The sequence below is a fragment of the Flavonifractor sp. An82 genome (assembly GCF_002159265.1).
Lineage (GTDB): Bacteria > Bacillota > Clostridia > Oscillospirales > Oscillospiraceae > Flavonifractor.
Genome location: NZ_NFHG01000020.1, coordinates 1 through 50,452 on the forward strand (window position 1 = coordinate 1; position 50,452 = coordinate 50,452).

The following is a 50,452-nucleotide window of genomic DNA, read 5'->3' on the forward strand; positions in this document are numbered from 1 at the left end:
TTGGCAGACCGCACTTCTATTATAGCAAAGGGAGTTTTTTTATCATTTTCATCGCCATAGGCTTTTTTGAACCACTCGCCTAGCGAGTGGTTTTCTTTATACAAAAAGGGCCCCGGACGTTTGTCCGGGGCCTTTTCTATGTCCAGCACAAAAAGCAGCGCGCCCCGGACCATGTCCGGGGCGCTGTCTTAAGGGAGGAATTCCTGTTTTATCTCATCACACGGCAGGGCCGGTGTTGCTTTTGGTCTGCCCCCACAGCCGGGGGGCAGTCACAAGGGCGGGCCGGTTTGTTGAACGCGCTCCGGATGGCATTTGTCCTCCGCACGCTCCCGGCGCGGCGCCCTTGCCTTTTCTCTTGGCTGTGCCTATAAGATAGCACAGCCGCCCTGTCGAGTGTTGGATAAATTTTGGACCTTATGTAAACGTTTTATGAAGTTCCCGTTTGACCAAAGTCCATACCGCCGGACAGGCCGTCCTTCTCCAGCATCCGCTCCAGCACCTCCACATCGGCGGTGATGTCCATGGTGTCCACCTCAAACAGGCGGTCCAGCTGTTTCTCGAAGCCGTCTACCACCTTATCCATCATACCCTCGATACGGGCCTTGGCAGTGCGGATATTTTCCCCCTCCACGCCCTGGTCCTCCATGCGGGCATAGGCTTTGAGGATCTTCAGCGTGGTGGGCAGATAGTAGTTGAGGAAGGAGCGCAGCTGGTCCTCCTTGCCCGGATTCTGCTTGGCATAGCCGTAGATCTTGCTGGTGATCTCCCCGATGCGGTCGATCTTGCGGCTCATGGCCGGGTCGTCAATGTCGTCGTTGAGCCGGCGGATCTCCCGCAGCACCGCGTCGTCATCCCGGAGATCCAGGGGTTCTTCCTCCTGTGCCTCCTCCGTCTTTTCGGGCTCCGGCTCGTCCTTCAGGCCCTCGTCGCTGAGGATCAGCTCATGGGAGGACATATCCAGATACCCGGCAGGCAGAATGCCCTCGTCCAGCATCTCCTGCAAATCGCTGCACGCCTTGCGTACCGAGACCGGCATAGCGTGGGCCAGCTGTACCACCGAAACGCTCTCCCGCCGCCCGATGAGGGCCAGATACTTCCGAAATCGCTTTGCCTTGCGGGTGCTGATACTGCCCGCGGCCATCAGGGCCAGGCCGCCGGCAAACAGCCCGATCACCGGCGACATCGCCGCCAGAGACATGGGAAAGCCCCAGATGCTGCTCACCACCGGCAGACCAGACACGGTGGCGATACCAAAAAGGACAGCCATGATGGCGCCGATAATGGTCATGGCCTTGCCCTTGCCGAGGCTGGGCCGTTTCCCCGCCGCGTTGGGAGGGGGCGTGCGGACCCCCTGGGTGCCGGGGCTGGGCCCCAGATAGGGGAACTGAGGTCTGCGCCCCATGCCAACCAGCTTGCGTACCAGCAGGATAATCCCCACAGGCCACAGGGTAACCAGCAGGATCAGGATCAGGATCCAGGAGAACAGTTCGTTGCCGTTGTCTGGACGCCGGTTGCGATAATAGGACATGGAATACCGCTCCTTTGGATAAAAGGCTAAAAAACGCTGCCATTCAATCACAAAAGTGATAAAATTTCAATGGATACGATTCGCCTCGCGGGCTCATGCTGAATAGGCGGCCGGTATCGTTCCACTTTGACTCATACAGCTTTTTCTATTATCATACACTGATTCTCTGCGGCTGTAAAGCGATTTCCGCCTGCCGTTCATGTAACCATTCTGTAATTGCATTTTTCCTAGCCAACACCTATAATATGGCTTAAAGAATCCATGGCAATACGGAATGGCTCATACGCTCTGCGTCTTCTCCGCCCCATGCGCCGGATTCTCGGCCCGGCCTCCGGCCGCGGCAATCAATCGAAAAGTTGGAGTGATCAATATGGCACAAGCAGCGGGTAAACGTGCCGCGCAGGCCAAAAAGCCTCAGGGCGGCACGCTGGCCCTGATTATAGTGCTCATCGCAGCCGCGGCACTGATCGCCGGCTATCTGATCCTGTGTGCTGTGGCCGGCAGCGGCACCTTCTTGCCCAATACCACCATCGGCGGCGTCAATGTAGGCGGCCGCACCCAGGAGGAGGCGTTCTCTCTGCTGGAGGATGCGCTTCCCCAGCGCCTGTCTGAGCTCACCGTTCCCTTTACCTGCGAGGGTTACGACTGGGCCATCGAGGGCAAGGAGGCCTCCGTTACCTCCGAGGCTGCGGAAACTGCCGTGCAGGAGGCTATGGCCCAGCAGTCGGGCAACTTCCTCACCCGGGGCGCCCAGTATCTGAGCGCCATGATCTCCGGCGCCCGTTACTCCGTCCCCGTCACCTTTGAGCAGACCCCTTCTGTGGTGGAAAAGGTAATGGAGGAGTATGCCGATCCCAATACCCAGACCACCTGGGAAGTGCAGGACGATCAGCTGGTGTTCCACAAGGGAATCACCGGCCGCGCTCTTGACGTAACTGCTCTGGTCAACGCCGCCGGTCAGCGCTTCTCCCAGCTGCTGACCGATGACAGCGCTGATAACTCCCCGCTGGAGACCGAAGTCACCACTGCACCCCCCGCTGACCCCGATTTTGATGCCATTCAGAAAGAGGTCTGTGTGGAAGCCACCGACGCCTACTTAGACAAGGAGACCAAAAAGGTGGTCCCCTCGGTCACCGGCGTCGAGCTGGACGTAGCCGCCGCCAAGTCCGCTCTGGACAGTGCGGAGGAGGGGGAGCAGGTCACCGTTCCCCTGACCAAGACTGAGCCCAAAATGACCACCGCCGATCTGGAGGCCAACCTCTTCAAGGACGTGCTGGGCACCGGCACCACCAGCTGCGCAGGCCCCTCCAATCGCTGGTACAATATTGATCTGGCCGCCGGCCGGGTCAATGGCACCATCCTGCTGCCCGGCGAGGTGTTCTCCTACAACGCCCTGGCCGGTCCCTACACCAAGGCCAGCGGCTACAGAGACGCCGGCACCTATCAGAACGGACAGAGCATTGATGCCACCGCCGGCGGTATCTGCCAGCTGTCCTCCACCATTTACTGGGTCACCCTGAAGGCCAACCTGGAGACCGTGGAACGCTCCAAGCACGCATTCAACGGCGGCTATATGCCTGTCATCGGCACTGACGCCACTGTGTGGAGCAATCAGATCGATTTCAAGTTCAAGAACAGCACCGACTACCCCATTAAGATCGAGACCTATCAGGACCGCAATCATAAGCTGCATGTCACCATCTACGGCACCGATACCACCGGCATCCACGGCGAGCCTTACAGTGTCACCGTCTCCACCACCCCCTATAAGAACACCTATAAGCCTGATCCTTCCCACCCCGCCGGCGCTGAACCTCGGCGGGACCCCAACTACTCCCGCTATAACGGCGTTACGGTGGATGTGTACCAGAAGCTGGTGGACAAGAACGGCAACACGGTAAAGACCATTTTCCTCTACCGCAACAGTTATAAGTCCTCCGACGCGGTGTATTACTACAACCCCGCTGATGCGGCCCGCTGGGGCATCGATCCCTCCACCGGCCTGAAGACCCTTACTCCGGTGGTTCCCACTCCCACGCCCACAGCCACACCTTCTGCCACACCGTCGGCTACCCCCAGCGCCACTCCCTCCGCACAGCCCAGCACCACACCCACTCCGGAAATGACTCCCACCCCGGCGCCCACACCCACCTCTTCGGTGGGTCCCGGCATGGAGCCCACGGATAACACTCCTGTACCGGAAGCGGAATCTCCAGCCGCCTGATGACAACCTTGCAGCAAGGCCCCCCGCCCGGCGGGGGGCCTTGCTTGCCCAAATACCAAACTGGAAAGGAACCCAATATGTTTGAAGGATTTTCCGGGGCCACCGTGGACTTTATGTGGGGCATCCGCTTCAACAATGAAAAGTCCTGGTTTGAGGCCCATAAAGAGGAATACCTCACCCACTTCCAGCGCCCCATGAAGGCGCTGGCCAACGAGGTCTATGACCGTTTTCTGGACAAGCATCCCGACCTGGATCTGGTGTGCAAGGTCTCCCGCATCTACCGGGACGCCCGGCGGCTCTTTGGCCGGGGCCCCTACAAGGATCACCTGTGGCTCAGTCTGGTCCGCCCCCATGTGGAGCCCGGCTCGGAGCCGGTATTCTGGTTCGAGCTGGAGCCCGAGGGCTGGTCCTGCGGCATGGGCTTCTGGATGGCCCCAGCCGTGACTATGGCCAAGCTCCGGGCCCGGATGGATCGGGACCCCAAGCCCATGGAGCAGCTGGCCCGCCGCCTGAACAAGCAGGATCAGTTCATTCTGGAGGGCGAGGACTACAAGCGGCCCAAAGCGGCCCCTTCTCCCCTGCTGCAGCCCTGGTACAGCAAGAAGAGCTTTGCCCTCTCCCACAGCGCCCCCCACCAGGAGCTTCTGTGGAGCCATGATCTGGCTGACACCCTGGTAGATTCCTTTGAATTTCTGCTGCCTTACTATCAGTATATCCTCTCCCTCAGCGGCGATCCCGATCCCCGGCAGGCCTGAATTAACAGATTTTGTGTGGTAAGTCTGCCGTCCCGCCGCACATACTAAGCCAGACAACCGGTGAAACAGGGGGCGAGGGACATGAAGCGGCATATCGGGCGGCGCTGTGCCATTCTTGTGCTGGCGCTGCTGCTGGCAGTTCTCTCACCCTCTGCTTTACTGTATCGGGATGCGGTGCACACCGACGCCGTTGTGGATCTTCCGGAGCAGAAGCTCATCGCCCTCACCTTTGACGACGGTCCCCGCCGCTCCACCACCACCCGCCTGCTGGACGGTCTGGCGGAGCGGGGTGTAACGGCCACCTTTTTCCTCATTGGCTGCCAGATTGCCGACAACGAGGATGTGATACGTCGGATGGACCGGGAAGGCCATCAGATCGGCATCCACACCTTTGACCATATGCAGCTCACCGAGCTGAACCAGGCCGACTTTGACGCCCAGGTGGAAACCACCCGCACCCTGCTGAAGGACCTGCTGGGCCACAACGACTTCCTACTCCGTCCCCCCTTCGGCAAATGGGACGAGGGCGTGCGCACCCGGGCAAACTGCCCCATTATTCTCTGGTCCATCGACCCGGAGGACTGGGACGACAAAAATACCGCCCGGGTGGTGGAACAGGTGGTGTCCCAGGCTCAAGACGGCAGCATCATTCTGCTCCACGACATCTATCCCGAGTCGGTAGACGCGGCTCTCCAGATCGTGGACCGACTTCATGCTGAGGGCTACTACTTCTGTACCATAGACCAGCTCTTCGCCGCCCGGGGTCTCTCGCTGAAGGCAGGTCAGGTCTATTGGAATGCTTATCCCTAATCAAAAAGGACCTGCCGCTTGGCAGGTCCTTTTTGCTGGTCATTTACGCGAATTTCTCGATGTAGCCCATCACAAAGATGATGAGGACAATGATAGGCACCACAACAGTGAAGTACATCCGCAGCTTGGCAGGGAAGCGCACGCCCTTGCCCTGGTCGGCCTCCGCCAGGAAGCCATCGAAGCCCCAGGCGATCTTCTTGGACAGGCAGCAGAAGAGCAGGTAAATCACAGAGCCGATGGGCAGCAGGTTGTTGCTCACCAGGAAGTCCTCGAAATCCATGATACCCATGCCCAGAATCTTGATGCCGCTCCAGACGTTGTTGCCCAGCAGGCAGGGCAGGCTCAGCAGGAAGATCAGCACCAGATTGATGGCCACCGCCTTGCGCCGGGATACTCCCCACTTGTCCATCCAGCAGGCCAGGATGTTCTCAAACACGGCGGTGATGGTGGACAGGGCGGCAAAGAAGAGGAACACGAAGAAGAGCGCGCCCCACAGCCGGCCGCCGGGCATGGCGTTGAACACATTGGGCAGAGTGATAAAGATCAGGTTGGAGCCGGCGTCGGGGTTGACGCCGAAGGCAAAGGCAGAGGGGAAGATGATCAGGCCGGACACAAAGGCCACACAGGTGTCCAGGATACCCACACTGATGGTCTCGCCGAACAGGCGGCGGTCCTTGCCGATGTAGCTGCCGAAGATGGCCATGGCGCCGATGCCCAGGCTCAGGGTAAAGAAGGCCTGTCCCATGGCGGCATAGATGGCCTCGCCCAGGCGGAAGTTGCCGTTGGCGTCATACAGCAGGTTGTCAAAGTTGGGCACCAGATAGAACTCCAGGCCCTTGATGGCGCCGGGCAGAGTAATGGCACGGATGGCCAGCACCACCAGCAGGAACAGCAGGCACAGCATCATGAACTTGTTGGCCTTCTCCACGCCGTTGCGCAGGCCCCTGCTGCAGATCACCATGCCCAGCACCACCACAATAGCCATAAAGAGCAGCTGCATCCCGGGCTGGGACACCATCGTACCGAAGGACTGCTCCACACCGGCCTTGTCCAGGCCGTCAAACTGACCGGCGGCGATCTTGAAGAAATACATCAGCAGCCAGCCGGCGATGGTGGTATAGAACATCATCAGCAGGTAGTTGCCCGCCATGCCGAACCAGCCATACCAGTGCCACTTGGTGCCCTTGGGCTCCAGCTCCTGGAAGGACACGATGATGCTCTTGCGGCTGGCCCGACCCACGGCAAACTCCATTGCCATGATGGGCAGACCCATGGCCACCAGAAACAGCAGATAAATCAGCACAAAGGCGGCGCCGCCGTACTGCCCCACGATGTAGGGGAAACGCCAGACGTTGCCCAGGCCGATGGCGCACCCGGCAGAGATGAGCACGAAGCCCAGCCGGGACGCAAAGGTCTCTCTCTCTTTCACGATCTTTCCTCCTTGGCTTGGCCGCCTGCGGCGGCCTTTTGGGCGGGTCCTCTGTCCCCTGCCCTGCCAAATTTCTCCCGGCAGACACACTACCGCCTAAGAGAATTCCCGCGGCTTTCACCGCGGGAACGATCTGCATACGGAACGGCGCCCACAAGACACCTTCTGACCAGTCCACTCCGCTGCGTGGTCGATTCAGCAGACATTATCATAGCCGATTTTGCCTGCGCTGTCAATGCCAGCCGTACATAACCATGTATTTTTATCCACTTTTCTTACAGCCAGTCCTCGATCACGTCCCGCAGGGTCACCGGGGACACCTGATTCCGGCGGATCAGCTCGGCCAGCTCGTCGATGCGGCCGGTACTCACGGTAATATTGGGCACAGCCTCCCAGTCTCCATCCGGCCCGGTCACCTTAACGCCATAGCTCTCACAGCTCAGCCCGCCTACCGACATCTCGTCCACCAGAATGGCATAGCGGTAGGCACACCCCTGCGGGCTCTCCAGCATCAGCTCTCGCATGGATTTCTCCCCCTTTGTACGTTCTATGACTCAATTATACATCTTTACCATAATTTGTAAAGTTTTACCGTTCGTATTTTTTCGTCACAAAACGCCAGCAGGGAACCCTATATCCATCACTTCCGCTCCGCCCAGGTATAGAGCAGCACCGCACCCAGAATGATGGCCGCACCCAGCAGCTGCACCGGGGTGGGGATTTCTCCAAACAGGGGGACCGCCAGTGCTCCGGAAAACACAGGCTCGCACAGCTTGACCGCCGAGACGTAGGCGGGAGAGAGAAATTTCAGGCACCAGCTGAACAGGCTGTGTCCCATAAGGGTGCACAGCACCGCCAGGCCAAGGCCGATGAGCCACTCCCTGCCGCCATACCCCACCAGGGGCGTACCGCTGGCCAGGGCCATGATCAGCAGGGTGAGGAAGCAGGCCAGATAGGTCAGGAAGGTATAAATGGTGGTGGAAAGGTATCCTCTCTGTATTCTTCCGATCAAAGTATACAGAGCGACAAAGAATGCGGCGGCCAGCGCTAGAATATTGCCATACAAAACGCTGCCCTGTCCGCCGCCTGCCAGAGCCAGCACAGCGCTGCCTCCGAACGCCATCACGATGGCGGCCACGCCCAGGGGTGGGATTTTCCCTTTGAGAAAGAGGGCAAAGCCCAGGGCAGTAAAAATGACCTCGGTACTCACCAGCACGGTGGACACTGCCACGCCAGTCCACTTCAATGACTCAAACCAGGTGAGAAAATGGAGGGCCAGACAGATGCCGCTGAGGGTACACAGCAGGATATCCCTGCCCCGCACCTGTAGCAGCTCTTTGCGGAACTTGAGCAGCACCACCGGCAGCAGCAGAAGCACCGTCCAGCCCAAACGATACACCGCCGTGATCACCGACGGCGCCTGTGAATAGCGCACCAGAATAGCCGATATGGAAATACCCACTACCCCCAGCAGCAGCACGCCGTTGGGATGACGCTCCAGCATGGCGGTCTCCTCCTCTCTACGGTGTTTCAGTATACTCTATTTCCTCCTGCTGCGCAATCGGTTGCCTGTATAAAAAAACACCGGCCAGATGATCTGGCCGGTGTTTTCCTTGTGTAAGTAATCCCTTACTTCGCAGCCTTGGCGGCGCGGATGGCCTCGATGAGCATGGGAGTAACCTTGTACAGGTCGCCCACGATGCCGTAGGAAGCCACGTCGAAGATGGGGGCGGACTCGTTCTTGTTCACCGCGATGATGCACTCGGAGTCCTGCATGCCAGCCAGGTGCTGGATGGCGCCGGAGATACCCAGAGCAACATAGATGCGGGGATGGACGGTCTTGCCGGTCTGGCCAACCTGATGGTCGGCGCCGATCCAGCCAGCGTCCACGCAGGCACGGGAGGAGCCCACAACGCCGCCCAGGACGGAAGCCAGCTCCTCAGCCAGCTTGATGCCGCCCTCAACGTCCTTGCTGATGCCGCGGCCCACGGAGACCACCACGTCAGCGCCGATCAGGTCGACCAGCTTCTTGGCGGCCTTCTTGACCTCCAGCACCTCAACATGGATGTCGGACTTGTCCAGCTTGACGTCCACGTTCTCGATGACAGTCTTGGCAGCGCCGGCCTCGTCGTAGGGCTGGGTCTGCATGACGCCGGGACGGACGGTGGACATCTGGGGACGGAAGCGGGGGCAGATGATGGTAGCCATCAGGTGACCGCCGAAAGCGGGACGGGTCATCTTCAGGTTGGTGTTCTCCTCGAACACGGTGTTGTCCACGTCGATGGTAGAGGTGGTCTTCAGGAACTCCTTGTACTTGGCCACGTCCACGTCGAGGTGGGTACAGTCGGCGGTCAGACCGGTGTGCAGCCGGGCAGCGCAGCGGGGGCCCAGGTCACGACCGATGTTGGTGGCGCCGATGAGGAAGATCTCGGGCTTCTTGTCCTCCACCAGGTCGCAGATGACCTTGGTGTAGGCGTCGGTGGTGTAAACGTCCAGCAGCTCGTGGTTGCAGTAGTACACCTTGTCGGCGCCGTAGCCGCCCAGAGCCTTCAGATAATCTTCCTTGATGTCCTTGCCCAGGACCACGCCGCAGAGCTCCACGCCCAGGTCGTTGGCCAGCTTACGGCCCTCGGAGAGGAGCTGGTAGCTGGTGGACATGATGACGCCCTCGCGCTGCTCACAGAAAACCCATACGCCCTTGAAGGCGGCGGTATCGCTACTATTGAAAGCCATTCTATTGCTCTCCTTTCAATTAGATAATGTGCTTGTCGTTGAGGATGGAGACCAGCTTCTCGACAGTCGCCTTATCGGCGCCCTCCATCATCATACCGGCGCCCTTCACCGGGGGAGAGAAGGACTTGTACACATTAGTGGGAGAGCCCTTCAGGCCGATGGTAGTAACATCAATCAGGGGATCGTCCTTCAGAGTCTCATAGTTGTAGACTTCCAGAGGCTTCTGGTAGCACTCCATGATGCCGCCCACGCTCATGTAGCGGGCGTCGTTGAGCTCCTTCACGCAGGTCAGCAGGCAGGGGGTCTGGACCTTGATGGTCATGTAGCCGTCCTCCAGCAGACGCTTCACGGTAACAGCCTTGCCCTCCACGTTGATCTCGGCAACGTAGGAGACCTGGGGCATACCCAGCTTCTCAGCGATCTGGGGACCGACCTGGGCGGTATCGCCGTCGATGGCCTGACGGCCGCAGAACACGATATCGTCGTCGTCCACGCCGATCTTCTTGATGGCAGCGGCCAGGATCTGAGAAGTGGCGTAAGTATCGGAACCGCCGAACTCACGGGCGGAGACCAGAACGGCCTCGTCGGCGCCCATGGCCAGCAGCTCGCGGAGCATACCCTCGGCGGGCGGGGGGCCCATGGAGACCACAACCACCTTGCAGCCGGTGGCGTCCTTGATGCGCAGGGCGGCCTCAACAGCAGCCAGGTCGTCGTGGTTGGTGATGGTAGCCATGGCGGCACGGTCCATGGTGCCGTCTTCCTTCACCGCCACCACACCGGAGGTATCCGGGACCTGCTTGACACAAACGATTGCTTTCATATCGTAACTTCCCTCCAGTTCCTTTAGTTGACGCCCAGGTTGGCAGAAATGACCATCCGCTGGACCTCGCTGGTGCCCTCATAGATCTCAGTGATCTTGGCGTCGCGCATCATGCGCTCCACGGGGTACTCACGGGTGTAGCCGTAGCCGCCGAACAGCTGCACGCAGCGGCGGGTCACGTCGCTGGCGGTCTCAGCAGCAAACAGCTTGGCCATGGCAGCGTCCATGGTGTAGGGCTCATGGTTCTGCTTCTTCATGGCAGCGGAGTAGACCAGCCACTTGGCAGCCTCAGTCTTGGCATGCATGTCAGCCAGCTGGAACTGGGTGTTCTGGAACTGGGAAATGCGCTTACCGAACTGGACGCGCTCCTTGGTGTACTTGATGGTCTCCTCGATGGCGCCCTCAGCCAGGCCCAGGGCCTGAGAGGCGATGCCGATACGGCCGCCGTCCAGGGTCTTCATGGCAATGCCGAAGCCCTTGCCCTGCTTGCCCAGCAGACGGTCGGCGGGAATGACACAGTCCTCCATGATCAGCTCACAGGTGGAGGAGCCCTTGATGCCCATCTTCTTCTCGTGCTTGCCCACGGAGAAGCCGGGATCGGTGCGCTCCACGATGAAGGCGGAGATCTCCTTCTTCTTGCGGCCGCGCTTGTCGGTGGAGATGCCGGTGATGGCGAAGATCACGAACACGTTGGCATAGCCGGCGTTGGTGATGAAGATCTTGGAGCCGTTGAGCACCCAGTTGCCGTTCTCGTCCTTCACGGCGGTGGTCTGCTGACCCTGGGCGTCAGTGCCGGCGCCGGGCTCGGTCAGGCCGAAAGCGCCGATCCACTCGCCGGAGCACAGCTTGGGCAGATACTTCTGCTTCTGCTCCTCGGTGCCGTTCTCATAGATGGGAGCGCAGCACAGGGAGGTGTGAGCGGAGATGATAACGCCGGTGGTGCCACAGACCTTGCTCATCTCCTCGACGGCCATGACATAGGACAGAACGTCCGCGCCGGCGCCGCCGTACTCCTTGGGGAAATAGATGCCCATCATGCCCAGCTTGGCCATCTTCTTGACGGTCTCCTCGGGGAACGCCTCGTTCTCGTCCACCCACTCAGCCAGGGGCTTGACTTCGTTTTCGGCAAAGTCACGGTACATCTTGCGGAGCATTTCCTGCTCTTTGGAAAGGTGCAGATCCATTTGTTGCCTTCCTCCTAGATATGTATTTCACAACGGGCGGGCGGGAGTGTTTTGGGCTCCCGCCCGTCGTTTTGCGCAGTATGAATGAGGCTCTTACTTCTTGGTGTAGTCGTAGAAGCCGATGCCGGTCTTGCGGCCCAGCTTGCCGGCGCGGACCATCTTCCGCAGCAGCAGGGAGGCGCGATACTTGGGATCGTGAGTCTCGTTGTACAGGGTGTCCATGATGGCCAGGCACACATCCAGGCCCACCAGATCGCCCAGAGCCAGGGGGCCCATGGGGTGGTTGGCGCCCAGCTTCATAGCGGTGTCAACGCCCTCAACGGTGGCCACGCCGGTGTACACCAGGTCGATGCCCTCATTGATCATGGGGATCAGGATCTTGTTGACCACGAAGCCGGGGGCCTCGTTGACCTCGACGGGCTCCTTGCCGATCTCCACGGACAGGTCGCGGATGGTGTTGAAAGTCTCATCGGAGGTGTGAGCGCCGCGGATGACCTCCACCAGCTTCATGACAGTGGCGGGGTTGAAGAAGTGCATGCCGATGAACTTGTCGGCGCGCTTGGTGGCGGCGGCGATAGCGGTGATGGAGATGGAAGAGGTGTTGGAGGCCAGGATGGTCTCGGGCTTGCAGATGCTGTCCAGCTCGGCAAAGATGCTCTTCTTGATGTCCAGGTTCTCGATGGCGGCCTCAACGACCAGGTCGGCGTCGGCAGCAGCAGCCAGATCGGTGGTAAAGCTCATGTGGGACAGGATAGCAGCCTTCTTCTCCTCGTCCATCTTGCCCTTGGCCACCAGCTTGTCCAGGCCCTTGTTCAGGCGGGCCTCGGAGGCCTTGATGATGTCGTCGTTGATGTCGCGGACGACCACGTCAAAATCCTTCTTGGCAAAGACCTGAGCGATATCCAGGCCCATGGTGCCGCCGCCGATGACAACAATCTTTTTCATAGCAGAAAACCTCTTTTCAATCTTTTTGATGAAAATGTTCCAAATCTGGTCGGACGGATTTGCTATTACAGGTGCCATAAGTAATGTACCGTACCGGAATCTCTTCCGGACAGCTTACTTGTTCTGGAAGTGCTTCTCAGCCCGCTTCTCCAGGAAAGCGCCCATGCCCTCGTCCTTGTCGGCAGTGCCGCAGCAGACGCCGAAAGCCTCAGCCTCAAAGGCAGAGCCGGTGGCGATGTCGGTCTGCATGCCCATGCGGATGCAGCGCTTGGACTCCTGCACGGCGATCTGAGCGTTGGCGCAGATGGCGTTGGCCAGCTCCATGGCCTTATCCATCAGCTCCTCGGCGGGATAGACCTCGCTGACCAGGCCGATGGCCTTGGCCTCCTCAGCCTTGATGACCTTGGCGGTGAGGATGAGCTCCATGGCCTTGGAGATGCCCACGATGCGGGGCAGCCGCTGAGTGCCGGCGAAGCCGGGGGTGATGCCCAGGCCCACCTCGGGCTGACCAAACTTGGCCTTCTCGCTGGCCAGACGGATATCACAAGCCATGCTCAGCTCGCAGCCGCCGCCCAGGGCGAAGCCGTTGATCGCCGCGATGACGGGCTTGGCCATGTTCTCCAGCTTCAGGAACACGCCGCCGCCGTGCACCCCGAACTTCTTGCCGTCGATGGAAGAGAAGTTCTTCATCTCGCCGATATCAGCGCCCGCCACGAAGGAACGGCCCGCGCCGGTGAGGATCATAACATAGATCTCGTCGTCCGCAGCCACCTGATCGATGACAGCGTCCAGATCGCTCAGAACCTGGCTGTTCAGCGCGTTCAGCGCCTCCTGCCGGTCAATGGTGACCACGCCGACGTGGCCCTGCTTTTCCAGCTTCACAAAACCCATTTGTTCTGCCTCCTTGTCCTGTTACCTATCTAGAATTGTTATATTTTTAACAAGTTCCCACCTAATAAGTATACCTCACCCCCGCCAAACAGGCAAGTAAAATGGAAGAGAATTTCGTTATTTTTTTATCAATGATTATAGACAATATGCACAACTGATTTCCGGAATGCCGCCATACCTATGGGACGAAACGGCAAACCAGCCGGTTTTTCGCCCCTTTGACCCCATTTTCCCTATGAGGTCCGGGACGGCTGTTTGGTCAATATGTACAACCGGGGCTTATGGCCCCGGCCTCCGGTCAGCCGTCCACACGGATCTGCTGGGCAGTGATCAGGGGGCGGCAGATGAGTTCCCTGCCCTCCCGCTTTTCCTCGTCCATGGGGACCGCCGTGAGCTGGCTGTTATCGTAGGTCTTATAATAGTAGGTGCCCGTCCTGCCGTTGATGCAGCAGCTGTAATCGGTGATGTCCCACTTGCCCTCCGGGGTGCGCACCGCTCCCCGGGGCATGGCTACCGCATCCAGGATGTGAAAGACCTGCCCCACACTGGAGGCCTCGTCTGGCTCACAGGCACTGTTGCACTTCAGAAAGGCTGCCCGAATATAGCGTGAGGCAGGTGACCAGTCTCCCGGCAGGCCCAGCCCTCCCATTCCCTGCCCAAAGGTACGCAGCTCCGGTCCGCCAAAGCGGTTTTCCGGCTGGGCGGCGGAGAGGCCCAGATACTGATTCAGATTGGTCAGGTGGTAATCAAAGGTAGGGTTGTTGGTGAGCACCCCCACCGGGTCCTCAAACAGCCGCAGCCCGTCGGCCATGGGCTCGATCACCATGGCCCGCTTCCCGTCGGCCAAGTGCCAGTGGAGGGGAGCCGAGGGCATGGAGGGTAAAAAGGGCTCCTCCAGCAGCCGGGTACGGCGCAGCTGCTCCGCCGCATCTTCCACGCACGCACAGGTGCCCAGCAGCCAGGGGATCAGCTCATAGGGGGCCGCCGGGGTGCCATCCGCCGGGCCGCAGGGGTAGCTGGCATTGCCCGGAAAGTTCAGCCCCGCCAAATAGAGGCCCTTTTCATTGACCCCCTCGGCATAGAGGGGATAGCCCGCCGCCACGGTGGCCATGCCGATGATGGCATGGTGCCGCTCCAGGGTGGGCATTTTTTTGAAGGTCAGCGGGAAGTTGCGGGGGGTAATGACCACCTGCTGTCCGAAGTGGTACTCCAGATCCAGATTCCGTCCGAAGTAGGGGTCTGCTGTGGTAAGGGTGAGACTGGTACACATGGCTGACGCCTCCTGTTTCCATCACTGCGCCCTGGGGGCGCGCTCCTTAGTTTGGCGGTTCTTTCCGGACCCTATCCCGCCTCTGTGAAAAAACGGGCCTGCCGCGGGAAAACGCGACAGGCCCGTTGCCTGTTTAGCCGCACTTGGAGTAGCCGCAGTCACGACAAGTGACGCAGCCACCCTCATGCTCCAATTTGGCCCCGCACTCGGGGCAGAACTTGGCCAGTTTGGCCTCGGCGGGGGTCATGCCCGGCCGGGGAATGGGAGCCGCCTTGGTAGCGGCGCTGATGGGAGCGGGCGCGGGCTCATGGGCGTCCTTGGACACCTTGAGCACCTTCTCCAGCGCCTTGGCAATGGCGTCGGGGCAGGAGGTCACCGGCACGCCGGGCTGCCGCAGGCAGGAGGGGCAACGGATGCCCTTGAGCTGCTGGATGATCTCCTTGGGGTCCATGCCGGAGCGGATGCCCACGCTGACCAGCCGGGCAGTAGCCTCGCTCTGGCTGGGGCAGCCGCCGGCACGACCGGTGTTGGTGAACACCTCGCAGATGCCGTTCTCGTCGTAGTTGACGGTGATATAAAGGTTACCGCAGCCGATGCGCACCTTCTCGGTGAAGCCGGTGGTCACCGCGGGGCGGGGCCGGGGCTGGATGTGGCCGTAAGCCTCCTGGGGTACCTGGCACTCCTCGCATACCCGGCCGGTAGGAGCAGGCTCCTTGCCATCGTTGACCTTGCCGATGTTGAGCACCTGCTCATTGCGGCTGCCGTCCCGGTAGATGGTGGTGCCCTTGCAGCCCAGGGTGTAGGCCAGGCGGTAGACCTCAGCCACTTCCGCCTTGGTGGCGGAGTTGGGGAAGTTCACCGTCTTGCTGACGGCGTTGTCGGTGTACTGCTGGAAGGCGGCCTGCATCTTCACATGCCAGATGGGGGACACGTCGTGGGCGCACACAAAGACCCGCTTGATCTCCTCGGGGATGCCCTCCACATGGGCCAGGGAGCCCTGCTCCACGATCTGCTTCATCAGAGCCTCGGAGTAGATCCCCGCCTCCACCAGCTTGTCCTTCAGGATCTGGTTGGTCTCGATGAGGTGGGTGTTGTCCATGACGTTGCGGATATAGGCATAGGCAAACACCGGCTCCACGCCGGAGGACACCCCGGCAATGATGGACAGGGTGCCGGTGGGGGCGATGGTGGTAACGGTGGCGTTGCGGATGGGCTTGCCGTCCTTATAAATACTCTGGTCAAAGAGGGGGAAGGCGCCCCGGCTCTCCGCCAGCCGCTCGCTCTCCTGGTGGCCGATGGTGTTGATGGTGTCCATGATCTCGGCGGCCAGGGCCACGCCCTCCTCGCTGTTGTAGGGCACGCCCATGTAGAGGAGCATGTCCGCAAAGCCCATGACGCCCAGGCCGATCTTCCGGGTGGAGCGGGTCATCTTGTCGATCTCGGGCAGGGGGTACTGGTTGACTTCGATGACGTTGTCCAGGAAGTGAACGGCGGTGCGGATGGTCTTCTCCAGCTTGGCCCGGTCCAGCACCCAGCCCGCCACTGTTCTGGTGATGTGGTTGACCAGGTTGATGGAGCCCAGGTTGCAGCTCTCATAGGGCAGCAGGGGCTGCTCGCCGCAGGGGTTGGTGGACTCGATCTCCCCCTGGTCGGGCACGGCGTTGTCCCGGTTGAGCCGGTCCAGGAAGATGATGCCGGGCTCGCCGGTCTGCCAGGCAGAGGTGACGATGGCGTCAAAGACCTCCCTGGCCTTCAGCTGGCCCACCACACGGCCGGCGGCGGGGTCCACCAGGTCATACATACTGTCGGCGCTCACCGCCTCCATAAAGGCCTCGGTGATGCCCACGGAGATGTTGAAGTTGGTGATCTCAGAGGTGTCGTTCTTGCAGGTGATGAACTCCATGATGTCGGGGTGATCCACCCGGAGGATGCCCATATTGGCGCCCCGGCGGGTGCCGCCCTGCTTCACCGCCTCGGTGGCGGCGTTGAACACCTTCATAAAGGAGATGGGGCCGCTGGCCACGCCGCCGGTGGAGTTGACGGTAGAGCCCTTGGGACGCAGCCGGGAGAAGGAGAAGCCGGTGCCGCCGCCGCTCTTGTGGATGAGGGCAGCGTTCTTGATGGCGTCGAAAATATCCTCCATGGAGTCGGCCACCGGCAGCACAAAGCAGGCGGACAGCTGCCCCAGGGGGCGGCCGGCATTCATCAGGGTGGGGGAATTGGGCAGGAAGTCCAGATTGGTCATCATCTCGTAGAACTCCGCCGCCGTGGCCACCACATCGGCCTTGGGATCAAAATGGCGGTCGCCCTCGGCGATGGCGTTGGCTACCCGGCGGAACAGGCCGTCCACCGTCTCGGTGGGGTTCCCCTGCTCGTCCCGGGCCAGGTAGCGCCGCTCCAGCACCGCCTTGGCGTTTTCAGAAATGGGCATATCCTATCTCTCCTCTTGAGTTAATATCATATACAAGCACAAGATATTGTATCATAGAAAAGCGCCATGTCAATATGTCCGATTTCTTGCCCTTCTCACCCATTCTTGTTATAATGAATCCCTGGAAGCCTTGCGCCCGAAGCGGGCGCGAAACTTTGACGTTCTCCCGGCGACCGGAAACAGAGAATTTTCGATTTATTTTTGTGCGAGGTGACGGAATGTACCGCCGTTCAGATCAGGGCGCTCTGCTGCGCCCCCACTGTCAATGGTTCTCCCGGCTGGGCTGGGCCCTGTTCGCCCAGATGGCCGCCACAGTTGTAGTCCAGCTGCTGGTCAGCCTTGTGGTCGGCATCCTGTATCCCCAGCTGCTGGCCCAGCCGGTCTTTCTCTGGCTGCTGTCGGCAGGCTCGGCCTACGGCGTGGGCGTCCCCGCCTTCTGCCTGGTGCTGCGGGGTATGGCCGCTCCCCAGCGCCCCGTCCCCCGTTCCATGGGTCCTCTGCCCTTCTGCAAGGCGCTGATCAGCACTCTGGGCCTGATCTATCTGGCCAATCTGCTCACTCTCCTGCTTACCCAGCTCATCGGTACTCTGCGTGGGGCGCCCGTGACCAATCCTGTGGACAATCTGGCCGGGTATCCCATGGTCCTGAACATCCTGCTGGGCTGCCTCATCGCCCCTCTCTCGGAGGAATACCTCTTCCGTCGCCTGCTGCTGGAGCGGCTGCGGCCCTACGGCGATCGGTTTGCCATTCTGGCCTCCGCCCTGTGCTTCGGCCTGTTCCACGGCAATCTGAACCAGTTCTTCTACGCCTTCGCCGTGGGAGCCCTCTTTTCCTATATCACCCTGCGCACCGGCCGACTGCGATACACCATTCTGATCCACGCCATCGCAAATGGCGTCTCGGTGGCTCTGATGCCTCTGCTGGATCAATTTGGTTCTTTGGGAGACCAGCTCAGCTCCCTGCTGGTGCTGGGGTCCATCGTGGTGGGTATCACCTTCCTCATCACCGGCTGGCGGGATATCAAGCTGGAGCCCGGCACGGTCTCCCTGTCCGAGGGGTGGAAATGGCGGCTCTTCTTTGAAAATCCCGGCGTGCTCTTCTTCTGCCTGCTCTCTCTGCTGCTGGCTTCCAGCTATTTCCTCTGATTCCGTCCCAGCCAAAAGAGGCGATTTGGCCCCATCCCCTGGGCCTGGAGGGCAGCCAGATAGAGGACGATCCCGAAGGCAGTGCATCCGCCCATGGCGGTCACCTCTCCCACCCCCATATCCAGCATCACATGGAACAGCAGATTGCAGGTCAGTCCCATCAGCAGGGCGGCCAGCCCAGGCGCTACCACCCACTCAAAAGGCTTGAGCCTCAGTCCCGCCGCCCGCCGCACCTGGAGCCAGTTGAGCAATGCCCCTAGGGCGGAGGAGAGCACCACTCCCACCGGATAGCCGCCGATGCCCACTCCCGGCAGGCCCAGCAGCACATAGGTACACACCAGCTGCACCGCTCCTGCCAGAATGGAGCTGCGGGCAGCCCCCTGCTGCCTGCCCAGGCCGTTGAGGGCGCAGCCCAGCACCGCCTGCCAGCAGGAGAGGAGCACCCCCACCGACAGGGGAAGCAGATGCCGCCCCACCATCTCCTCCTGGAAGAGCAGCCTGCCCAGGGTGGGTCCCAGCACCACCAACAGGGCCAGGGCCGGGAACATGAGCATGGAGGTAGCCAGCAGGGAGCGGTCGATGCGCCGGCGCACCAGGGCCCCGTTGCCCAGGGCGGTACCCTGGGCCAGCTTGGGCATGAGCACCAGCCCCAGGGCCCCGATAAAGGCGGTAGGCAGACAGAGCATGGGCATGGTCATGCCGCACAGCACGCCGAACTCCTCCATGGCCCGGCTCACCTCCGCCCCGGCGGCCACCAGCCGCTGGGGAATGAGCACCGCGTTGGCCGAACCCATCAGGTTGCCCAGCAGACTGGTGAGACCCACCGGCAGGGCGATAGCCAGGATCTGCCGGTTCATCCGCCGGGAGGCCCCCGGCTCACGGAGCGCCTCCCCCTCCAAACGGCGGCGGGCCAGCAGCATCAGAGTCACCGAGGAGAAGAGCTCGCAGATAATCATGCCCACCACGATGAGGGCAACCGTCCGCTCCGGATTTTGAGGCAAAAAGAGCACCAGCAGCCCCAGCACCGCCGCCGCCCGGATCACCTGCTCGCACAGTTCCACCACCGCCGGGGGACGGACGGCGCCGGTGCCGTAGAAGAAATGCTTGTGGAGATTCTCCACCCCGGTGAGGAGGATGCAGGGCAACAGCAGGAGCAGCCCGGTCTGGGTACGGGCATCCCCCAGCAGGTAGACCGAGATGGGATCATACAGCAGGGCGGTGAGGAGCGCCAGCACCGTGAAGAGGGCCAAAAAGCACAGCAGGCACCGGCGGAGCACCTGCCGCACCGCCCCCCGCTGTCCCCGGGCAAAATATCCGGCGGACAGATTGGACACCGCCGCCGTCAGCCCTACTGCCGTCAGCGACAGCAGTACCGAATAGACCGGCATGATGAGCTGGTACAGCCCCATGATCTCCGCCCCGATGAGCCGGGAGAGCAGGATGCGGTATACAAAGCCCAAAAACTGCCCGGCGATGCCGGTACCTGTAAGCAGCAGTGTCCCATAGAGCATGGATGTCCGGTCGAGCTTCAACAGGCTCTCCCCCTTTCTGTGGTCCACTTCCACTCTATTCCCCGGGGTTGTCCGGCATACGTCCAGAAACTCTTTGACAAACGCCGCCCTTTGTCCTATTATTATAAAAGCATGTATTTTAGCGAATTGCAGTATAAAAGTGAGGAGTCCCTATGATTGCCACCGTTATCAATGTGGTCCTGATTCTGCTGGGCAGCTGTCTGGGCCTTGTATTCAAAAACCGGATCAGCGCCCGCTTCGCCTCCAGCATCACCTTTGCTCTGGGTCTGTGTGTGCTGGGCATCGGCATCTCCAGCATGATCGGCACAGCAGACACCCTATGTGTTATCGTGTGCATGGTGATCGGCACCCTGCTGGGCGAACTCATCAACATTGAAAAGCGAATGGACTCGGTGGGCACTCTGCTGCGCAACAAGCTCATCCGGGGCGAGAGCAACAGCCGCTTTGTGGAGGGCTTTGTCAACTGCTCGGTACTCTTCTGTGTGGGAGCCATGGCCATCAACGGCTCCATGGAGGCCGGCATGAACGGCAACTACGACATTCTGATCTCCAAGGCAGTGATCGACGGGGTGAGCGCTATCACCTTTGCCGCCGCCATGGGCGTGGGCGTGGCCTTTGCCGCCATCCCCATCCTGTTCTACCAGGGGGGCCTGACCCTGATCTTCAGCGCCGTAGGTCAGGGCATGGACCCGGCGGTGGTCACCGAGATGAGCGCCGTGGGCGGCACCATCATCGTGGGCATCGGCATCAATATGCTAGGCCTGCCCAAGGAAAAGCTGCGGGTGGGCAATATGCTGCCCGCCATCTTCCTGCCCCTGGCTTACCTGCCCCTTCGGGACTGGCTGGCCACCCTGATGGCCTGAGCCTTTCATAGAGATAAAAAAGGTGTGCTGCCTGTGCAGCACACCTTTTTTTGCTTATCAATCAGTTGAATTTGTAGATCTTGCGGGCCAGCCGGTAGAGCTTGACGGACAGCTTTCGGCCCTGATAGCCGGGGATATTGCCCACAAAGGACAGGGAGCGGTACTTAAATTTGTGGTACAGTCCCACGTCCCGGGTGCGCAGATATTCCCACAGCTCGGTCTTCTTGCCCAGGGCCTCGGGGGACCCGTCCAGGATCAGGAAGATGGAGGAGATGGTCATCATCATGGACAGATAGCCGCTCATGTACCGGGCCAGCTTGGGCTGCTCCTGGTGGAGCCGGTGCAGGTCGTGGCTCTCGATCATCTGCCGGGTGACCCGCAGCTGCTGGTCCACACGCTTGACCATGACCTGCTCATTGACGCTCTGATCGGCCCGGCCGATGAAGTAACGGTACAGGTCGATATCCATATAATAGATGCGCTTGACGTAGGGCAGGGGCTGGTAGACAAAGATATTGTCCACATAGAAGGTGTGCTTGGGCAGCTCCAGCCCGCAGTCCCGCAGCAGCTGGGTGCGATAGATCACCGAATGCATCAGCAGGAACTGGGAGGGACGGAAGCGGCCCATCCGGCTCCAGGAGAAGATCTTCTCCTCGGGGAAGACGTTGGTGTACCGGATCACCTTCTGGGTGTTGTCCTCCACGTGCTCATAGACGTAGTTGGCGATGAAGAGGTCCACCGGCTTTTCCATCTTGGCAAACTTGCGCAGCTTGGCCAGGGCCTTCTGGAGGGCAGCCTCATCCAGCCAGTCGTCGGAATCCACCACCTTGAAATAGAAGCCGGTGGCATTGCGGATGCCCTGATTGACGCCCTCGCCATGGCCGCCGTTCTCCTGGTGGATGGCCTTGACGATATTGGGGTACTGGGCGGCATAGCGGTCACAGATGGCGGGGGTGTCGTCTTTGGTGGAACCGTCATCCACCAGGATGATCTCGATGTCCTCTCCTCCGGTGAGCAGCGTCTCCACGCAGTGCTCCATGTAGGCCGCGGAGTTATAGCAGGGTACCGCGAATGTGATCAGCTTAGACATAATTTCGTACCTTTCCTCACTTCAGCAGATCGTCACACAGAGCCAGCGCCCGGGCGGCGATGGCGTCCATGTTGTAGTATTTGTATTCCGCCAGCCGGCCCAGCAGGTGGAACCGGGGATAGCGGTCGGCCTCCGCCTTGTAGCGGGCGTAGAGGGCGTTATTGTCCTCGTTAATGATGGCGTAGTAGGGGACCTCCCCCTCCCCGCCGGTGTAGGCGGCGGAGTACTCCTTCATAATAGTGGTCACGCCGGGCAGCTCCTGGCCGGTGAGATACTTGAACTCGGTGATCCGGGTGTAGTCCTGATCCACCGTGTAATTCACCGTGCCGTGGCTCTGCCAGAAGTCCACCGGGTGGGTCTCGAAGCGGAAGTTCAGGGTGCGGTAGGGCAGGCGGCCGTACCGGCAGCCGAAGAGCTCGTCCACCGCGCCGGTGTAGATCACCGTACCGGTAAAGGGCGCCCCGTCCAGCAGCACCGTGCCGTCGGCCAGGGTCAGGCGGTCCCCGGCGTCGGCGCCCAGCGCCACCGTGATATCGGGATGGTCCAGCATCCGCTCAAACATGGGGGTGTAGCCCTCAGCGGGCATGCCCTGATGGACGTCCTGGAAATAACGGCAGTCCTCGGACAGGAAGACCGGTACCCGGGCGGTGGTGTTGGGGTCGATCTCCTCCGGGCGCTGTCCCCACTGCTTCATGGTGTAGTGGACAAAAACGTGCTCATAGACATAGTCGGCCAGAGCGGCAATTTCCGGGTCAGGGTTCTTGCGCAGCTCCAGGATAGTAACCTTCTTCTCCGCACCATACTCCCCAATCAGCTTTTGGGCCAGGCTGTCTGCCTTCTCTTTGCCGAAGGCAGTGCGCATGGAGATCAGGTTAAAGGGCACCGGCATCTCCTGCCGTCCCTCCCCCGCCGGGATATTGGCCACCACCTGATGCTCGTAGTTCCGCCAGGCAGTAAACCGGGACAGATACTCAAACACCCGTCTGTCGTTGGTATGGAAGATATGGGGGCCGTACCGGTGGATGAGCACGCCGGCCTCATCGAAGCAGTCGTAGGCATTGCCGCCCACATGGTCCCGGCGCTCCAGCACCAGCACCTTCTTTCCGCCCCGCTCAGCCAGCTCCCGGGCGCAGATGGCGCCCGCCATACCGGCGCCGATGACCAGGCAGTCAAATGGATGGTCCATAGGATCCGTCCTCTCTTACTTTCATAGTTGGGCCCAGCAGGCCCTCTGCGCGCCGGACCGGCCGGTACACATTAGCCCAATTTTATCACAAACTGTGGAAAAAGGAAGCAAAAAATCAATTAAGATTTCCTTAACGCTGTTACCGATCTCAGGTCAGGTGATCGGTCCCGGAAAGAGAGCCGTAATCGGCTGGATAACGGCTCTGATTCCGTAGTCATTATTATAGCTTTTCTTCCAGGGGAATACAATATATTGCCCTTTGCATTTTCCACGTTTTGTATTTCTCACAGCTTTTGTCATCCATGCCGGTATTCCTTTTGTAAAATGGGACATCCTACAATGTAAAGTCCGCAATCCCCTGGGCGAGAGTGACTTTACCCATTCTTTACAAAGTGATGAAGGACAACTTTACAAAGCGCCGATATACTGTAGCTTGTTCCGAGACACCAAGAATACATTGCATGATTGGAGATTGAACAGAATGAAAAAGAGAACCCTTGCTCTGATGCTTTCCGCCGCCCTGTGCGTGGGCCTGCTGGCCGGCTGCGGCGGCACCGGTGATACCACCCAGTCCCCCGCCGGTAACTCCAACAGCCCTGCTGTGACCGAGTCCGAGACTCCCGACGACAACACCCAGCTGTCCGGCACCGTCAACACCAACGGCTCCACCTCCATGGAGAGCGTGATGGGCTACCTGACCGAGGGCTATAAGGAAGTCCAGCCCGGTGTCACCATCGGCTACACCGGTTCCGGCTCCAGCGCCGGCGTCACCGGCGCCCAGGACGGCACCTGCGACATCGGCCTGGCCTCCCGCGACCTGAAGGATGATGAGACCGGCGTGAAGGCCATCACCGTGGCCAAGGACGGCATCGCCATCATCGTCAACCCCCAGAACCCTGTGGCTGACCTGAGCGTGGAGCAGATCGCCGCTCTGGCCACCGGCGAGATCACCAACTGGTCCGAGGTGGGCGGCAACGACGGCGAGGTCGTGTTCATCGGCCGTGAGGCCGGCTCCGGTACCCGCGACGGCTTTGAGTCCATCACCGGCACCGAGGATGCCTGCAAGTACCAGAACGAGCTGACCTCCACCGGCGAAGTCATCGCCAACGTGGCTTCCAACCCCAACGCCATCGGCTACGCTTCCCTGTCCGCTGTGGACGAGACCGTGAAGGCCATCACCGTGGGCGGTGTGGCTCCCACCGAGGAGACCGTCCTGGACGGCAGCTACGCCATTCAGCGTAACTTCAACTTCATCGTCAGCGAGAGCGCCGAGCTCTCCGATGCGGCTCAGGCCTTCATCGAGTGGGCCACCTCCGCTGAGGCTGCTGACCTGATCGTCGGTGCCGGTGCGGTGCCTGTGGCCGAGTAAACAAGTCCCTTTCCCAAGATTGCCCCCTCGGTCCCGAGGGGGCAATCTCCATGATTACAACTCTTTACGAAAGGCCGGTCATTTGCCATGAAACAAAAGCTCCGACCGCTGGAAGTCTTTATGAACCTGATCTTCTTCCTGTGCGGCTTCATCGCGGTCGTCTTCGTGCTGTTTATCAGCGTCTATCTGATCATTTCGGGACTGCCTGCCATTCAAGAGATCGGGCTGGCAGAGTTCCTGTTCGGCACCACCTGGGCCTCCACCGCTTCGGAGCCCTCCTTCGGTATTCTTCCCTTCATCCTGACCTCCATCTACGGCACCGCCGGCGCCATCGTGCTGGGCGTCCCCGTGGGCTTCATGACGGCAGTCTTCCTGGCCAAGGTGGCTCCCCCCAAGCTGGCCGCCGTGGTGCGCCCCGCCGTGGATCTGCTGGCCGGTATCCCCTCGGTGGTATACGGCCTCATCGGTATGATGGTGCTGGTCCCCGCTGTGCGTGAGTTCTTCAACCTGCCCGACGGCGCCAGCCTGTTCTGCGCCATCATCGTCCTGGCGGTCATGATCCTGCCCTCCATCATCAGCGTATCGGAAAACGCCTTGAAGGCGGTACCCCGTGAATATGAGGAGGCCTCCCTGGCCCTGGGCGCCACCCACATCGAGACGGTGTTCCGGGTGAGCGTGCCCGCCGCCTCCAGCGGCATCGCCGCTTCCGTGGTACTGGGCATCGGCCGCGCCATCGGCGAGGCCATGGCTATCATCATGGTGGCAGGCAACGTGGCCAACATGCCCGGCCTCTTCAAGTCCGTCCGTTTCCTCACCACCGCCGTGGCCAGCGAAATGGCCTACGCCTCCGGCCTCCAGCGCCAGGCTCTGTTCTCCATCGCGCTGGTACTCTTTCTCTTCATCATGCTCATCAACGTCGTGCTCAATACGCTTCTCAAACGGAAGAAGGGGTGATATACTTTGGTTACGATTAAAATGCAGCCTCTTTCCGGGAAGCGGAAGGCTTATGACCGCATCCTCCGTTTTCTGCTTTATTTCTGTGCGGCCCTGACCTGCGGTCTGCTGATCTTCATCATCGGCTATATCTTTGTCAAGGGTCTGCCCCACATCACCTGGGAGTTCCTCAGCACGGAGCCCAGCTTTATCCGGGACAGCATCGGCATCCTGCCCAACATCCTCAATACGGTCTACCTGGTGGTGGTCACCCTCATTATCATCCTGCCTCTGGGCGTGGGCGCCGCCATCTACCTCACCGAGTACGCCACCAACCGCCGGCTGGTGTCCATTCTGGAGTTTGCCACCGAGACCCTGACCGGCATTCCCTCCATCATCTTCGGTCTGGTGGGCATGCTGTTCTTCTGTCAGGTCCTGGGCCTCCAGGCCTCCCTGCTGGCCGGCTCCCTCACTCTGGTCATCATGACCATCCCCACCATCATCCGTACCACCCAGGAATCCCTCAAGACCGTGCCTCAGTCCTACCGTGAGGCTGCCCTGGGTCTGGGTGCCGGCAAGTGGCATATGATTCGCACCGTGGTGCTCCCCTCCTCGGTGGATGGCATCGTCACCGGCTGTATCCTGTCCGTCGGCCGCATCGTGGGCGAGTCCGCCGCTCTGCTCTTCACCGCCGGCATGGGCATGAGCCTGAACAACTTCTTCTCCTCCTTCGACAACTTTATCCACTCCTCCGGCGCCTCCCTCACCGTGGCCCTGTATGTGTACGCCCGGGAGCGGGCCGAGTTTGACGTGGCCTTTGCCATTGCCGCCATTCTGATGATCCTCACTCTGCTCATCAACCTCACCGCCAAACTGGTGGGCCGGAAATTAAAGAAGAATTAAGGAGCTCCTATTATGGATGAAAATACGATCCTCTCCGTCAAAGGCCTGGACCTCTGGTACGGCCAGACCCAGGCACTGAAAGACGTCAGCGTGGACATTCCCGAAAAGCAGGTCACCGCCCTCATCGGCCCCTCCGGCTGCGGCAAGTCCACCTTCCTCAAGACCCTGGACCGGATGAACGATCTGGTTCCCGGCATCAAGATCACCGGCTCCATCCAGTACCGGGGCCAGGAGATTTACGACTCCAAGGTGGACGTGACCTGGCTGCGCAAGCAGATCGGCATGGTGTTCCAGAAGCCCAACCCCTTCCCCATGTCCATCTATGACAACGTGGCCTACGGCCCCCGCACCCACGGCATCCGCAACAAGAGCCGTCTGGACGACATCGTGGAGAAATCCCTTCAGGGCGCCGCCATCTGGGATGAGGTGAAGGACCGGCTGAAGAAGTCGGCTCTGGGCCTGTCCGGCGGCCAGCAGCAGCGTCTGTGCATCGCCCGTGCCCTGGCGGTGGAGCCCGATATCCTGCTGATGGACGAGGCCACCTCCGCTCTGGACCCCATCTCCACCTCCAAGATCGAGGATCTCATCGCCGATCTGAAGAACCAGTACACCATCATCATTGTCACCCACAACATGCAGCAGGCCACCCGTGTGTCCGACAAATGCGCCTTCTTCCTGCTGGGCCAGCTCATCGAGTTTGGCGATACCACCCAGCTCTTCTCCGTCCCCAAGGACAAGCGCACCGAGGATTACATCACCGGCCGCTTCGGTTAACAGGAGGTTCCCATGAGAAAAACCTTTGACGCCGAGCTCCAGGAGCTCAACTATGAAATGATCGACATGGCGGCCGCCGCTGAGGACGCCATCGACGTGGTGGTGGAGTCTCTGGCCTCCAGCGATGACACCGCCGCCAAGTCCGCCATAGAAGCGACCCGCCACATGGACGAGATGGAGCGGGACATTGAGAACCGCTGCCTGCGCCTGCTGCTCCAGCAGCAGCCTGTTGCCCGGGACCTGCGCACCATCTCCGCCGCCCTGAAGATGGTCACCGACCTGCAGCGCATCGGCGACCAGTGCGCCAACATCGCTGAGATCTCCCTGCTGCTCACCGAGCAGAAGCAGACCGGCACCCTGGCGGACATCCGCACCATGAGCCAGAAGGCGGGCGTCATGGTCAAGCGCGCCATCTTCGCCTACGTCAACCGGGACACCGAGGCTGCCGCCGCGGTGGTCAGCCTGGACGATGAGATCGACCAGCTTTTCCGCACCATCAAGAGCGAGCTGGTGGAGCTCATTGTGGAGAACCGGCAGGAGGCCGACCAGGCCATCGACCTGATCATCATTGCCAAGTACCTGGAGCGTATCGCGGACCACGCGGTCAATATCGCCCAGTGGGCCATTTTCTGCGTCACCGGTGAGATCCAGCCCCAGGCCTGACGCACCTCAATACGAAACGGAAGGTGATCCCATGACCAGAGCCATCGTAGTGGTGGAGGACGACGAGAGCATCCGGGAGATGCTCCGCTATTATTTTCAATCGGTAGGCTATACCGTCCGGCCCTACGAATCCGGCGAAGCCATGTTTGAGGGCGAGGCGGACCAGAGTCCGCCGGTGCTGTTCATTCTGGACATCATGCTGCCCGGCATGGACGGTTTGGAGATCCTCCGCCGGCTGCGGGAGGGCCGCGGTACATCGGAATCCCCGGTGATCATGCTCACCGCCCGCTCCGCCGAGATGGACCGGGTATCCGGCCTGGAAAACGGTGCCGACGACTATGTGGTCAAACCCTTCGGCATTATGGAGCTCCAGGCACGGGTGAAGGCGGTGCTCCGCCGGACGGAGCGCCGGGGAGACCAGGTCCTCACCTGCGGGGACCTGGAGATCGACCCTGCCGCCCGGGAGGTCCGCAAGGGCGGCAAGCTGGTGGAACTCACCTTTAAGGAGTTTGAGCTGCTGCGTCTGCTGTGCGCCCGCCGTGGCGTGGCCCTCACCCGGGACGAGATCCTTCAGACCGTATGGGACTACGACTACACCGGCGAGACCCGCACCGTGGATATGCACGTCAAAGCCCTGCGCCAGAAGCTGGGCGAGGATGTGATCGCCACCGTCCGGGGCGTGGGATATAAAATGCCGTGACGGGCGGCCGGTCCGCCCGTTTTCCCATTACCTGCGCGAGAGGAGAAAACTATGAAAAAACGAATCATCGGCGCAACCCTGCTCACCGTGGTGTTCGCTCTGCTGATCTCCAATGTGGTGGGCATACTCATGTTCCGCAGCCGCGAAATGGACGCCGCCCGGAATACCCTGCAGGAACTGCTGGTGCTGATGGACGCCCAAAGCGCCATCACCGAGCCGGATGCTCTGGCCCAGCAATTCCATGCTGCCGCTCCCGACAAGCGGCTCACCATCATCGATACCGACGGCACCGTACTGGCGGACACCGATGCCGACGCCTCCACCCTGGAGGACCACAACAGCCGTCCCGAGGTGGCCCAGGCTGAAGCCACCGGCTGGGGCGAGGCAGTCCGCCAGTCCGATACCCTGGGCACTTCCATGCTCTATGTGGCCAAGCGCTTCGCCGACGGCATGATTGGCCGTGCCTCCATGCCCCTGTCCTCCATCGACACCCTGGTCATGAGCGGCGTGTGGGGCTTTGTGATCGCATCTGTGGCCGCCCTTCTGCTGGCCTTACTGCTGGCCCGCCGCACCGCCAACCGCATCGTCTCCCCCCTCAACTCGGTGGGCATCGCCCTCCAGGGTGTACTGGATGGGAAAAAGACCCCCGGTCTGGAGAACCTCCAGGCGGACGACGAGCTGCGCCCCATCCTGCGCTACATCGACAAGCTGATGGAGCAGCTGGGCGGCTATATCCAGTCCATCACCGATGAGCGGGACAAGGTGAGCCTGATCCTGGACTGCATGGACGAGGGTCTCATCCTGCTGGACACCGAAGGAAAAGTGCTGGCCATCAACCGGGCCGCCCGCACCCTGTTCGGCTTCTCTGAGGATGAGCCGGACGACGGCGCTCTTCTGGTCACCCGCAGCCGCCGCCTCCGGGAAGCCATCCGCGACTGCCAGGAGAAGCACTCCTCCATCATGCTGGATGTGGACGCCCTCACCGAGGACGCCCGCTCCCTGCGGATGTTTGTCTCCCCCGTCTCCGGCCGCCAGTACGAGGGCCAGGCGGTGGGTACCTCCATCCTGATCTCTGACGTTACCGAGCTGAAGAAGGCGGAGGGCATCCGCAGCGAGTTCACCGCCAATGTGTCCCATGAGCTGAAGACCCCCCTCACCTCCATCAAGGGCTTTACCGATATGCTGTCCAGCGGCATGGTCACCGCTCCTGCCGACCAGAAGCGCTTTATCACCATGATCGGCGTGGAGGTGGACCGGCTCATTGACCTGATCAACGACATCCTCAAGCTGTCCGAGCTGGAGTCTGTGGCCATCGACCAGACCCAGGAGCGCTCCGACGTGCTGGAGGCCGCCCAGGACACCGCCTCCCTGCTGGAGCCCTCCGCCAAGGCCGCCGGCGTGACCCTCACTGTGGAGGGCGCTGCCGCCACGGTGGCAGTACCCATGAGCCGCCTGAAGGAGCTGCTCTTCAATCTCATGGGCAACGGCATCAAGTACAGCGAAAACGGCGGCGTGGTAGCCACCCGCATCGCCATCCGGGATGGCAAGGCCGTGATCTCAGTACAGGACAACGGCATCGGCATTCCCGAGGAGGATCAGAGCCGTGTCTTTGAGCGGTTCTACCGGGTGGAAAAGGGCCGGGCCCGGAAGAACGGCGGTACCGGTCTGGGGCTGGCCATCGTCAAGCACATCACCCAGCTCTACGGCGGCACCGTCAGTCTGGAGAGTCAGGTGGGCAAGGGTTCCACCTTCACCGTCACCCTGCCTCTCCCCCAAAACTAAGCCAACTGCCCCTGCTGGTCAAACCGGCAGGGGCAGTTCCCATCCATACATAAAAAGCGCCCGCCCCGGATGCTTCCAGGGCGGGCGCTTTTATGGTTTGGATTACTGGTGGATGGCGGTACCGGTCTTGCCGGCCACGCCGTCCTTGGCCTTCTCCAGCAGGGTGATGAGGGCGGAACGGCCGGGAGCGCTCTCAGCAAACTCCACAGCGGCCTGCACCTTGGGCAGCATGGAACCGGGGGCAAAGTGGCCCTCGCCCATGTACTTGCGGGCCTCCTCGGGAGTCAGCTCGTCCAGCCACTTCTCGTTGGGCTTACCGAAGTTGATGGCAACCTTCTCCACAGCGGTGAGGATGATGAGGGTGTCGGCCTCCAGCTGCTGAGCCAGCACGCAGGAAGCGAAGTCCTTGTCGATGACAGCAGCGGCGCCCTTCAGGTGATGACCCTCGGTCTTGTAGACGGGGATACCGCCGCCGCCGCAGGCCACCACCACCAGACCGGCGGACACCATGTCGCGGATGGACTGGATCTCAATGATGGACTGGGGCTTGGGGGAAGCCACCACGCGGCGATAGCCACGGCCGGCATCCTCGATCACGTTGTAGCCGCGCTCGGCCACCATCTTGTCGGCCTCCTCCTTGCTCATGAAGGCGCCGATGGGCTTGGTGGGATTCTGGAAGGCCTTATCCTCGGGATCGACCTCCACCTGGGTCAGCACGGTGGCAACGCCCTTGTTGATGCCGCGGTCCAGCAGCTCCTCACGCAGAGCGTTCTGCAGATCGTAGCCAATGTAGCCCTGGCTCATAGCCACGCACACAGACAGGGGGCAGGGGATGTACTTCTCGGGATCGGAGCGGGTCAGCTCGGCCATAGCCTTCTGGATCATGCCCACCTGGGGGCCGTTGCCGTGGGCCACCACAACCTCGTGACCCTCTTCGATCAGGTCCACGATGGCCTTGGCGGTCTGCTTCACGGCGATCATCTGCTCAGGAAGATTGTTGCCCAGAGCATTGCCGCCCAGGGCGATTACGATACGTTTGCCCATAAGAAACACCTCAATTTTGTCATATGGATGACTCGTGCCACCCAAAATATTCCGTTGCTGAAATAAATGGGCCCGTCCGCACAGATACAGGCAGGTTGACCTATGCGGACGGGCCTCAAAAGGAAGGGAAGGAAAAAATGGAAGTCGGTTAGGAATTCAGGATCTTACTTCTGGAACCAACGGGCGATGCCGCGCTCCTCCAGGGCCTTCAGAGTGGCCTGGGGATCCTTGACCTTGGCCAGGAAGATCATAGCAGCGATGATGTAGGGCTTGTAGGAAGCCTCCTTGTACAGAGGATCACGATAGCGATCGAACACGGAAGCCTCGACCTCGCCGTCCTTGCAGGACACATCGTTGATGTCGGCGGGCAGGCAGTGCATGTACAGAGCCTTGCCGTTCTTGGTGGTGGCCATCAGCTCCTCGGTGCAGCACCAATCCTTGTGGTTGGCGTTCTGAGCCAGCAGCTCCTTCTCCAGAGCCTTGATGCCGTCGGTGTCGCCCTCAGCGTACAGGTTGGTGCGCTTCTCCATGGCGGCGAAGGGAGCCCAGCTCTTGGGATACACGATGTCGGCGTCCTTGAAGGCCTCGGCCATGCTGTTGGTCTTGGTGAAGGTGCCGCCGGACTTCTCGGCGTTCTTCTTGGCAACCTCCTCGACCTCGGGCATAACCTCGTATCCCTCGGGGTGAGCCAGGACAACGTCCATGCCGAAGCGGCTCATCAGGCCGATGATGCCCTGGGGCACGGAGAGGGGCTTGCCGTAGGAGGGGCTGTAAGCCCAGGTCATGGCGATCTTCTTGCCCTTCAGGTTCTCCACACCGCCGAACTCGTGGATGATGTGCAGCATGTCGGCCATGGCCTGAGTGGGATGGTCGATATCGCACTGCAGGTTAACCAGGGTGGGCTTCTGCTCCAGGACGCCGTCCTTGTTGCCCTGGGTCACGGCCTCGACCACTTCCTTCTGATAGGTGTGGCCCTTGCCGATGTACATGTCGTCACGGATGCCGATAACGTCAGCCATGAAGGAGATCATGTTAGCGGTCTCGCGGACGGTCTCGCCGTGAGCGATCTGGCTCTTGCCCTCGTCCAGGTCCTGAACCTCCAGGCCCAGCAGGTTACAAGCGGAAGCGAAGGAGAAACGGGTACGGGTGGAGTTGTCGCGGAACAGGGAGATGCCCAGGCCGGACTCAAAGATCTTGGTGGAGATGTTGTTCTCACGCATGTAGCGCAGAGCGTCGGCCACGGTGAAGACGGCCTCGATCTCGTCGTCGGACTTGTCCCAGGTCAGGAAGAAGTCGCCCTCATACATCTCCTTGAAGTTCAGGGCATTCAGCTTGTCGATATACATCTGCAGAGTCTTGTCCATTGCAATCGATCTCCTTTTCAAAATATAGTCGGTTGGTGGATGGATACGGGTTTCATATCCGCAGGGTCGGCTTGCGCCGCCCCTTATGGGACGAAATTACTGGATATTATTGTTGGTCTTGCCGGCGCGGAACTGAGACACGTCGTCGGTCTTGTTCTCCTCCTTGTACAGGCCGGGCACGGCGGCGTACAGGGCGGCGCAGGTGACCAGATCCTGCTTCCAGGTGATCTCGTTGGGGGCGTGAGCCTGAGACTCAGCACCGGGGCCGAAGCCCACGCAGGGGATGCCGTAGCGGCCCTGGATGGCAACGCCGTTGGTGGAGAAGGTCCACTTGTCGGTCAGAGGACGGTTGCGCAGGTGCATGGCGCCGTCGGGCCCGATGCGCTTGTCGCCGAACAGGGCGTGGTGGGCATCCACCAAAGCCTGCACGTGAGCGGCGCTCTCCTTGTTGATCCAGGTGGGGAAGTAAGCCTCGGTCTCGTACACCTCGCCGGTCCAGGAGGGACGGTCGTACATGTACATGGAAACCTTCACGTCGTCGCCGTACTTCTTCACGTTGGGCAGGTTGCGGATCTCCTCCAGGCAGGAATCCCAGGTCTCGCCGGCGGTCATGCGGCGGTCGATGGAGATGGAGCAGGAGTCAGCCACAGCGCAGCGGCTGGGAGAGGTGTAGAAGATCTGGGAGGTGGTGCAGGTGCCGCGGCCCAGGAAGCGGGCGTCCTCGTAGTGGTCGGGGTTGTACTTGGGGTTGAGCATCTTCACGAGGCCCTTGATCTCGGTGGAGTCGGCGTCGTCGTTCTCGTTGAGGGCGCGCACGTCCTGGAGAATGTCGGCCATCTTGTAGATGGCGTTGTCGCCGCGCTCGGGAGCGGAACCGTGGCAGGAAACGCCCTTCACGTCCACGCGGATCTCCATACGGCCGCGGTGACCGCGGTAGATGCCGCCGTCGGTGGGCTCGGTGGAGATGACGAACTCGACCTGCTCCTTCTTCACGCCGATGGAGGGGAAGAACTTGTTGACGATGTACTGCCAGCACATGCCGTCGCAGTCCTCTTCCTGGACGGAGCCCACGACCATGATCTTGTAGCCGGCGGGGATCAGGCCCAGATCCTTCATGATCTTGGTACCGTACACGGCGGAAGCCATGCCGCCCTCCTGGTCGGAACCGCCGCGGCCATAGATGACCTCGTCGTCCTCATAGCCCTCGTAGGGGTCGTGGGTCCAGTTGTTGATGTTGCCGATGCCCACGGTGTCGATGTGGGAGTCGATGGCGATGATCTTGTCGCCCTCGCCCATCCAGCCGATCACGTTGCCCAGGCCGTCGAACTCGGCCTTGTCAAAGCCCAGCTTCTCCATCTCGGCCTTGATGCACTCGCAAACGCCCTTCTCCTCGCAGCTCTCGCTGGGGATGCGGATCATGTCCCGCAGGAAGCGGGTCATGTCGGCCTTATAACCTTCGGCAGCAGCTTTGATCTTCTCAAAATCCATGGTAATGACCTCCATTTTCTAAATTTTTCACGGTTTCATCGGGACAATAGCCCGGTCAGCACACACTTAGTAGGGCTTCTGGGGAGTCTCGGTGGTAGGATACTCGCCGTCCCAGATCACCCGGCGGAACTTCAGGGGATCGGTGTTGCCCTCGGTGGAGAACATGAGCACCTGGCTGAAGCGGTTGAGCTCCAGAGCGTCACGCAGCTCCTTGTAGGTGTCGTCGCACATGATGGTGTCCAGGCAGCCCATGCCCACGGCGCCGGACTCGCCGGAAATCACGGTGGGATCGCCCTTGACAGGCATGCCCAGCATGCGCATGCCCTTGGCGGACACCCAGTCGGGGCAGGAGATGAAGGCGGACACATGGTTGCGCAGGATGTCCCAGGAGATGGTGTTGGGCTCACCGCAGGCCAGACCGGCCATGATGGTCTGCAGGTCGCCGGTCACGATGCGGGGAGAGCCGTCGCCGGCCAGAGCGCCCTGATACAGGCAGTCGGCGGCACGGGCCTCCATCACCACGAACTTGGGAGGATCGTTGGGGTACAGGTTGGTGAAGTAGCCCACCACAGCGCCGGCCAGAGAGCCCACGCCGGCCTGCACGAACACGTGAGTGGGGCGGTTCACGCCGCACTGACGCAGCTGCTCGGAAGCCTCGTTGGCCATGGTGCCGTAGCCCTGCATGATCCAGGAGGGGATCTCCTCGTAGCCGTCCCAGGCGGTGTCCTGCACGATGACGCCGTGCTCGGTCTCGGCGGCCTCGGCGGCGGCCATGCGCACGCAGTCGTCGTAGTTGACTTCCTCGATGGTGACCTTGGCGCCCTCCTTGGCAATGTTGTCAAAGCGGGACTTGGCGCTGCCCTTGGGCATATGTACCACGGCCTTCTGGCCCAGCTTGTTGGCAGCCCAGGCCACGCCGCGGCCATGGTTGCCGTCGGTGGCGGTAAAGAAGGTAGCCTGACCGAACTCCTTGCGGAAAGCCTCGCTGGTCAGGTAGTCATAAGTCATCTCGGACACATCCCGGCCCATCTCGCTGGCGATGTACTTGGCCATGGCGAAGGAGCCGCCCAGCACCTTAAAGGCGTTGAGGCCGAAACGGTAGGACTCATCCTTCACATAGATGCCGCCCAGGCCCAGGTACTTGGCCATGCCCTCCAGCTGAGCCAGAGGAGTGATGGAGTACTGGGGGAAGGAGCTATGGAAGAAGCGGGCCTTGGCAACGTTGGACAGGGACATGACGTCCAGCTGCTTGTCGTCGCTCTTCGGCATTTTGTTGAGGACCCATTTGAGCTGGTCTTTCATCGAACACTCGCCTCCAAAATTTCTTTGCCTACCGGCAAACTTTCTTTTGTTTTCTGAGACCATCATACCACTTGTTTTCCAGATGTCAAGAGGAAATCTGAAAAAAATATTGAGAAGCTAAAAATTTTTTTGGTGCCGTTTTTGGCAGCCTGTTTCGGCTGATTTTTCCACCGGTTTTTCCACCTGAAATCAGCAAAAAAGGGGCCTCAGAGCGGAGCGGTCTGCTCCGCTGCTCTGAGGCCCCCGGGAAGGTCTGACGGCGGCCTCCTATACTGGGAAACTGGGTATGAGCGCTTGGGTGGTCAGCTTACTTTTTGTAGAAGGTGTTCTCCATGGGAAGGCTGGTGCGCAGGATGTGGTCCTTGGCGTAATAGGCGCCCTGGACCGCCGGCGCGGTGGGGATGGTGGCGATCTCGCCGATACCCTTGGCGCCATAGGCAAAGGGCAGCAGCTCATCCTTCTCCACATAGATGGCGTGGATGTCGGGGATCTGATTGGCCCGCATCAGGCCCAGGGTACCGTACTTGGCCTGGGGTACGCAGTCCTTCAGGGGGAAGTCCTCGGTGAGGGCATAGCCCAGACCCATGAGCACGCCGCCCTCGATCTGACCCTGGATGGAGGTGGGGTTGACCACCTTGCCGGAGTCGTGGGCCGCGTAGACCTCCTTGACCTTGCCCTCGTCGTCCAGAATGACCACATGGGTGGCAAAGCCGTAGGCCACATGGCTCTTGGGGTTGGGCTTGTCGGAGCCCAGCTTGTCGGTGGGATCGAAGAACTCGGCAAAGTACTCCTTGCCCTCCAGCTTGCTCAGGTCACCGCCCACCTGATCCATGTCGGCCTTCAGGTCCACAGCGGCCATGCGTACCGCCTCACCGGTGATGAGGGTCTGGCGGGAACCGGAGGTGGTGCCCGAGTCGGGCGCCACCTCGGAGTTGGCGCCCATGTTCCGCAGCAGCAGCCGGGGCAGCCCGGTGGTCTGGGAGAGAACCTGGAGGAAGACGGTGGCGCAGCCCTGGCCGATGTCGGAGGCGGCGGCATACAGCTCCACCATGCCGTCCCGCACCACCAGCTTGCAGCGGCCCTTGTCGGGCAGGCCCACGCCCACGCCGGCGTTCTTCATGGCGCAGGCGATGCCCGCGTGGTCCATGTTGGCCTCATACACGTCCTTGACGGCCAGCAGGGTCTCCTTCAGTGCGGTGGAGCAGTCGGCGATCTGGCCGTTGGGCAGCACCTTGCCCGGCTCGATGGCGTTGCGGTAGCGGATCTCCCAGGGGGAGATGCCCACCTTCTCGGCCAGCAGGTTGATGTTGGACTCCAGAGCAAACTCACTCTGGCACACGCCGAAGCCGCGGAAGGCGCCGGCGGGGGGATTGTTGGTGTAGTAACCGAAGCCGCGGATGTCGGTGTTCTGGTAGCAGTAGGGACCCACGGAGTGGGTGCAGGCACGCTCCAGTACGGGGCCGCACAGAGAGGCGTAGGCGCCGGTGTCGAAGTAGATCTCACAGTCCAGGCCGGTGAAGATACCGTTCTCATCGCAGCCCAGAGTAAAGGTACCCTCCATATAGTGGCGCTTGGGGTGGAAGTTGATGGACTCCTGCCGGGTGAGCTTGGCCTTCACGGGCCGATTCACCTTCAGGGCCGCCAGCACCGCCAGGTGCTGCACGGACACGTCCTCCTTGCCGCCGAAGCCGCCGCCCACGAATTTGTTCTCCACCACGATGCGGTCGGGCTCCCAGCCCAGCATGATGGAGATCTCCTTCCGGGTGTCGTACACGCCCTGATCGGAGGTGTACACCTTCACGCCGTCCTTATAGGGGAAGGCCACGGCGCACTCGGGCTCCAGGAAGGCGTGCTCGGTGAAGGGGGTCTTGTAGCTCTGGGTCACCACATACTTGGAGTTGGCCAGAGCGGTCTTGGCGTCGCCACGGGTCACATGGCGCTGCTGGCACAGGTTGCCGTTGGGATGGAGCTTGGGCGCGTCCTCCGCCATGGCCTCCTGGATGGAGCGCACCGGCTCCAGGGGCTCGTAGCTGATCTTCACCAGCTTTTTGGCCTGAGCCAGGGTCTTCTCATCCTCGGCCACCACCAGGCAGATGGCGTCGCCCAGGCAGCGGGTGATATCGCCCTTGGCGATCATCACATCCCAGTCCTGCTGGATGTGGCCCACCTTGTTGTTGGGCACGTCCTCAGCGGTGAGGACGGCCAGCACGCCGGGCAGCTCCAGGGCCTTGGAGGCGTCGATGTCCAGCACACGGGCTCTGGGATACTGAGAGCGGACGGCGGAGGCGTGGACCATGCCCTCCATCTCGATGTCGTCACAGTAGGCGCCGCTGCCCAGCACCTTGCCCCGCACGTCAGTGCGGAAGGCCCGGTCGCCCACGCCGTAGATGTCGCCCTTCTCCAGCTCGGGGTCAATCTTCTCCTCGCCCCGGAGGATGGCGGCGGTGAGGGAAATACCCTCAATGATCTTCTTGTAGCCGGTGCAGCGGCAGATGTTGCCCCGGATTGCCTTCTTGATGTCCTCTTCGGTGGGGTTGGGGTTCTGATCGATGAGGGCCTTGCCCGCCATCACCATGCCGGGGATGCAGAAACCGCACTGGACGGCGCCCACCTTGCCGAAGGCGTATACAAAGGCCTCCTGCTCATCATGAGACAGGCCCTCCACGGTGAGGATGGTCTTCCCCACTGCCTTCTTGGTGGTAAGGACGCAGGACTTGATCGCCTTGCCGTCCACTACAATGGTACAGGTGCCGCAGGCACCCTCGCTGCATCCGTCCTTGACGGAATAGAGGTGCAGATCGTCGCGCAGATAGCGCAGCAGGGGCTTATCCTCCTCAGTGGTACGGAGGACGCCGTTAACGGTAAAAGAATAGCTCATCTGTGGTTCCTCTTTCCTATGCAAAGTCGGCCACGGTAAAGATACCGTTGGCGTCTGCGATCACGCCGCGGGGGCACTTCACCGCGCACATGCCGCAGGAGATGCAGCGCTCCGGATCAATGACCGCGTGGTTGTCCACCATGGTGATGGCGGCCGCCGGGCAGTTTTTCTCGCAGATCCGGCAGGTGATGCAGCTGACGTCGCAGGCATTGCGGGCGGCAGGGCCAGCGTCCTGGTTGGAACAGCGGGGCACGATGACGGTGTCCACGTCCACCAGATGGATCAATCCCTGCGGACAGGCCTCCACGCACAGGCCGCAGCCCACGCAGGCGTCCCGGTCCACCACGGCGGCGCCGTGGTGGCCAATGTGGATGGCGTCCAGGCGGCAGGCTTCCACGCAGCTGCCCAGGCCCAGGCACCCCTGAGCGCACTCCAACACGCCGTCGGCAAAGGCCTGCTTTGCCATGCTGCAGTCCAGGTAGGACAGATCCGCCTCGCCCCGGCGCTTGGCCCGGCTGCCGCCGGCACAGTATACCATGGCGATGCGGTTGTTTTGGGTCGGTGCCATGTTGGGTTCCTCCTTATACCGGTCGGGGACCACATATGCCCGTCCGGTCTGTAATTTGGGCGTCCAGCCGCCGCAACCCCACGTGCGCGCAAAGCCTCAGTAAACACTGAGGCGATGCGCGCTGCCGTGGGGGGTGGCAGTGGACCGATATTGACTTACTTCAGCAGATAGCTGTAGTTGTCGTACACAGCGCAGATCAGCTTGCGCAGAGGATCGTACAGGCCGCAGCCGGCGTCGGCCACGTCGTACTCCTTGACCTGGCCGCCCAGACGGACGCGGGTCTTGGTGCCCTCCAGCTTCAGGAAGCCCTCGTTCTCGCTGTTGACGAAGTCCTCTTCGCTCCAGAACAGGGTGAACTTATCCTTGTAGGGACGGCTGTCGTAGGGGCAGAAGGTGGCGCAGTTGCCGCACTCGTTGCACATGCCGTCCACGTGGATGATCTGGCGCATCCGCATACCGGGCACGGCGATGGCCACGTTGGCACGGTTGGGGCACACCTCGGTACAGGTCTCGCACACGGTGGCGCAGCCCAGGCAGCGGACGTCGTCGCAGCTGCTGCAGTCGGTGCAGATGTCGCCGCGCTTGGCCAGAGGCTTCTGGTAGTCGGCGTTGACGTTCTTCTCCACGTACACGTTCACGTCAAAGTCCTGGATGGCACGGGCAGCCTTGGTAGCGCCGGCAATGGCCTCCACCACGGTGCCGGGGCCCTTCTGGCCGTCACCGATGACATAGACATTCTTGACGGAGGACTCCAGGGTGTCGGCATTGACCACAGCCTTACCCTTCTTGTCCACCTCCATGCCGTTAGCGGTGTACAGATCGGTGTCCACCTTCTCGCCCACGGCGGTGATGACGGTGTCGGCATCCACAGTGACCACCTTGCCGGTGTCCACGGGGGAGCGGCGGCCGGAGGCGTCGGGAGCGCCCAGCTCCATCTGGTGGCAGGTGAGCACGCCGTCCTTCACGCCCACGGGGGCCAGCAGCTCACAGAACTCCACGCCGTCCTCCAGAGCCAGCTCCAGTTCCTCCTGGTCGGCGGGCATGTAGCGCTTGGTGCGGCGGTAGACCAGGGAGACCTTCTCCACGCCGGGGATACGCTTGGCAGCACGGGCAGCGTCCATAGCGGTGTTGCCGCCGCCGATGACCACCACATTCTTGCCCAGCTTCAGGCTCTCGGGGGCCTTCTTGGCCTTCTCCAGGAACTCGATGACGTTCATTTCCTCGCCGTACTCCATGCCGGCGCTGCCCTTGTGCCAGGCGCCGGTGGCCAGGATGACCTGGGTGTAGCCCTTGTCGAAGAGCTCCTGCACGCTCTTGACCTCGGTATTCAGCTCCACCTTCACGCCCATGGCGTTCATCAGCTTGACGTCGTTGTCGATGGCGGCGTCGCTGATCCGGAAGGCGGGGATCACGTGGCGGACGATGCCGCCCAGAGCGTCCTTGCGCTCAAAGATGGTCACGTCCACACCGGCGCGGCCCAGGAAGTAGGCAGCGGACATACCGGCGGGGCCGCCGCCGATGACGGCAACCTTCTTGCCGGCCACGGGGGCGGCGGGCTTCAGCTTGGGCAGCAGGGCCTCAAAGCCGCCCTCGGCAGCCTTCAGCTTCTGGGTGCGGATATACACGCTCTCGTCGTAGGCGTTGCGCATGCACTTGTCCTGGCAGCGGTGAGAGCAGATGGTACCGGTGATAAAGGGCAGGGCGTTGCGGTGGGTGATGATCTGGAGGGCCTCCTCGTACTTGCCCTCGCTGACCTTCATCAGGTAGGCGGGGATATCCTGCTCAATGGGGCAGCCGTTGCGGCAGGGAGCCTCGAAGCAGTCGATGAGGGGCACCTTCTTGTCCATCTTGCGGCTGGGGATGGGCTTCATGGGCTTCTGGTAGTGGACGTCGGTGACGAACTCCTTCACCAGGGCATCGGCCTTGGCCACGTCCACGCCGGTCCAGGGCTCATAGCTGATGTCCATCAGCTCCTTGCCGATCTGGCTCATGCGCTGATAGCCGCCGGGCTTGAGGACGGTGGTGGCCATGGTGATGGGCCAGATACCAGCCTCAAACAGCTTCTTGATGGAGTGGATGTCGGCGCCGCCGGAGTAGGAGATGCGCAGCTTGCCCTTGAACTCCTTGGACAGCATGCCGGCCAGGGACAGGGACAGGGGGTACAGGGAGCGGCCGGACATGTACATCTCCTCGCTGGGCAGCTCGCCGGCCTTCACGTCCACGGGGAAGGTATTGGTTATCTTCACGCCGAACTCCAGGCCCCGCTCGCCGGTGAGCTTCATCAGGCGGTGGAACATGGGGATGGCGTCCTCCCACTGCAGGTCCTCCAGGAAGTGGTGGTCGTCAAAGGCGATGTAGTCGAAGCCCAGGCCGTCCAGGGCCTTGCGGGCAAACTCATAGCCCAGCAGAGTGGGGTTGCACTTGATGTAGGTGTTCAGGTTCTTCTCAGTGATGAGATAGGTGGCAATGCGCTCGATCTCATCGGGGGGGCAGCCGTGGAGGGTGGACTCGGTGATGGAGTCAGACACCTTGGGGGAAATGGCGCGCACATAGGCCTCATCCACGTTCTGGAACTTGTCCAGGTTGGCCATGGCCCAGTCCATGCACTCCTTCCACACCTCAGTCTGGGAGGCGTCCATCATGCCGTTGATGTACTTGTCCACCTTCTCGCTCTTGATGCCGGCCAGGTCGTAGCCCACGCTCATGTTGAACACGAAGCCGTTGGGATCGCCCAGCTCCAGCTCCTTGGCCAGCAGCTTGCAGGCGAACCAGGCCTTGACGTACTCGGCAAAGGCCTGGGGCACGTACAGCTCGGTGGACCACTCGCAGTTGTAGCACTCGTCGGCGGCGGTGATGCAGGGCTTGTTGACGCACTTGGAGAGCTCGTCGCCGTCCATGACCTGAACGGTCTTCACCTCAAAGAAGCGGCTGCCGGCGGCGTAAGCGGCGATGATGTTCTGGGCCAGCTGGGTGTGGGGGCCGGCGGCGGGGCCGTAGGGAGACTCGATCTTCTCCTCAAAGATGGGCAGGGCCTTGCCATCGGCATGCTTGACCAGCTTGGATACGCCGAAGATAGAGCCCTGGCTCTTGTACTCGCTCAGGATCCAGCTCATCAGGTGGGCAAAAGGCATGGGACGCATAATATCGCTCATAATCAAAACCTCCAGTTATCGTTATAACTCGGAATTACATCTTGTTTTTACTTTTGGGGGATTTCTTAGTAAGTGCAGTGGTTCAGCTCTCCCCACAGTTTTTTACTCTGCTCCATGCACCAGGCGTTGATCTTGTCTTCGTCAATGCCCACGAACTCGCGGTCCTTGTAGAGCACCTTGCCGTTGATGATGGTGGTGCGGCAGTTCTTGCCCATCATGCCGAAGAGCATGTGGCCGTCGATGTTGGCGTCGGAGAAGGGGGTGAAGGGCTTGTAGTCCATCACGATGACGTCGGCGGCGGCGCCGGGCTTCAGCACGCCCAGAGGCTTCTTGAAGTAGCGGGAGCAGATCTTGGCGTTGTTCTGGAAGAGCATACCGGTGGCCTCACACCAGCCCACGTTGGGCATGCAGGCATTGTGGCGCTGCATGGGCAGCAGGACCTTCAGACTCTCCAGCATGTCGTGGGTGTAGGCGTCGGTGCCCAGGCCGATGAGGATGCCCTTGTTGTACATCTGCAGCACGGGGGAGCAGCCCACGGCGTTACCCATGTTGGACTCGGGGTTGTTGCACACCATGGTGCCGGTCTCCTTGATGATGTCCATCTCGGCGGGAGAGACGTGGATGCAGTGGCCCAGCATGGTCTTCTCACCCAGGATGCCGTTGTACAGCAGACGGTTGATGGGCCGGCAGCCGTAGTTCTGCAGGGAGTCGTACACGTCGTTCATGCCCTCGGCCACGTGGACATGGAAGCCGGTCATGCCATCGTTGGCCTTGACCATCTTCTCAAAGGTCTTGTCGGAGATGGTGAACAGGGCGTGGCCGCCGAACATGGCCTTGATCATGTCGTCGTCCTGCTCCTTGGCCCACTTGGCAAAGTCGGCGTTCTCCTGGATGGACTGGTCGCACTTCTCCTGGCCGTCCCGCTCGGAGACCTCGTAGCACAGGTTGGCACGCATACCCAGCTCCTTGCACACGTCCTTGATGGCGAAGAGGGAGCCGGGAATCTCGCAGAAGGAGGCGTGGTGATCAAAGATGGTGGTCACGCCGTCCCGGATGCAGTCCAGCACGGTGGCATAGGCGCAGGCGCGGGTGCCGTCCAGGGTCAGGTGGCGGTCGATGTACCACCACTGGCCGTCCAGCACCTCAAAGAAGTTGGTGGGGTTGAAGCCGTTGATGGACAGGCCACGGGCCAGTCCGGAATAAATATGGGTATGGACATTGATAAGACCGGGCATGATGACGCCGCCCTTGGCGTCCACGAACTCGGCGTCGGGGTACTTGGCCTTCATGTCGGCCAGGGAGCCGACCTCCTTGACCACCTCGCCGTCCAGAACGACGGCGCCGTCCTCCAGATAGGGAAGCTCCTCACTCCGGGTAATCAGTCTGCCATTTCCGACCAGCAGCATAATAAAGTCCTCCTTTTCGTTTTTCATTTCTCCGTAAAAAAATTGCCCATTCCTGGTGGAATGGACAGTTGAAGTTCGGCTTTTCAGAGGTTGCGGCAGCAGCCTCAGCAGAACCCAAGGTCCATCCAGCCCGTGCGCGAAAGCACTCCGTTGCAGCCACAACTTTTCATATGAAAATTTGTAAATATTGACTATAGTTTAAACCCTTCGATGGCTCTATCATACCACAATTCGCACGGAGATGCAACACTTTTGTTTGAAAAACAAAAAATTTTTTAGGCATTCAAAATCAGTTGAATCTTCCACGGAATGTGGTACAATAAAAGCGATCATCAAAGGGAGTCTGACGCCGGGGCGGCTGCATTCCAATCAGTGGAAACCCCTGCGTTTACATAGTGCATCCCCGCGCGGACCCACGTAAGGAGGGAATCGACATGCCAGAGGCATCTACCCTGCAATTCCTGCTGAAGCTGGCAAAAGGCATCGCCAGTCAGTTTGGCCCCAACTGCGAAGTGGTGGTCCACGATCTGGCCACCAACGATCCGGAGAGCTCCATCGTCGCCATTGAGAATGGCCAGGTCACCGGCCGCAAGGTGGGGGACGGTCCGTCCCATGTGGTGCTGGAGGCACTGCGGGGCAACCGGGATCAGCTTCAGGATCACCTGTGCTATCTGACCCGCACCAAGGATGGCAAGATCCTCAAGTCCACCACCATCTACATCCGGGATGATGACGGCACCCCCATCGGGATCTTCGGCATCAACTACGACATCACCCTGATGCTGGCCATGGAGACGGCGCTCAAGCAGTTCACCGCCACCGAGAAGGAGGAGAAGGAGCCGGAGGCCATCTCCCGCAACGTCTCTGATCTGCTGGATGAGCTGATGGAGCAGAGCGTGAAAATCGTAGGCAAGCCGGTGGCGCTGATGAACAAGGAAGACAAGGTGAAAGCCGTGCAATTTTTGAACGACACCGGTGCCTTCCTGATCACCAAGAGCGGCGACAAGGTGTGCAAATTCTTCGGCATCTCCAAGTACACTCTGTACAGCTACATCGACGAAGCCAAAGAGTAAGTTTCCGGCAGGGGCGGGCTGTGTTCTACACAGCCCGCTTCTTTCTCCGGATAAGTGAGGACCCGGCTCCCGTGGGAGCCGGGTCTCGTTTTTCTTACTTGCTCTGCTTCTCCTTGGGGAGAGTCAGGTTCAGGATGATAGCCAAGATGGTGGCGACCACCACGGAGGAGGAACCGAACACGGTGTTCACCCACTCAGGGAAGCCCTCGCCGGCCAGGCAGCCGGACACCTGAGTGATGCCCACGCCCAGAGCCACGGACAGGCCGACCACGGAGCTCTTGCGGGGAGTGAAGCCGCCCTCAGTGATCATGCGGATACCGGTCATGGTAATGGTGGCGAACACGGAGATGGTGGCGCCGCCGATGACGCACTGGGGAATGGTGGTGAGCAGGGAAGCAAACTTGGGCACCAGGCCAGCCACCAGCAGGATGCCGGCAGCCAGGGTGAAGACAGCCCGGTTGATAACCTTGTTCACGGTGACGATACCCACGTTCTGGCTGTAGGAAGCGGTGGGCAGGCCGCCGAAGAAGGCGCCGATGATGCTCATGATGCCCTGGCCAATGATACCGCCGGACAGCTCCTTATCGGTAGGCATACGGTCCATGCCGCCCATGGTGGTGGAGGACAGGTCGCCGATGGTCTGCACCGCGTTGACCACATACACAATGGCCAGGGACACGCAGGCAGAGGGAACGAACTTGATCTCAAAGGGCATGACCTCGGGCAGAGCGAACCAGGCAGAGGTGCCCACGCTGGAGAAGTCCACCATGCCCACGAAGTAGGCCACGATATAGCCCACGATCATACCGATGAGGATAGCGCCCAGCTTGAAGATGCCCTTGGTGAAGTTGGACAGGATGACCACCACCACCAGGGTAATGAGGGCCACCACCCAGCTCTTCACATTGCCGAACCACTCGGTGCCGGCGCCGCCGGCCATATACTTGACAGCGGTGGGATAGAGGGACAGGCCGATGGTGAAAATGACGGTGCCAGTGACCAGGGGCGGGAACAGGGGGCGGATCCACTTGACGAAGATGCCGAAGACGATGGCCACGATGCCGCCCACGATCTCAGCACCCAGGATCGTCGCAATGTCAAACTGCGCGCCGATGGCCTGGAGAGTGGGAATGTACGCAAAGCTGATGCCCATGATGACGGGCAGTCCGGAGCCGATGCGCCGGAAGATGGGGAAAAGCTGAAGCAGAGTGGCAAGAGCAGTCAGGATCAGAGAGACCTGGATCATCAGGGTCTTCTCCGCCTCGCTCAGACCACAGGTATTGGCAACCAGAATAGCAGGCGTAATGATACCCACTACCGCAGCCACCACGTGCTGGAGGCCCAGGGGGATCAACTGACCCGGCTGGGGGATACCGTTCCATTGAAATACGGTATCAGCGCTCTTTGTTTTTGGTGTACCCATTCCAATCACCTCACAAAAAATTTTTTGCCCAAATACTTTTTTTGCTCACCCAAACTATACCCCATTTACACTGGAGATGCAAGTGGAAATTGAGGTACAGGGGCCAAAATTCGCCGCCGCTTTTTGTGCAATTTGGAAAAATCTTTCCCCGAATTTGGGGACAGAAAATAAAATTTCAGTACCACAATTAAACCATCAAGTTTTATCTGATCTGTATGTTATCCCCATTTACACACTGTCTTTCCGGGGTGGACTTTCCAAAATAGATATGCTAGAATGGCACTGCCGCGTTTTTGCGGGATTTTTGTTTCAATGTTTTGATTGGAAAGGATCGATGGATATGGATACCACCCTCAGCACCCTGAGCAACCTGGCCATCTATATCGCTCTGGTTATTGCGGGAGCCTTTATCGGCTCCCGGCCCGGCGTCCGCAGCCGTCCTCTGGTGTGGGTCGGCAAGCTGCAGTTTGTGGCTCTGATGATCCTCATTGTCACCCTGGGCGTAAACCTGGGTGCCAATGATGAGGTCATCGCCTCTCTGGGGCAGATCGGCCTGGCAGCCCTCTTGATTACAGTACTGGCCATGTTTGGCTCCATTCTCTTCCTGACGCTGCTGCGGCGATTTGTTCTTAAGCTGGACCATGTGGGACTCCCCCAGGGCACTGCCCAGACCACCCAGGAGGAGGGCCATACCGCCGGCAAAGCAGACAACTCCCTGACCAAGTGGATCGTTATTGCGGTGGTACTGGGTATGCTGGCGGGCCGCTTCGTCCTTCCCTCTGCCGTCACCGCCCACTGCGGCACCGTCATCAATTTCGGCCTTTACCTTCTTCTCTTTATGGTAGGCATGGATATGGGCAAGCAGGGCACCTTTGTCAGCGACATCAAAACCGCCGGCTTCCAGGTGCTGCTGGTGCCGGTGGCGGTATGCTTGGGCACCCTGGTCTTTGCCGCTCTGGCGGGACTCTTCCTGCCCCTGGGCGTCAAGGACTCCATTGCCGCCTCCGCCGGCATGGGCTGGTACTCCCTGGCCCCCACCCTGCTGGCTCCCTACTCCCTGTCGGTGTCAGCAGTGTCCTTCCTTTCTAATGTCATGCGGGAGATCTTCTCCATTCTGGCCATCCCCTTTGTGGCCCGCTATGTAGGCTACGTGGAGTGCGCCGCCCTGCCCGGTGCCGCCGCCATGGATACGGTGCTCCCCGTGGTGGTGGGTGCCACCCACGAGCGCATCACCATCTACTCCTTTACCTCCGGTGTAGTGCTCTCCCTGGCGGTACCCATCCTGGTGCCCGCCATTGTGGCCCTGCCCTTCTGAGGAGGATCAAATATGGAGATTGAACGCCGCTGGCTGGTGGATCGCTGGCCTGACCTGACTCCCAATACCGTTCTGGAGATGGACCAGGGCTACTTTGCCGTCCGTCCCGCCATCCGCATCCGCCGGGAGACGGTGGTGGGAGGCTCCACCGCCTACGTCCTGTGCTTCAAAGGCAAAGGCGGTCTTGTGCGGGAGGAGATCGAGCTGGAGCTCACCTCCGACCACTACCACCGTCTGAAAGCTATGCTGAACAAGCCCATGATCCAAAAGGAGCAGCGCCGCTTTTCCCTGCCCGGCGGCCTCACCCTGGAGGTCAACTCGGTGGACCCCCAGCTGGACACCGGCTTCTTCTACGCCGAGGTGGAATTCCCTGACGAGGCCTCCGCCCGGTCCTGGACGCCCGGCGGGGAACTGGCCTCCTACCTCTCCCATGAGGTCACCGGTCAGCCTGGAGAGAGCATGGCCGCCTATTGGGAGCGAACCCGTACCTGAGAATGCGAAAAGACGCCCTGCGGATTACTGCAGGGCGTCTTTTGATATGTATGGCTTAAATCAGGGCCTGAAACAGCTTGCAGGCCGTCTCCAGCAAGGGATCCGGAAAATCAAAGTCCACACTGTGGAGGGGAGCATGATCCTCTCCGTCTCCCAGCAGGAACATGGCTCCCTCCGCCTGACGCAGGTACCAGCCAAAATCCTCCGAGCCCCGCATGGGCTCGGCCATCTCCACCACCGGCAGTCCCAGCCGGCGGGCCGCCGCCCTTACCTTTTCTACGGCAGCGGGGTGGTTGGCAGTCTCGGGGAACACATCCTGCTCCTCCATGGTCAGCTTCAGGCCGTCCCGGTCTGCCGCCTGGCGGGCCAGCACGGTCAGCCGCTCCTGCAAGGTGTCCAGCTCCTGCTGATACTGGGCCCGCAGGGTGAGCAGCAGGGCTCCCCGGTAGGCGGAGATGCCGAAGGCAGGCTCTCCCACGTCCATCTGGACCACGGTGGCCATCACCAGCCCCCGGTGGTCCTCCCGTCGGGTCAGGCCGGGCAGGGCAGCTACAAGGCCCGCCACCGCCTGGGCCGGGTTGCGGCCCAGCTCGGGGGTGCTGGCGTGGGTGGATACCCCTTCAAAGCGGAAGGTCACACCCTTGGAGGCGCAGTTCATGGTCCCTTCCCGTAGTGCCACCGTATGCAGCGGATAGCCGGGCATGTTGTGGAAGGCGTACACCTCGCCGATGCCCTCCTCCTTCAGCAGAGCGGCGCAGGCCTCCCCTCCGCCCCCCACCTCTTCGGCGGGCTGGAAGATCAGGTACACGTCCCTGTCCGCTCCGGTCTCCTCCAGGGTGAGCCCCAGCAGAGCCAGGGCGGCGCTGTGGCCGTCGTGGCCGCACTTGTGGGACACTCCGGGGCACTGGGAGCGGTAGGGCAGGTCGCAGGTTTCCTCAATGGGCAGGGCGTCAAAGTCCGCCCGGAAGGCGATCTTCCCCTCTCCCCTGCCCCGGCACAGGGCATAAAACCAGTCGCCCCGGTCCACAAGCTCCAAATGAGTATGTTCTCTGAGAAACTCCATTAGGCGGGCTTTGGTCCAGATTTCCTGTCCGGACAGCTCCGGATGGGCGTGGAGCTGATGGCGAAGCTCCACCGCCAGGGCCAAATTGGGATTGCTCACTGGTCTTTTCCCTTCTCCTTTTTCTCCTCATCCGGTTCAGGGAGCACCTCCACCCGGATCTCCAGCACCCGGCGGTGGTCCACCTTGGTGACGGTAACGTCCAGGCCGTCAGACTGGAACCGGTCGCCTTCCTCGGGGATGCGGCCGATTTGCTCCATGACCCAGCCAGAGATGGTGTTGGCGTCGCACTCGCCCTTGATGGAGAACAGGTCGAACAGGTCGGTCAGGTCGGCGGAGCAGGAGATGAGATAGCTGCCGTCCTCCTGCTTCTTGAACTCCTCAATGACCTCGTCGTGTTCGTCCCAGATCTCGCCCACCAGCTCCTCCACAATGTCCTCCAGGGTCACCAGACCCTCGGTGCCGCCGTACTCGTCCACCACGATGACCATGTGAGCCTTCTCCCGCTGGAGGATCCGCAGCAGCTCGGAGATCTTGGTGTTGCCGGTGGTGTACAGCATGGGGCCGGTAATGGCCTTCACGTCGGTCTGGCCCCGGTAGCGGGCGGCGTGGAAGTCCTTCTCATGGATCACGCCGATGATGTCGTCAATGTCCTCATGGTACACCGGAAGACGGGAGTAGCCGCTTTCGGCAAAGGCCTGGGCGATCTCATCCATGGAGTCGGTATCTTCCACCGCCACGATGTCCACACGGGGGGTGAGGATCTCATCCACCTCCATGTCGTTGAACTCGATGGCGGAGCGGATGAGCTTGCTCTCATGCTGGTCCAGTCCGCCCTCGCTCTCGGCCTGGTCCACCATGGTCACCAGCTCCTCCTCGGTGATGCCGCTGTCCCCCTCCTTATGGAAGACCTTGGACAGCAGCTTCTTCAGCAGGCTGAACAGGAAGTTCACCGGGGTGAGAATGGTCATCAGAATGCGCATTATGGGCGCGGAGAACATGGCAAAGCTCTCGGGATACTCCTTGGCCAGGCTCTTGGGGGAGACCTCACCAAACACCAGCACCACGATGGTGATGACGGCGGTGGAGATCACCGCGCCGTTCTGCAGGCGCAGTCCCTCGGTAAAGAACACGGTGGCCAGAGAGGAGGCAGACAGGTTGACGATGTTGTTGCCCACCAGTATGGTGGAGAGCAGCTTGTCGTACTGCTCCACCAGCTTGAGGGCCAGAGCCGCCCGGCGATTGCCGGCGTCCGCTTTGCTCTTGAGACGGATGCGGTTGAGGGACGTAAAGGCCGTCTCCGTAGCGGAGAAGTAGGCGGACAGGATCACGAGGATCACAAGGATGACTACCATGGTTAAACTGGAACTGTCAGGCATAAGAAAACAATCACTCCAACTTTTTAAGTTTGTTTGGAACGCGCAAAAGGACAACCCTATCTCTCCCTGAGAGTAAGGCTGTCCCGTTCCATTGATTCTGTCATGCAGTTGTTACTGGGCGGAGGTTCGTCCACGAGGGCTCACCGTCTCCTTTATGGTTTATTGATGTTAAGTATACCATAGCAGTTCCTGGAATGCAAGCAAAAATGAACACATCCACCAGCGAAGCTGGTGGTTGTCACTATGCGGGCATAGCCCTTTGTTCCTCGCGGACGCGTACAACGCGTAATACGATCTGCCAACTGCGTAAGGACTGCTACTTGCCGCCCGTAAACGGGCTGTTAGATGGGATTCTCAGTTGTTCTCCCATCTCGTCCTCTTTTAGTTGGTTCCTCACATACTCCGCAATTCGGCTCTCGTTTTTCCCTACTGTGTCCACATAGTACCCTCTGCACCAAAATTCTCGGTTCCGGTACTTGTATTTCAGCTCGCCGAATTGCTCATACAGCATTGTGCTACTCTTCCCTTTCAGATACCCCATAAAGTGC

Annotated in this window: 41 protein-coding genes; 15 read left to right on the forward strand and 26 right to left on the reverse strand. The window is 60.7% G+C overall.

Going from position 1 to position 50,452, the window contains the following annotated elements; genetic code table 11:
• Positions 1 to 427 precede the first annotated feature (427 nt).
• Positions 428 to 1,528, reverse strand: coding sequence for a 5-bromo-4-chloroindolyl phosphate hydrolysis family protein (locus tag B5G34_RS15355; RefSeq protein ID WP_087339497.1), 1,101 nt, complete (start codon positions 1,526 to 1,528; stop codon positions 428 to 430).
• Between the two features lie 370 nt (positions 1,529 to 1,898).
• Here B5G34_RS15355 and B5G34_RS15360 point away from each other — a divergent pair, with 370 nt between their 5' ends.
• The 3 genes from B5G34_RS15360 to B5G34_RS15370 all read left to right on the forward strand — a co-directional run bounded on the left by B5G34_RS15360 (position 1,899) and on the right by B5G34_RS15370 (position 5,317).
• On the forward strand, positions 1,899 to 3,752 hold the full coding sequence (locus B5G34_RS15360; RefSeq protein WP_087339500.1) for a VanW family protein: 1,854 nt from the start codon (positions 1,899 to 1,901) through the stop codon (positions 3,750 to 3,752).
• 77 nt (positions 3,753 to 3,829) lie between these two features.
• The gene (locus B5G34_RS15365) at positions 3,830 to 4,507 is read left to right on the forward strand and encodes a DUF2461 domain-containing protein (protein WP_087339503.1); all 678 of its coding nucleotides are present in this window, start codon (positions 3,830 to 3,832) and stop codon (positions 4,505 to 4,507) included.
• A gap of 81 nt (positions 4,508 to 4,588) precedes the next feature.
• Complete coding sequence (locus B5G34_RS15370; RefSeq protein ID WP_087339507.1) at positions 4,589 to 5,317, forward strand: polysaccharide deacetylase family protein; 729 nt, start codon at positions 4,589 to 4,591, stop codon at positions 5,315 to 5,317.
• Positions 5,318 to 5,360: 43 nt separating this feature from the next.
• On the opposite strand, the gene B5G34_RS15375 is transcribed toward B5G34_RS15370, so the two are convergent.
• From B5G34_RS15375 to B5G34_RS15420, 10 genes are all read right to left on the reverse strand, one after another.
• The gene (locus B5G34_RS15375; protein WP_087339511.1) at positions 5,361 to 6,746 is read right to left on the reverse strand and encodes a sodium-dependent transporter; all 1,386 of its coding nucleotides are present in this window, start codon (positions 6,744 to 6,746) and stop codon (positions 5,361 to 5,363) included.
• A gap of 275 nt (positions 6,747 to 7,021) precedes the next feature.
• Positions 7,022 to 7,270, reverse strand: coding sequence for a DUF6514 family protein (locus B5G34_RS15380; protein WP_087339515.1), 249 nt, complete (start codon positions 7,268 to 7,270; stop codon positions 7,022 to 7,024).
• A gap of 116 nt (positions 7,271 to 7,386) precedes the next feature.
• Positions 7,387 to 8,250, reverse strand: a complete 864-nt coding sequence (locus B5G34_RS15385; protein WP_204245965.1) for a DMT family transporter — start codon at positions 8,248 to 8,250, stop codon at positions 7,387 to 7,389.
• A 125-nt stretch (positions 8,251 to 8,375) separates the two neighbouring features.
• Positions 8,376 to 9,479 carry an acryloyl-CoA reductase electron transfer subunit beta gene (acrA, locus tag B5G34_RS15390; protein WP_087339518.1) on the reverse strand — a complete coding sequence of 368 codons (1,104 nt, stop codon included), beginning with the start codon at positions 9,477 to 9,479 and terminating at the stop codon, positions 8,376 to 8,378.
• A gap of 19 nt (positions 9,480 to 9,498) precedes the next feature.
• Positions 9,499 to 10,299 (reverse strand): acryloyl-CoA reductase electron transfer subunit gamma, encoded by an 801-nt coding sequence (acrB, locus tag B5G34_RS15395; protein ID WP_087339521.1) that lies wholly within the window; start codon positions 10,297 to 10,299, stop codon positions 9,499 to 9,501.
• Positions 10,300 to 10,322: 23 nt separating this feature from the next.
• Positions 10,323 to 11,483, reverse strand: coding sequence for an acyl-CoA dehydrogenase (locus tag B5G34_RS15400; RefSeq protein WP_087339523.1), 1,161 nt, complete (start codon positions 11,481 to 11,483; stop codon positions 10,323 to 10,325).
• 93 nt (positions 11,484 to 11,576) lie between these two features.
• Complete coding sequence (locus B5G34_RS15405; RefSeq protein WP_087339526.1) at positions 11,577 to 12,428, reverse strand: 3-hydroxybutyryl-CoA dehydrogenase; 852 nt, start codon at positions 12,426 to 12,428, stop codon at positions 11,577 to 11,579.
• 114 nt (positions 12,429 to 12,542) lie between these two features.
• Positions 12,543 to 13,319 (reverse strand): enoyl-CoA hydratase-related protein, encoded by a 777-nt coding sequence (locus B5G34_RS15410; protein ID WP_087339528.1) that lies wholly within the window; start codon positions 13,317 to 13,319, stop codon positions 12,543 to 12,545.
• 298 nt (positions 13,320 to 13,617) lie between these two features.
• The gene (bsh, locus tag B5G34_RS15415; RefSeq protein ID WP_087339531.1) at positions 13,618 to 14,589 is read right to left on the reverse strand and encodes a choloylglycine hydrolase; all 972 of its coding nucleotides are present in this window, start codon (positions 14,587 to 14,589) and stop codon (positions 13,618 to 13,620) included.
• 133 nt (positions 14,590 to 14,722) lie between these two features.
• The gene (locus B5G34_RS15420) at positions 14,723 to 17,020 is read right to left on the reverse strand and encodes a vitamin B12-dependent ribonucleotide reductase (RefSeq protein ID WP_087339534.1); all 2,298 of its coding nucleotides are present in this window, start codon (positions 17,018 to 17,020) and stop codon (positions 14,723 to 14,725) included.
• A 218-nt stretch (positions 17,021 to 17,238) separates the two neighbouring features.
• Here B5G34_RS15420 and B5G34_RS15425 point away from each other — a divergent pair, with 218 nt between their 5' ends.
• On the forward strand, positions 17,239 to 18,165 hold the full coding sequence (locus B5G34_RS15425; RefSeq protein WP_087339537.1) for a CPBP family intramembrane glutamic endopeptidase: 927 nt from the start codon (positions 17,239 to 17,241) through the stop codon (positions 18,163 to 18,165).
• Here the strand turns inward: B5G34_RS15425 and B5G34_RS19455 are convergent.
• Complete coding sequence (locus B5G34_RS19455) at positions 18,153 to 19,697, reverse strand: oligosaccharide flippase family protein (protein WP_275532305.1); 1,545 nt, start codon at positions 19,695 to 19,697, stop codon at positions 18,153 to 18,155. The two genes, B5G34_RS15425 and B5G34_RS19455, sit on opposite strands and share 13 nt — an antisense overlap.
• A gap of 152 nt (positions 19,698 to 19,849) precedes the next feature.
• On the opposite strand from B5G34_RS19455, the gene B5G34_RS15435 reads away from it, so the two are divergent.
• A complete protein-coding gene (locus B5G34_RS15435) occupies positions 19,850 to 20,560 on the forward strand; it encodes a DUF554 domain-containing protein (protein ID WP_087339540.1) in 711 nt (236 codons plus the stop codon).
• Positions 20,561 to 20,621: 61 nt separating this feature from the next.
• On the opposite strand, the gene B5G34_RS15440 is transcribed toward B5G34_RS15435, so the two are convergent.
• Positions 20,622 to 21,650 carry a glycosyltransferase family A protein gene (locus tag B5G34_RS15440; RefSeq protein WP_087339542.1) on the reverse strand — a complete coding sequence of 343 codons (1,029 nt, stop codon included), beginning with the start codon at positions 21,648 to 21,650 and terminating at the stop codon, positions 20,622 to 20,624.
• 16 nt (positions 21,651 to 21,666) lie between these two features.
• Positions 21,667 to 22,836, reverse strand: coding sequence for a UDP-galactopyranose mutase (glf, locus tag B5G34_RS15445; protein ID WP_087339547.1), 1,170 nt, complete (start codon positions 22,834 to 22,836; stop codon positions 21,667 to 21,669).
• A gap of 481 nt (positions 22,837 to 23,317) precedes the next feature.
• On the opposite strand from glf, the gene B5G34_RS15450 reads away from it, so the two are divergent.
• The 7 genes from B5G34_RS15450 to B5G34_RS15480 all read left to right on the forward strand — a co-directional run bounded on the left by B5G34_RS15450 (position 23,318) and on the right by B5G34_RS15480 (position 29,960).
• On the forward strand, positions 23,318 to 24,205 hold the full coding sequence (locus B5G34_RS15450) for a phosphate ABC transporter substrate-binding protein (protein ID WP_087339550.1): 888 nt from the start codon (positions 23,318 to 23,320) through the stop codon (positions 24,203 to 24,205).
• An 87-nt stretch (positions 24,206 to 24,292) separates the two neighbouring features.
• The gene (pstC, locus tag B5G34_RS15455; protein ID WP_087339553.1) at positions 24,293 to 25,159 is read left to right on the forward strand and encodes a phosphate ABC transporter permease subunit PstC; all 867 of its coding nucleotides are present in this window, start codon (positions 24,293 to 24,295) and stop codon (positions 25,157 to 25,159) included.
• Between the two features lie 15 nt (positions 25,160 to 25,174).
• Positions 25,175 to 26,041 (forward strand): phosphate ABC transporter permease PstA, encoded by an 867-nt coding sequence (gene pstA / locus B5G34_RS15460; protein ID WP_087339624.1) that lies wholly within the window; start codon positions 25,175 to 25,177, stop codon positions 26,039 to 26,041.
• Between the two features lie 12 nt (positions 26,042 to 26,053).
• Positions 26,054 to 26,815: a phosphate ABC transporter ATP-binding protein PstB gene (gene pstB, locus B5G34_RS15465; protein ID WP_087339557.1), complete on the forward strand. Its 762-nt coding sequence runs from the start codon at positions 26,054 to 26,056 to the stop codon at positions 26,813 to 26,815.
• A gap of 12 nt (positions 26,816 to 26,827) precedes the next feature.
• Entirely contained in the window at positions 26,828 to 27,478 is a 651-nt protein-coding gene (gene phoU / locus B5G34_RS15470; RefSeq protein ID WP_087339560.1) for a phosphate signaling complex protein PhoU, read from the forward strand.
• A 31-nt stretch (positions 27,479 to 27,509) separates the two neighbouring features.
• Positions 27,510 to 28,178: a response regulator transcription factor gene (locus B5G34_RS15475; RefSeq protein WP_087339563.1), complete on the forward strand. Its 669-nt coding sequence runs from the start codon at positions 27,510 to 27,512 to the stop codon at positions 28,176 to 28,178.
• Positions 28,179 to 28,229: 51 nt separating this feature from the next.
• Complete coding sequence (locus tag B5G34_RS15480; RefSeq protein WP_087339566.1) at positions 28,230 to 29,960, forward strand: ATP-binding protein; 1,731 nt, start codon at positions 28,230 to 28,232, stop codon at positions 29,958 to 29,960.
• Positions 29,961 to 30,062: 102 nt separating this feature from the next.
• On the opposite strand, the gene arcC is transcribed toward B5G34_RS15480, so the two are convergent.
• The 8 genes from arcC to ssnA form a co-directional block, all read right to left on the reverse strand.
• Positions 30,063 to 31,004 (reverse strand): carbamate kinase, encoded by a 942-nt coding sequence (gene arcC / locus B5G34_RS15485; protein WP_087339569.1) that lies wholly within the window; start codon positions 31,002 to 31,004, stop codon positions 30,063 to 30,065.
• Between the two features lie 164 nt (positions 31,005 to 31,168).
• Positions 31,169 to 32,368 carry a knotted carbamoyltransferase YgeW gene (ygeW, locus tag B5G34_RS15490; protein WP_087339573.1) on the reverse strand — a complete coding sequence of 400 codons (1,200 nt, stop codon included), beginning with the start codon at positions 32,366 to 32,368 and terminating at the stop codon, positions 31,169 to 31,171.
• Positions 32,369 to 32,464: 96 nt separating this feature from the next.
• Entirely contained in the window at positions 32,465 to 33,856 is a 1,392-nt protein-coding gene (locus B5G34_RS15495) for a YgeY family selenium metabolism-linked hydrolase (RefSeq protein WP_087339577.1), read from the reverse strand.
• A 66-nt stretch (positions 33,857 to 33,922) separates the two neighbouring features.
• A complete protein-coding gene (dpaL, locus tag B5G34_RS15500; protein ID WP_087339580.1) occupies positions 33,923 to 35,158 on the reverse strand; it encodes a diaminopropionate ammonia-lyase in 1,236 nt (411 codons plus the stop codon).
• A 307-nt stretch (positions 35,159 to 35,465) separates the two neighbouring features.
• A complete protein-coding gene (gene xdh / locus B5G34_RS15505) occupies positions 35,466 to 38,036 on the reverse strand; it encodes a selenium-dependent xanthine dehydrogenase (protein ID WP_087339585.1) in 2,571 nt (856 codons plus the stop codon).
• Positions 38,037 to 38,052: 16 nt separating this feature from the next.
• Entirely contained in the window at positions 38,053 to 38,604 is a 552-nt protein-coding gene (locus B5G34_RS15510; RefSeq protein WP_087339588.1) for a 4Fe-4S binding protein, read from the reverse strand.
• 155 nt (positions 38,605 to 38,759) lie between these two features.
• On the reverse strand, positions 38,760 to 41,756 hold the full coding sequence (gene ygfK, locus B5G34_RS15515) for a putative selenate reductase subunit YgfK (protein ID WP_087339591.1): 2,997 nt from the start codon (positions 41,754 to 41,756) through the stop codon (positions 38,760 to 38,762).
• A gap of 65 nt (positions 41,757 to 41,821) precedes the next feature.
• Positions 41,822 to 43,162, reverse strand: a complete 1,341-nt coding sequence (gene ssnA, locus B5G34_RS15520; RefSeq protein WP_087339595.1) for a putative aminohydrolase SsnA — start codon at positions 43,160 to 43,162, stop codon at positions 41,822 to 41,824.
• Between the two features lie 434 nt (positions 43,163 to 43,596).
• On the opposite strand from ssnA, the gene B5G34_RS15525 reads away from it, so the two are divergent.
• A complete protein-coding gene (locus B5G34_RS15525; protein WP_087339598.1) occupies positions 43,597 to 44,235 on the forward strand; it encodes a helix-turn-helix transcriptional regulator in 639 nt (212 codons plus the stop codon).
• Positions 44,236 to 44,329: 94 nt separating this feature from the next.
• Here the strand turns inward: B5G34_RS15525 and B5G34_RS15530 are convergent, their stop codons facing one another.
• A complete protein-coding gene (locus tag B5G34_RS15530) occupies positions 44,330 to 45,658 on the reverse strand; it encodes a solute carrier family 23 protein (protein WP_087339602.1) in 1,329 nt (442 codons plus the stop codon).
• 340 nt (positions 45,659 to 45,998) lie between these two features.
• Here B5G34_RS15530 and B5G34_RS15535 point away from each other — a divergent pair, with 340 nt between their 5' ends.
• Together B5G34_RS15535 and B5G34_RS15540 are read left to right on the forward strand one after the other, a co-directional pair.
• Positions 45,999 to 46,973: a lysine exporter LysO family protein gene (locus B5G34_RS15535; protein WP_087339626.1), complete on the forward strand. Its 975-nt coding sequence runs from the start codon at positions 45,999 to 46,001 to the stop codon at positions 46,971 to 46,973.
• A gap of 12 nt (positions 46,974 to 46,985) precedes the next feature.
• Complete coding sequence (locus B5G34_RS15540; protein WP_087339605.1) at positions 46,986 to 47,465, forward strand: hypothetical protein; 480 nt, start codon at positions 46,986 to 46,988, stop codon at positions 47,463 to 47,465.
• 55 nt (positions 47,466 to 47,520) lie between these two features.
• On the opposite strand, the gene B5G34_RS15545 is transcribed toward B5G34_RS15540, so the two are convergent.
• From B5G34_RS15545 to B5G34_RS15555, 3 genes are all read right to left on the reverse strand, one after another.
• Positions 47,521 to 48,627 carry an amidohydrolase gene (locus B5G34_RS15545; RefSeq protein WP_087339609.1) on the reverse strand — a complete coding sequence of 369 codons (1,107 nt, stop codon included), beginning with the start codon at positions 48,625 to 48,627 and terminating at the stop codon, positions 47,521 to 47,523.
• On the reverse strand, positions 48,624 to 49,904 hold the full coding sequence (locus B5G34_RS15550; RefSeq protein ID WP_087339612.1) for a hemolysin family protein: 1,281 nt from the start codon (positions 49,902 to 49,904) through the stop codon (positions 48,624 to 48,626). Before B5G34_RS15550 ends, B5G34_RS15545 begins: the two co-directional genes overlap by 4 nt.
• Positions 49,905 to 50,220: 316 nt before the next feature.
• On the reverse strand, positions 50,221 to 50,452 hold a 232-nt coding region (locus B5G34_RS15555), incomplete at its 5' end, for a transposase (protein ID WP_204245966.1).

What these genes read in the sequence shown, in the direction of transcription:
- B5G34_RS15355 (WP_087339497.1), bottom strand. Translation starts at nt 1,528, where the DNA reads ATGTCCTATTATCGCAACCGGCGTCCAGACAACGGCAACGAACTGTTC.
- B5G34_RS15360 (WP_087339500.1), top strand. Translation starts at nt 1,899, where the DNA reads ATGGCACAAGCAGCGGGTAAACGTGCCGCGCAGGCCAAAAAGCCTCAG.
- B5G34_RS15365 (WP_087339503.1), top strand. Translation starts at nt 3,830, where the DNA reads ATGTTTGAAGGATTTTCCGGGGCCACCGTGGACTTTATGTGGGGCATC.
- B5G34_RS15370 (WP_087339507.1), top strand. Translation starts at nt 4,589, where the DNA reads ATGAAGCGGCATATCGGGCGGCGCTGTGCCATTCTTGTGCTGGCGCTG.
- B5G34_RS15380 (WP_087339515.1), bottom strand. Translation starts at nt 7,270, where the DNA reads ATGCGAGAGCTGATGCTGGAGAGCCCGCAGGGGTGTGCCTACCGCTAT.
- B5G34_RS15385 (WP_204245965.1), bottom strand. Translation starts at nt 8,250, where the DNA reads ATGCTGGAGCGTCATCCCAACGGCGTGCTGCTGCTGGGGGTAGTGGGT.
- acrA (WP_087339518.1), bottom strand. Translation starts at nt 9,479, where the DNA reads ATGGCTTTCAATAGTAGCGATACCGCCGCCTTCAAGGGCGTATGGGTT.
- acrB (WP_087339521.1), bottom strand. Translation starts at nt 10,299, where the DNA reads ATGAAAGCAATCGTTTGTGTCAAGCAGGTCCCGGATACCTCCGGTGTG.
- B5G34_RS15400 (WP_087339523.1), bottom strand. Translation starts at nt 11,483, where the DNA reads ATGGATCTGCACCTTTCCAAAGAGCAGGAAATGCTCCGCAAGATGTAC.
- B5G34_RS15405 (WP_087339526.1), bottom strand. Translation starts at nt 12,428, where the DNA reads ATGAAAAAGATTGTTGTCATCGGCGGCGGCACCATGGGCCTGGATATC.
- B5G34_RS15410 (WP_087339528.1), bottom strand. Translation starts at nt 13,319, where the DNA reads ATGGGTTTTGTGAAGCTGGAAAAGCAGGGCCACGTCGGCGTGGTCACC.
- bsh (WP_087339531.1), bottom strand. Translation starts at nt 14,589, where the DNA reads ATGTGTACCAGTCTCACCCTTACCACAGCAGACCCCTACTTCGGACGG.
- B5G34_RS15420 (WP_087339534.1), bottom strand. Translation starts at nt 17,020, where the DNA reads ATGCCCATTTCTGAAAACGCCAAGGCGGTGCTGGAGCGGCGCTACCTG.
- B5G34_RS15425 (WP_087339537.1), top strand. Translation starts at nt 17,239, where the DNA reads ATGTACCGCCGTTCAGATCAGGGCGCTCTGCTGCGCCCCCACTGTCAA.
- B5G34_RS15435 (WP_087339540.1), top strand. Translation starts at nt 19,850, where the DNA reads ATGATTGCCACCGTTATCAATGTGGTCCTGATTCTGCTGGGCAGCTGT.
- B5G34_RS15440 (WP_087339542.1), bottom strand. Translation starts at nt 21,650, where the DNA reads ATGTCTAAGCTGATCACATTCGCGGTACCCTGCTATAACTCCGCGGCC.
- glf (WP_087339547.1), bottom strand. Translation starts at nt 22,836, where the DNA reads ATGGACCATCCATTTGACTGCCTGGTCATCGGCGCCGGTATGGCGGGC.
- B5G34_RS15450 (WP_087339550.1), top strand. Translation starts at nt 23,318, where the DNA reads ATGAAAAAGAGAACCCTTGCTCTGATGCTTTCCGCCGCCCTGTGCGTG.
- pstC (WP_087339553.1), top strand. Translation starts at nt 24,293, where the DNA reads ATGAAACAAAAGCTCCGACCGCTGGAAGTCTTTATGAACCTGATCTTC.
- pstB (WP_087339557.1), top strand. Translation starts at nt 26,054, where the DNA reads ATGGATGAAAATACGATCCTCTCCGTCAAAGGCCTGGACCTCTGGTAC.
- phoU (WP_087339560.1), top strand. Translation starts at nt 26,828, where the DNA reads ATGAGAAAAACCTTTGACGCCGAGCTCCAGGAGCTCAACTATGAAATG.
- B5G34_RS15475 (WP_087339563.1), top strand. Translation starts at nt 27,510, where the DNA reads ATGACCAGAGCCATCGTAGTGGTGGAGGACGACGAGAGCATCCGGGAG.
- B5G34_RS15480 (WP_087339566.1), top strand. Translation starts at nt 28,230, where the DNA reads ATGAAAAAACGAATCATCGGCGCAACCCTGCTCACCGTGGTGTTCGCT.
- arcC (WP_087339569.1), bottom strand. Translation starts at nt 31,004, where the DNA reads ATGGGCAAACGTATCGTAATCGCCCTGGGCGGCAATGCTCTGGGCAAC.
- ygeW (WP_087339573.1), bottom strand. Translation starts at nt 32,368, where the DNA reads ATGGACAAGACTCTGCAGATGTATATCGACAAGCTGAATGCCCTGAAC.
- B5G34_RS15495 (WP_087339577.1), bottom strand. Translation starts at nt 33,856, where the DNA reads ATGGATTTTGAGAAGATCAAAGCTGCTGCCGAAGGTTATAAGGCCGAC.
- dpaL (WP_087339580.1), bottom strand. Translation starts at nt 35,158, where the DNA reads ATGAAAGACCAGCTCAAATGGGTCCTCAACAAAATGCCGAAGAGCGAC.
- xdh (WP_087339585.1), bottom strand. Translation starts at nt 38,036, where the DNA reads ATGAGCTATTCTTTTACCGTTAACGGCGTCCTCCGTACCACTGAGGAG.
- B5G34_RS15510 (WP_087339588.1), bottom strand. Translation starts at nt 38,604, where the DNA reads ATGGCACCGACCCAAAACAACCGCATCGCCATGGTATACTGTGCCGGC.
- ygfK (WP_087339591.1), bottom strand. Translation starts at nt 41,756, where the DNA reads ATGAGCGATATTATGCGTCCCATGCCTTTTGCCCACCTGATGAGCTGG.
- ssnA (WP_087339595.1), bottom strand. Translation starts at nt 43,162, where the DNA reads ATGCTGCTGGTCGGAAATGGCAGACTGATTACCCGGAGTGAGGAGCTT.
- B5G34_RS15525 (WP_087339598.1), top strand. Translation starts at nt 43,597, where the DNA reads ATGCCAGAGGCATCTACCCTGCAATTCCTGCTGAAGCTGGCAAAAGGC.
- B5G34_RS15530 (WP_087339602.1), bottom strand. Translation starts at nt 45,658, where the DNA reads ATGGGTACACCAAAAACAAAGAGCGCTGATACCGTATTTCAATGGAAC.
- B5G34_RS15535 (WP_087339626.1), top strand. Translation starts at nt 45,999, where the DNA reads ATGGATACCACCCTCAGCACCCTGAGCAACCTGGCCATCTATATCGCT.
- B5G34_RS15540 (WP_087339605.1), top strand. Translation starts at nt 46,986, where the DNA reads ATGGAGATTGAACGCCGCTGGCTGGTGGATCGCTGGCCTGACCTGACT.
- B5G34_RS15550 (WP_087339612.1), bottom strand. Translation starts at nt 49,904, where the DNA reads ATGCCTGACAGTTCCAGTTTAACCATGGTAGTCATCCTTGTGATCCTC.